At 69.8% G+C, this 52,042-nt stretch carries 39 protein-coding genes and 1 pseudogene (1 of these 40 only partly in view); 14 read left to right on the forward strand and 26 right to left on the reverse strand.

From position 1 onward, the window contains the following. The 4 genes from ACJ8AN_RS38525 to lspA (ACJ8AN_RS38540) form a co-directional block, all read right to left on the reverse strand. Window positions 1-37, reverse strand: partial view of an MXAN_5187 C-terminal domain-containing protein gene (locus tag ACJ8AN_RS38525; RefSeq protein ID WP_407760608.1) — the beginning only. It extends 1,064 nt beyond the left edge of the window; the window shows 37 of its 1,101 coding nt (coding positions 1-37); the start codon lies at window positions 35-37; the stop codon falls past the left edge of the window. A gap of 41 nt (window positions 38-78) precedes the next feature. Beyond that, on the reverse strand, window positions 79-1,395 hold the full coding sequence (locus ACJ8AN_RS38530; RefSeq protein ID WP_407760609.1) for a prolipoprotein diacylglyceryl transferase: 1,317 nt from the start codon (window positions 1,393-1,395) through the stop codon (window positions 79-81). Between the two features lie 113 nt (window positions 1,396-1,508). Continuing rightward, window positions 1,509-2,129, reverse strand: coding sequence for a signal peptidase II (gene lspA, locus ACJ8AN_RS38535; protein ID WP_407760610.1), 621 nt, complete (start codon window positions 2,127-2,129; stop codon window positions 1,509-1,511). Window positions 2,130-2,138: 9 nt separating this feature from the next. Continuing rightward, complete coding sequence (lspA, locus tag ACJ8AN_RS38540; RefSeq protein WP_407760611.1) at window positions 2,139-2,759, reverse strand: signal peptidase II; 621 nt, start codon at window positions 2,757-2,759, stop codon at window positions 2,139-2,141. A 136-nt stretch (window positions 2,760-2,895) separates the two neighbouring features. Between lspA (ACJ8AN_RS38540) and ACJ8AN_RS38545 the strand changes: the two genes are divergently transcribed. The 3 genes from ACJ8AN_RS38545 to ACJ8AN_RS38555 are packed head-to-tail and all read left to right on the forward strand — an operon-like array spanning window position 2,896 to window position 5,399. Continuing rightward, the gene (locus tag ACJ8AN_RS38545; RefSeq protein WP_407760612.1) at window positions 2,896-3,279 is read left to right on the forward strand and encodes a hypothetical protein; all 384 of its coding nucleotides are present in this window, start codon (window positions 2,896-2,898) and stop codon (window positions 3,277-3,279) included. A gap of 31 nt (window positions 3,280-3,310) precedes the next feature. After that, the gene (locus tag ACJ8AN_RS38550; RefSeq protein WP_407760613.1) at window positions 3,311-4,063 is read left to right on the forward strand and encodes a Mut7-C RNAse domain-containing protein; all 753 of its coding nucleotides are present in this window, start codon (window positions 3,311-3,313) and stop codon (window positions 4,061-4,063) included. A 46-nt stretch (window positions 4,064-4,109) separates the two neighbouring features. Continuing rightward, window positions 4,110-5,399, forward strand: a complete 1,290-nt coding sequence (locus ACJ8AN_RS38555; RefSeq protein WP_407760614.1) for a hypothetical protein — start codon at window positions 4,110-4,112, stop codon at window positions 5,397-5,399. A gap of 60 nt (window positions 5,400-5,459) precedes the next feature. On the opposite strand, the gene ACJ8AN_RS38560 is transcribed toward ACJ8AN_RS38555, so the two are convergent. Continuing rightward, window positions 5,460-6,155 carry a YIP1 family protein gene (locus ACJ8AN_RS38560; protein WP_407760615.1) on the reverse strand — a complete coding sequence of 232 codons (696 nt, stop codon included), beginning with the start codon at window positions 6,153-6,155 and terminating at the stop codon, window positions 5,460-5,462. Between the two features lie 202 nt (window positions 6,156-6,357). Then, window positions 6,358-9,252, reverse strand: a complete 2,895-nt coding sequence (ileS, locus tag ACJ8AN_RS38565; RefSeq protein ID WP_407760616.1) for an isoleucine--tRNA ligase — start codon at window positions 9,250-9,252, stop codon at window positions 6,358-6,360. A gap of 122 nt (window positions 9,253-9,374) precedes the next feature. On the opposite strand from ileS, the gene ACJ8AN_RS38570 reads away from it, so the two are divergent. Further along, on the forward strand, window positions 9,375-9,674 hold the full coding sequence (locus ACJ8AN_RS38570) for a hypothetical protein (RefSeq protein WP_407760617.1): 300 nt from the start codon (window positions 9,375-9,377) through the stop codon (window positions 9,672-9,674). Window positions 9,675-9,701: 27 nt separating this feature from the next. Here ACJ8AN_RS38570 and ACJ8AN_RS38575 read toward each other — a convergent pair whose 3' ends face one another. The 9 genes from ACJ8AN_RS38575 to ACJ8AN_RS38615 form a co-directional block, all read right to left on the reverse strand. After that, window positions 9,702-10,646, reverse strand: coding sequence for a hypothetical protein (locus tag ACJ8AN_RS38575; protein ID WP_407760618.1), 945 nt, complete (start codon window positions 10,644-10,646; stop codon window positions 9,702-9,704). Next, window positions 10,643-11,626 (reverse strand): pilus assembly protein, encoded by a 984-nt coding sequence (locus tag ACJ8AN_RS38580; protein ID WP_407760619.1) that lies wholly within the window; start codon window positions 11,624-11,626, stop codon window positions 10,643-10,645. The genes ACJ8AN_RS38575 and ACJ8AN_RS38580 overlap by 4 nt, the downstream gene beginning before the upstream one ends. Further along, the gene (locus ACJ8AN_RS38585; protein ID WP_407760620.1) at window positions 11,626-13,197 is read right to left on the reverse strand and encodes a pilus assembly protein TadG-related protein; all 1,572 of its coding nucleotides are present in this window, start codon (window positions 13,195-13,197) and stop codon (window positions 11,626-11,628) included. The genes ACJ8AN_RS38580 and ACJ8AN_RS38585 overlap by 1 nt, the downstream gene beginning before the upstream one ends. A gap of 44 nt (window positions 13,198-13,241) precedes the next feature. After that, window positions 13,242-14,027 (reverse strand): TadE/TadG family type IV pilus assembly protein, encoded by a 786-nt coding sequence (locus ACJ8AN_RS38590; protein ID WP_407760621.1) that lies wholly within the window; start codon window positions 14,025-14,027, stop codon window positions 13,242-13,244. 209 nt (window positions 14,028-14,236) lie between these two features. Beyond that, window positions 14,237-14,998 carry a hypothetical protein gene (locus ACJ8AN_RS38595; protein WP_407760622.1) on the reverse strand — a complete coding sequence of 254 codons (762 nt, stop codon included), beginning with the start codon at window positions 14,996-14,998 and terminating at the stop codon, window positions 14,237-14,239. Next, window positions 14,989-15,936 carry a TadE/TadG family type IV pilus assembly protein gene (locus ACJ8AN_RS38600; protein ID WP_407760623.1) on the reverse strand — a complete coding sequence of 316 codons (948 nt, stop codon included), beginning with the start codon at window positions 15,934-15,936 and terminating at the stop codon, window positions 14,989-14,991. Before ACJ8AN_RS38600 ends, ACJ8AN_RS38595 begins: the two co-directional genes overlap by 10 nt. Continuing rightward, window positions 15,930-17,567 (reverse strand): pilus assembly protein TadG-related protein, encoded by a 1,638-nt coding sequence (locus ACJ8AN_RS38605; RefSeq protein WP_407760624.1) that lies wholly within the window; start codon window positions 17,565-17,567, stop codon window positions 15,930-15,932. The genes ACJ8AN_RS38600 and ACJ8AN_RS38605 overlap by 7 nt, the downstream gene beginning before the upstream one ends. Then, a complete protein-coding gene (locus ACJ8AN_RS38610) occupies window positions 17,567-18,385 on the reverse strand; it encodes a TadE/TadG family type IV pilus assembly protein (protein ID WP_407760625.1) in 819 nt (272 codons plus the stop codon). Before ACJ8AN_RS38610 ends, ACJ8AN_RS38605 begins: the two co-directional genes overlap by 1 nt. A 67-nt stretch (window positions 18,386-18,452) precedes the next feature. After that, a complete protein-coding gene (locus ACJ8AN_RS38615; protein ID WP_407760626.1) occupies window positions 18,453-19,901 on the reverse strand; it encodes a sigma 54-interacting transcriptional regulator in 1,449 nt (482 codons plus the stop codon). 69 nt (window positions 19,902-19,970) lie between these two features. Here ACJ8AN_RS38615 and ACJ8AN_RS38620 point away from each other — a divergent pair, with 69 nt between their 5' ends. The 4 genes from ACJ8AN_RS38620 (at window position 19,971) to ACJ8AN_RS38635 (ending at window position 24,271) form a co-directional block, all read left to right on the forward strand. Next, window positions 19,971-21,005 carry a RimK family alpha-L-glutamate ligase gene (locus ACJ8AN_RS38620; RefSeq protein WP_407760627.1) on the forward strand — a complete coding sequence of 345 codons (1,035 nt, stop codon included), beginning with the start codon at window positions 19,971-19,973 and terminating at the stop codon, window positions 21,003-21,005. Window positions 21,006-21,143: 138 nt separating this feature from the next. After that, window positions 21,144-21,815 (forward strand): DsbA family protein, encoded by a 672-nt coding sequence (locus ACJ8AN_RS38625; RefSeq protein WP_407760628.1) that lies wholly within the window; start codon window positions 21,144-21,146, stop codon window positions 21,813-21,815. A gap of 155 nt (window positions 21,816-21,970) precedes the next feature. Beyond that, window positions 21,971-23,230, forward strand: coding sequence for a hypothetical protein (locus ACJ8AN_RS38630; protein ID WP_407760629.1), 1,260 nt, complete (start codon window positions 21,971-21,973; stop codon window positions 23,228-23,230). A 183-nt stretch (window positions 23,231-23,413) separates the two neighbouring features. Continuing rightward, window positions 23,414-24,271 (forward strand): carboxypeptidase regulatory-like domain-containing protein, encoded by an 858-nt coding sequence (locus tag ACJ8AN_RS38635; RefSeq protein WP_407760630.1) that lies wholly within the window; start codon window positions 23,414-23,416, stop codon window positions 24,269-24,271. 376 nt (window positions 24,272-24,647) lie between these two features. Here ACJ8AN_RS38635 and ACJ8AN_RS38640 read toward each other — a convergent pair whose 3' ends face one another. The 3 genes from ACJ8AN_RS38640 to ACJ8AN_RS38650 all read right to left on the reverse strand — a co-directional run bounded on the left by ACJ8AN_RS38640 (window position 24,648) and on the right by ACJ8AN_RS38650 (window position 29,299). Beyond that, window positions 24,648-25,796, reverse strand: a complete 1,149-nt coding sequence (locus tag ACJ8AN_RS38640; protein WP_407760631.1) for an LpqB family beta-propeller domain-containing protein — start codon at window positions 25,794-25,796, stop codon at window positions 24,648-24,650. Window positions 25,797-25,808: 12 nt separating this feature from the next. Further along, window positions 25,809-27,413 carry an N-acetylmuramoyl-L-alanine amidase gene (locus ACJ8AN_RS38645; protein WP_407760632.1) on the reverse strand — a complete coding sequence of 535 codons (1,605 nt, stop codon included), beginning with the start codon at window positions 27,411-27,413 and terminating at the stop codon, window positions 25,809-25,811. Between the two features lie 278 nt (window positions 27,414-27,691). Next, window positions 27,692-29,299 (reverse strand): N-acetylmuramoyl-L-alanine amidase, encoded by a 1,608-nt coding sequence (locus ACJ8AN_RS38650; RefSeq protein WP_407760633.1) that lies wholly within the window; start codon window positions 29,297-29,299, stop codon window positions 27,692-27,694. 239 nt (window positions 29,300-29,538) lie between these two features. Between ACJ8AN_RS38650 and ACJ8AN_RS38655 the strand changes: the two genes are divergently transcribed. Continuing rightward, window positions 29,539-30,273 carry a metallophosphoesterase gene (locus tag ACJ8AN_RS38655; RefSeq protein ID WP_407760634.1) on the forward strand — a complete coding sequence of 245 codons (735 nt, stop codon included), beginning with the start codon at window positions 29,539-29,541 and terminating at the stop codon, window positions 30,271-30,273. Here the strand turns inward: ACJ8AN_RS38655 and ACJ8AN_RS38660 are convergent, their stop codons facing one another. Further along, window positions 30,274-32,637, reverse strand: coding sequence for an HYR domain-containing protein (locus tag ACJ8AN_RS38660; RefSeq protein WP_407760635.1), 2,364 nt, complete (start codon window positions 32,635-32,637; stop codon window positions 30,274-30,276). Window positions 32,638-32,995: 358 nt separating this feature from the next. Then, entirely contained in the window at window positions 32,996-34,909 is a 1,914-nt protein-coding gene (locus ACJ8AN_RS38665) for a potassium transporter Kup (protein WP_407760636.1), read from the reverse strand. Between the two features lie 307 nt (window positions 34,910-35,216). Here ACJ8AN_RS38665 and ACJ8AN_RS38670 point away from each other — a divergent pair, with 307 nt between their 5' ends. Further along, window positions 35,217-38,471: a GAF domain-containing protein gene (locus ACJ8AN_RS38670; protein WP_407760637.1), complete on the forward strand. Its 3,255-nt coding sequence runs from the start codon at window positions 35,217-35,219 to the stop codon at window positions 38,469-38,471. Between the two features lie 108 nt (window positions 38,472-38,579). Further along, window positions 38,580-38,873 carry a DUF378 domain-containing protein gene (locus ACJ8AN_RS38675; protein WP_407760638.1) on the forward strand — a complete coding sequence of 98 codons (294 nt, stop codon included), beginning with the start codon at window positions 38,580-38,582 and terminating at the stop codon, window positions 38,871-38,873. A gap of 189 nt (window positions 38,874-39,062) precedes the next feature. Here the strand turns inward: ACJ8AN_RS38675 and ACJ8AN_RS38680 are convergent, their stop codons facing one another. The 4 genes from ACJ8AN_RS38680 to ACJ8AN_RS38695 form a co-directional block, all read right to left on the reverse strand. Then, complete coding sequence (locus tag ACJ8AN_RS38680; protein ID WP_407760639.1) at window positions 39,063-40,415, reverse strand: peroxidase family protein; 1,353 nt, start codon at window positions 40,413-40,415, stop codon at window positions 39,063-39,065. A gap of 406 nt (window positions 40,416-40,821) precedes the next feature. After that, a complete protein-coding gene (locus tag ACJ8AN_RS38685) occupies window positions 40,822-42,843 on the reverse strand; it encodes a S9 family peptidase (RefSeq protein ID WP_407760640.1) in 2,022 nt (673 codons plus the stop codon). 217 nt (window positions 42,844-43,060) lie between these two features. After that, entirely contained in the window at window positions 43,061-44,326 is a 1,266-nt protein-coding gene (locus ACJ8AN_RS38690) for a cytochrome-c peroxidase (protein WP_407760641.1), read from the reverse strand. Between the two features lie 102 nt (window positions 44,327-44,428). Continuing rightward, complete coding sequence (locus tag ACJ8AN_RS38695) at window positions 44,429-45,478, reverse strand: glycoside hydrolase family 43 protein (protein ID WP_407760642.1); 1,050 nt, start codon at window positions 45,476-45,478, stop codon at window positions 44,429-44,431. A gap of 135 nt (window positions 45,479-45,613) precedes the next feature. On the opposite strand from ACJ8AN_RS38695, the gene ACJ8AN_RS38700 reads away from it, so the two are divergent. Beyond that, window positions 45,614-47,581: a carboxypeptidase regulatory-like domain-containing protein gene (locus ACJ8AN_RS38700; protein ID WP_407760643.1), complete on the forward strand. Its 1,968-nt coding sequence runs from the start codon at window positions 45,614-45,616 to the stop codon at window positions 47,579-47,581. Window positions 47,582-47,632: 51 nt separating this feature from the next. On the opposite strand, the gene ACJ8AN_RS38705 is transcribed toward ACJ8AN_RS38700, so the two are convergent. Continuing rightward, window positions 47,633-48,958 carry an alkaline phosphatase D family protein gene (locus ACJ8AN_RS38705; protein WP_407760644.1) on the reverse strand — a complete coding sequence of 442 codons (1,326 nt, stop codon included), beginning with the start codon at window positions 48,956-48,958 and terminating at the stop codon, window positions 47,633-47,635. 762 nt (window positions 48,959-49,720) lie between these two features. Here ACJ8AN_RS38705 and ACJ8AN_RS38710 point away from each other — a divergent pair. Then, complete coding sequence (locus tag ACJ8AN_RS38710; RefSeq protein WP_407760645.1) at window positions 49,721-50,734, forward strand: hypothetical protein; 1,014 nt, start codon at window positions 49,721-49,723, stop codon at window positions 50,732-50,734. Between the two features lie 85 nt (window positions 50,735-50,819). Then, a pseudogene (locus ACJ8AN_RS38715) lies at window positions 50,820-50,915 on the forward strand (DUF6310 domain-containing protein); the annotation flags it as partial. Window positions 50,916-51,017: 102 nt separating this feature from the next. Here ACJ8AN_RS38715 and ACJ8AN_RS38720 read toward each other — a convergent pair. Then, the gene (locus ACJ8AN_RS38720) at window positions 51,018-51,815 is read right to left on the reverse strand and encodes a hypothetical protein (protein ID WP_407760646.1); all 798 of its coding nucleotides are present in this window, start codon (window positions 51,813-51,815) and stop codon (window positions 51,018-51,020) included. Window positions 51,816-52,042: the final 227 nt, after the last annotated feature.

The following is a 52,042-nucleotide window of genomic DNA, read 5'->3' on the forward strand; positions in this document are numbered from 1 at the left end:
GGTTCTTCGTGGACGATTTCGAGGACTCGTACGCCATGGACCCTCAGAGTGTCCCCAAGACGCGACCGGGGATCAACCTCATGCCGGGCTCGGTGTCGGGCCGACGCCAGCTACCTCGCCTGCCCGGCGGATCCGCTGGTACAGCAAAGTCGCACCAAAGGTGAACATGCACAGGGAGATGAACTGGCTGGTGGAGATGTTGAACCAGGCCTCCAGGGGCACGGCGTCGGCGAGGCCCCGGGCGCCCAGCGACTCGAGCAGGCCGTGCAGGGTGCCGCGCTCGGTGTCGCCGCGGAAGAGCTCCACGGTGGTGCGCAGCGCCGCGTAGCACATCAGCCACAGGGCGAAAATCTGCCCGTGGAAGCGGCGGTAGCGCCGGGCGAAGAGCAGCGCCAGGAAGAGGACGAGCTGGCCCACGGACTCGAAAATCTGGGTGGGGTAGACGGGCAGCGTGGTGCCGTGCTGGGCCACCCACTCGGAGATGCGCACCGCGCCGGGGGCGGAGTGGTGGAGGATTTCCCCGGTGGCCTCGACGACGTAGCGCGCGTCCTGCGCCTGCGACTGGTAGGCGAGGCTGGAGACGCCCCCGAGCTGGCCGAAAATGTCCCGCGCCAGCCCGGAGCCGGGGAAGTGGGCCATGAAGCGCGTGCCGGCCGAGGCGACGTCGCCCCAGCAGCACCCGGCGGAGAAGCAGCCCAGGCGCCCCAGGCACTGGCCCAGCGACACGGTGGGGATGGCCAGGTCCGCCAGGCGCAGGAAGTCCATGTCGTTCTTGCGCGCGAAGAAGTACGCCGCCAGCGCCGCGCCGATGAGGCCGCCGTAGAAGACGAGCCCGCCGCCCAGCGAGAACACCTGCGTCCAGTCGCGCGCGTAGTCCTTCCAGTTGACGAGCACGAAGAGGACTCGGCTGCCCACCAGGCCCCCCACGAGCAGGTAGAAGGACAGGTCCAACATCGCCTCGCGCTTGCGCGGGCCCTCGACGTCCACCCACTGGCCGCCGCCCTGGGCGTCCGGCACCCACGCCAGCTTGCGCCACTCCTCCTGCGCCAGCCGCGCGGCCACCGACGCCGCGGTGATGAAGCCCGTGGCCAGCATCACCCCGTAGGTGTGCACGGGGATGCCCTCGCCCTTGCCGCCCGGAATGGCGCTCGCCGGCAGCGCATAGCGCAGGCCGAACCACGCCAGCCCCGCGCCGATGACGCCGTAGGAGAGCGCACGCATCAGCCGCTCCTGGGACGTGGGGGGCGCGGGCTTCTCGCCCTGGGCCTTCGGCGTGCCCTCGGCGTTACGCCACCCGTTGTAGGCGATGTACCCCACCGCGGCGAGTGCCACCGCGAACAGGACGAGTTGGGACCAGAGGGCCGTGAAGGTGAAGTGGACGAGGACGGGAAGCATGGGCAGTCACCAGGTACGAGCGCGAGGCCGTGCAGGTTACCCGTTCACGGCGCCTCGGGGGTGGGAGGAGGCGGCGCTGGCGCCAGGCCGCCGGGAGGGAGGGCGGCCCGCCATCAGGGGCGCGCTTCGGCCGACTTCTCCTCCGCCTTGGGCGTCTCCTTGCGCACGAAGGCGTCGATGATGAGCATGCCCACGCCCACGCAGATGGCCGAGTCGGCCACGTTGAAGGACGGGAAGTACGCCTTGTCGTACCAGTGGGCCTCGAGGAAATCGATGACGAAGGCCCGGGCGAGCCGGTCGATGTAGTTGCCGATGGCCCCGCCGAGCACCAGGGGCAGGCCGTAGTAGGCCCAGCGCTCCTTGGGGTCCTTCCCGCTCAGCCGGCTGAAGTACCAGGTGATGAGCACCACCGCGCCAATGCTCACCAGGTGGAAGAGCGGCCCGCGCAGGTCGGCCGGCATGGTGCGGAACAGGCCCCAGGCCGCGCCCGGATTCTCCGCGTACCGCAGGCGGAAGACGGACGGGGAGATGTCGATGTAGCGCTTGGAGCGGTAGTGCAGACCGTCGAAGCCGGTGGGCGGAGGCTCGCCGTACATGGCCGACAGCCGCTCGCCCACGGTGGGCCGGTCGTCGAAGCGCGTGGTGAGCTCGCGGACGACGAGGTACTTCGTCCACTGGTCGAGGAAGATGACGCCGAGCGCCACCGACAGCAGGAGGAGGTATTTGCGGGGCACGGGGGCCGGTTATACCACCTGGCCCCCCGGCGTCACGGATTCCACGGACTTGCGCTCGCGCATGGAGTCCAGCATCAGCAGGCCCACGCCCACACAGATGGCGGCATCGGCCACGTTGAAGGTGGGCCAACGCATGCCCGGCTGGTTGCGCCAGTGCCAGTCGATGAAGTCGATGACGTAGCCGCGGGCGAGCCGGTCCAGGAAGTTGCCCAGCGCCCCGCCCGCCACGAGCGCCAACGCCCAGCGCATCATCCGCTGCGAGGGGCTCAGCCGCATGTACATGAAGGTGATGAAGCCGAGCGCCACCAGGCTCACCAGGTGGAAGAAGGGCCGGCGCACGGACTCGGACATGGTGCCGAAGAGGCCCCAGGCGGCGCCCGGGTTCTCCACGTAGCGGAAGTGCCAGTAGTTCTCGATGAACCGGTAGGGCCGGGTGGACAGCCGGCGCGAGCCCTGCACGGGCGGGTCGTTGTCCAGGTTCTGCTCGGAGAAGAAGCCCTCCACGCGTGCCATGCCGGTGCGCCCATCGAGCGCCTCGGTGAGGTGGGCCACGGCCAGGTACTTGGTCACCTGGTCGGCGGCGAGGGTGGCGAGGCCCACGAGGATCAGGACGCGGAAGCGGTGCATCATGCAACCCTCACCTCTACCTTGACGGCGGGGAGCCTGACAACCCGTGCGGGGATGCAGGCGGGCAGGCAACGGGTTGCCTCGCGGGAGGCCTCCAAAGTGGGGCATGGTGGGGACGATGGAGACTGTTGAGCCGCCTGTGACGCCGAATCCGAACGAGACTCCTCCCCCGCAGGCCACCCCCGAGGCCGTGGCGGCGAAGCCCTCCCTGAAGGAGCGCTTCAAGACGCTCATGGCCGAGTGCGCCGTGCTGGCCATCATCGTCTACTTCTCCATCTTCTTCGCCTGCATGGCCGGCTTCGCGGTGCTGCTGCATCTGGGCTTCGACGTGAAGGGCGCGGGAGGCAACGCCGGAGTGCTCGCGGGCGCCTGGGCGGCCACCAAGGTCACCCAGCCCATCCGCATCATGGCCACGCTCGCCCTCACCCCGCCCCTGGAGCGGGTGCTGCGCCGCGCCCCCGGCCTCCACGGCCGCCTGACGAATCTCAACAAGCGCTTCGTGGCGCTGATGAGCGAGCGCTAGCCCGCGCGACGGCGGGACACGGGAGCCCCGCATGCTTCAGGTGACGGTCCGCTTCTATGGCCCGCTCAACGACTTCCTCGCCCCCGAGCGCCGCGGTGTGGCGTTCGTCCACGCCCTCAACAGCCCGTGCTCGGTGAAGGATCTCATCGAGTCGCTCGGCCCGCCCCATCCCGAGGTGGATGTGGTGCTCGTGGACGGCCAGGCGGTGGACTTCTCGCACCGCGTCACCGGGGGCCAGCGGCTCGCCGTCTACCCGCTGTTCTCCTCCATCGACGTGACGCCGCTGGTGCGCGTGAGCCCCCCTCCCCTGCCCGAGCCGCGCTTCCTCCTGGACGTGGGGCTCGGCCGGCTCTCGGGGCTGCTGCGCATGCTCGGCTTCGACACGCTGTGGCGCAACGACTACGCCGATGCCGAGCTCGCGCGGCTGTCCCGGGACGAGCAGCGGATTCTGCTCACGCGGGACATGGGCGTGCTCAAGCGCTCCGAGGTGGTGCACGGGTACTTCCCCCGCGAGACGGACCCCTCGCAACAGCTGGTGGAGGTGGTGCGGCGCTTCCGGCTCACCGGGCACATGCGCCCCTTCTCGCGGTGCATCGCGTGCAACGCCTCCCTGGCCCCGGCCACGCCCGAGGAGGTGAGGGACCGCGTGCCCGAGCGCGTCCACGCCAGCTTCACCCGCTTCCAGCAGTGCCCCGAGTGCAAGCGCGTCTTCTGGGCCGGCTCGCACCACGCGCGCATGCAGGTCATCATCGACAAGCTGAGCGAGCTGGAGCAGCACCCGTAGGTGGCCCATTGGCCTGGCGCGCGGCGCCCATGGTTGAATCCGCGCCATGACTCCTCCGCGCCGCTCGCTCGCGTCCGCCCTCGTGCTGCTGCCCTCCCTGGCACTCGCCGCCTTCTGGAGCAAGAAGTCCGACGAGGAGGAGCTGAAGTCCCGGCTCGACACCCTCAAGGTGCACCTCTACCTCGCGGGCAAGTCGGCCGTGGCGCAGGTGGGCACCTCCGACGAGTCGAAGGCCGTGAAGGAGAAGCTGCTCGTCGTCGTGGGCGGCGTGCAGGGCTCGGTCGCCGCCACCCGCACGGGCAAGGAGGCGGGGACGCCTGAGGGCACCAGCGCGGGCACCCGGACCGTGGCGCCCCGGCCGCTGCGGCTCGACGAGGTGGGCGCGCTCGCCAAGGCGCTCTGGGACACGCGGGAGATGGGCAAGCAGGTGCTCGTCGGGGACAAGGAGACGTTGCCGCCGGTGCTGCCGGTGCTGCTCGCGCCCTTCCCCGTCGCTCCCGAGCTCGTCTCGCGCATCGACGCGCCCACCGACCACGCGGTGCTCTTCTCCGCCATGGCGCTGCTCAAGCTGCACCCCGACTCGCCCGTGCCGCTGCCGCCCGAGTTCCTCCTCTACGAGGCCGCCCACACCGAGCCCGCGCAGGTGAAGATTCCGGGCTTCGCTCCGCAGCTCTCCGCCCTGAAGACGTACACGCTGGCGATGAACGACCTGTGTGACCTCGCCGAGAAGGAGGCCCTGACGCTCGAGGCGCTCGGAGCCGAGCAGGAGCCGCGGCTCAAGGAGGGCTTGAAGCTGCTCACGGGCAAGGACGTGAACCTCTCCGCCGAGCAGCGCAAGCACCTGCACGGGCTCTCCCAGGTGCTCGCGTACGGCTCGCTGACGCGCTGCCAGCTCAAGAAGGACCAGTTGGACAAGGCGCGGGTGTCACTGGGCCTGTTCCTCGACGCGGCGGAGCAGGGCGGCGTGGATCTGCCCGAGCTCCAGCTGCTGCGCGCCTCGCTGGAATGCGATTCGGGAACGGCGGAGCAGGGCAAGGCCCGGATGACCGCGCTGGCGAAGCGGGACGACCTCTCGGAGCGGAGCCGCGAGGGCCTCGAGCAGCTCGAGAGCTCCTGCGGCAAAGGCGAGGTGAAGCTGAAGGGCCTCACCGGCAAGGTGAAGCTCGGGCGGGTCGTCGTCCTCGTGGCCTGGTCGCATCTGCGGAACAGCGGCCTCGTGGAGGCCTTCGCCGGACTGCCGTGGGTGAAGGCCGTGGGGGACTTCGTCACCTCGCTCGGCACCGTCGTGGGCAAGGTGCCGGGCAACGTCCAGGTGTCCCTCGGCGGGGACGACTGAGGAACGCCGCACGCGTTGGGCGGGGCGAGGCGCTGAGAGCGTTCCTCGCCCCGAGCCTCGTCAGTGCCGGCCCATTGCCGCCGCTAGCGACGACGCCGCGAGGGCCAGGAGCCCGCAGCAGCAGCAGAAGAGCAGCACGATCGGTCCGAGCACCGCCACCGCCGACCGCCCATAGGAGGCCCGCTGCATCCGCGCCAGGCCCCAGACATAGAGCACGAGGGTATAGATGAAAGACGCGATGGGTCCCACGCACGGCACCCAGGTCAGGACCGCGGGCGCCGACGCGTAACCGTACGCCCGAGCGGTCGCGGTGAAGCCGTTGCGCGACATGCCGAGCAGCAGGCACATCAGGTGGGTGATGGCCGCCCCGATGACGAACCCCAAGGGATAGAGCAGCAACCCGCCCACCAGCAGGGCGAACCGGCCGCTCCCCGCGAAGAACCAGGTCATCATCCGCTCCATCTCGGGTGTCATGTTCGTCCGCGAGTTCATCTGGTCGAGCATCCGCTGGAACTGCGCGGGGCTCTGCAGGAACTGGAACGGCAGGCTCAACAGCGAGTTGATGGCGACGACGATCCACGCGAACGACAGCGCGTCCCACAGGGAGCCCTGGGGCGAGGCTCTGTTCCAGAACTTCTCCGGGTTGAACATCACCGTCTTCCACGTCTCCCAGTAGCCCTGGACGAGGCCCAGCTCGCTCCGGCGCTCCCATGGGGTGGGCTCGCCGTCGGGCCCCATGTCACCCGGCGGAGGCATGCCACCGAACGGAGGCGCGCCACCCGGCTGGGCGGAAGGGTCGATCCGCTGCCCGCAGTGGGGGCAGAACTGGACCACTTCACCGGCCGGGCTGTCGAAAGAGTTACCGCAGTGTGGACATCGGATTTGCATCGCACCCCTCGGAGTTGCCCCGCTGCATAGGGCAATCCCCGAGTCGGGCCAAGTCGTTTCCGCGTCCGGCTCAGCCCAGCGCCTGCTGGCACTTCTCGCAGACGGCGGCTCCGCCGGAGACCTTCTCCGAGTACGTCCAGCACCGTGGACACTTCTCGCCCCTGGCCGGCAGCACCTCGGCCTTCACGTCCTCGCCCAGCGCCTGCGCCACGTTCAGCGCCTGCGCCTTCTCGCCGGCCGCGTCCGACAGCTCCACCTGGCTCACGATGAACAGCGACGGCAGCTCCGCCTCGTTCGCCTTCAGGAACTCGCGCGCCTTGCCGCTCGCGCTCAGCACCACCCGCGCCTCCAGCGACGCGCCGATCATCTTGTCCCGGCGCGCCGCCTCCAGCAGGCCCTGCACCGCGCTCCGGACGGCGAAGAGCTTCTCGTACTTCTCCGCCAGCGCCGCATCCACCTTCACCGCCGGCTCCGGGAAGTCCGTCAGGTAGATGCTCTCGGCCTTCTGCCCCGGCAGGTACTGCCACGCCTCCTCCGCCGTGAAGCTCATCACCGGCGCGAGCAGCTGCAGCAGCACCGTGGCCACCTCGTGCAGCACCGTCTGCGCGCTGCGCCGCGCCGGGCCCGCCGCCTTCGTCGTGTAGAGCCGGTCCTTCAGGATGTCGAAGTAAACCGCCGACAGGTCACCCGCGCAGAAGTCCACCACCGTCGCGTACACCAGGTGGAACTCGTAGGCGTCGTACGCCTTGCGCACGCGCGCCACCACCTCCGCCAGCCGGCCCCGCGCCCACGTGTCCAGCGGCAGCAGCTGCTCCGCCTTCACCGCGTCCTTCGCCGGGTCGAAGTCATACAGGTTGCTCAGCGCGTAGCGGATGGTGTTGCGGATTTTGCGGTAGCCCTCGGACAGGCCCTTCAGAATCTGGTCCGACAGGCGCACGTCGTTGCGGTAGTCGCTCGAGGCCACCCAGAGGCGCAGCACCTCGGCGCCGTACTGCTGGATGATCTTCTCCGGCGCCACCACGTTGCCGCGGCTCTTGGACATCTTCTCGCCCGCGCCGTCCACCACGAAGCCGTGCGTCAGGCACGCCTTGTACGGCGACACGTCGCGCGTGCCCACCGACACCAGGATGGACGAGTGGAACCAGCCGCGGTGCTGATCGCTTCCCTCGAGGAACAGGTCCGCGGGAATCCGCTGCCGCCGCTCGGACACCGCGCTGAACGCGCACGCCGAGTCGAACCACACATCCAGGATGTCCGTCTCGCGGCGGAACTCCGCCTTGCCGCACTTCTGGCACGTGTAGCCCGAGGGGAGGAACTCCTTCACCGGCGTGCGGTACCACACGCCCGCGCCCTCCTTCTCCACGGCCGAGGCCACCTTCTCCATCAGCGCCGGGGAGATGACGGCCTCCTCGCAGCCCTCGCAGTAGGCGATGGGGATGGGCACGCCCCAGGTGCGCTGGCGGCTGATGCACCAGTCCGGACGCGTCTCCAGCATGCCCCGGATGCGGCTGTGTCCCCACGAGGGCACCCACTGCACGCGGTCCACCTCGTCCAGCACGCGCTGGCGGAACGTCTTGCCGCCCTCGGTGGACGCCTTGTCCAGCGGGATGAACCACTGGTACGTCGCGCTCAGAATCACCGGGTTGCGGCAGCGCCAGCAGTGCGGGTAGCTGTGCTCGACCTTGTCCGTCTTGTCGTTGAGCAGCACGCCCTTGTCGGCCAGCGCGTCGATGATGGTGGGGTTGGCCTCGAATACCTTCTTGCCCGTGAGCCACTCGCCCACGCTCTCGTCGTAGCGGCCGTCCTGGCGCACCGGGTTGTAGATGTCGAGCCCGTACTTCAGGCCCACCTCGTAGTCCTCCTGGCCGTGCCCCGGCGCCGTGTGCACCAGGCCCGTACCGGCCTCCAGCGTCACGTGCTCGCCCAGGATGATTTTGCCCTGCCGCTCGTAGAAGACGTGCCGGTAGGTGCAGCCCTCCAGCTCGTCTCCGCGCGCGTACGCCAGAATCCGCTCGGGCTCCACCAGCGCCGCCGCCGACACCTCCGAGCCCGCCACCTTCACGTTCTTCACCGCCAGCTCGTCCGCCTTCACCTCGGCCAGCACCTTGGGCAGCAAGTCCTTGGCCACGCAGATGACGCGCTCGCCGAGCGCGTAGAACACGTACTCGTACTCGGCGTTCATCGCGATGGCGAGGTTGGCCGGCAGCGTCCAGGGCGTCGTGGTCCAGATGACGAAGGAGACCTGCTTCCCCTTCAGCGCGGGCACCTTCGCGGACACCTCGGGGCCCGCGGGGAAGGCCACATACACCGAGGGGCTCGCGTGGTCCTCGTACTCCACCTCGGCCTCGGCGAGCGCCGTCTGGTCGTAGAGGCAGAAGTACACCGGCTTCTTGCGCCGGTAGAGCATGCCGCGTCCGGCGAAGGTGGCCAGCTCTCGGATTTCCTGCGCCTCGTAGGGGAAGTCGAGCGTGCGGTAGGGATGGTCCCAGTCGCCGAGCACGCCCAGGCGCTTGAACTCGGTGCGCTGGATGTCGATGAACTCCAGGGCGTACGCGCGGCACTGCTCCAGGAAGGCCTCCCGGTCCAGCGTGCGCTTGTCGATCTTCTTCTCCTTCAGCCGCTTCTCGACGGCCTGCTCAATGGGCAGACCGTGGGTGTCCCAGCCGGGGATGTAGTCGCACCGGCGGCCCGCGAGGTTGCGGTACTTCACGACGATGTCCTTGAGGACCTTGTTGAGCGCGTGGCCGGCGTGGATGTGGCCGTTGGCGTACGGAGGACCGTCGGTGAGCACGAAGGGCTCGGCGCCCTCACGCCGCTGGAGAATCTTCCCCCAAATCCCCTTCTCCGCCCACCAACCGAGCATGCGAGGCTCGAGCTGGGCGAGGTTCCCCTTCATGGGGAAGTCCGTCTTCGGGAGATTGACCGAGTCCTTGTAGTCCTTGGGGGGAGTGCCGCTGTCGCTCATGGCACCGGCCGTAACACGGGCCTCCGGCCGCTTCAATTACAGTCAAGCGCCTCCTATACTGCCGTTGCCTTCCGGGCAGGGAAACGCCCGAGCACCCTGCCCCAGCCCCCCGGAGAGTCTCCATGAAGCGCGCTTCCCTCGTGCTGGTCCTCGCCCTCGCCTTCCTGCCCACCTCGTCCGCTTGGGCCAAGGGCAAGTCGTCCAACTCCTCCGGCAAGTCGGCCAAGAAGGGCGCCGCGCCGACCATGTCGCCCGAGCAGGCCCAGGAGCTCTCCAAGTGCATGCAGAAGTGCCAGGAGCCCATGATGACGTGCATGGATGGATGCAAGGGCAACCAGTCCTGCACCACCAAGTGCAGCCAGCGCTTCACCGACTGCACCTCGCGCACGTGCGGGAACCTGCTGCCCTCCGGCGAGGAGTAGCGCTCTCTGGCGGACCGGACCGGCCCCTCAGGGCGACTCCGCGTCCACCACGTCCATGCCGGCCGCCTGGCGGATGAGCCACACCAGCGTCCGGCCGGTCTTGTCGAACTCGTCCGGCCGGGCGCGCACGCGAATCAGCTCCGCGCCGCGCCGGTAGTTGCCCTCTTCGGTGGGCAGGGCCGTGTAGCCCACCTTGAGCAGCGCGTCCTTGTAGAAGGCCTGCACCTTGTCCGGCGGGGCCTCCACGTCGTACGCGGCGCTCGACTGGCCCTCGGCGTCGGTGCGCAGCAGGTGCTCTCCGCCCGGCATCATCGGCGCCCAGCCCAGCAGCTCGCTGCCCCGCACCGGCCTCCATGCGCCCACGTTGGCCGTGCCCAGGATGACGGACGTCGTCTTGTCCGGGTTGGCCTGGAGGATGACGGTGTAGGAAACCAACCGCGTCGGATCCAACGCGGTGAGCTGGGGCTCGCGGGTGAAGGCAGCCTGCTCTTTGGCCGGAGGGACGAAGAGGCCCGACTGCTCGAAATGGCGGGCGAAGTACGGGCCCAGCTCCTCCACCGGCCGCGACGAGCGCGCCAGTTGGATGAGCACGGGCACGCCGTTGGCCATCATCGGCCCATCCGAGTCCACCCAGGCCAGCAGCCCCGGCACCTTCCAGTTGAAGGGAGGCAGCGGCTTGTCCGGGTCCATGTCCTCCGGGGCCGCGCCCTGCATGCGCGCCACGAACTCGTCCGCCTTCGCCCCGGCGGGGGCCTGCTGCGCCGCGGTCGGCTGCGCCGCGGCCTTCGCCTTGGGAGCCGGTGCCTCACAGGAGGCGCCCTCGGCCACCTCGTCCTTCCCGCCACCGGCCTTGGCCTTCTTCCCGGGGGCGCACGTGGCGGCCGGAGCCGGGGTGGAGGCGGACGTCTTCGCACGGGCGGGAGCGGCCTCGGGGGCCGCCGCCAGCAACCAGGCCAGCAGGAGGGGAGTCATGGACAGTCTTTGCCGAGGAAGCAGCCGTCGCGCTGGAAGTAGGCAACCGTGTAGGGGATGCCGCCCAGACCACCCGGGACGACACCGGGCGTGGTCGGCCACAGCTTCCAGCCCTCGTTCAACGGCAGGGGCTGGACGAAGAGCGGCTCACCCGCGCTGCTCATCCAGAACATGTTCTCTCCTCCGTAGAAGAAGGGAAGAGGCATGCTGCCAACGATCTGGCTGGCCATCTGGCTACCAGCCGTGCCCTGACCCAGGCCGTTGAGCGTGAAGACGCTGCCGGCCATCAGGTAGTAGGGCACGTTGGGCAGGCAGGGCGAGGGGAGGTCGGGGATGATGGCGCAGATGCCGGACTCCGCGTCGCCGGACAGGCCCCAGTCATCCAGCATCATCGTCATCCGCCCCGGGCACGAGCCGCCACTGGCGCGCCCCATGCCGCAGATGGTCATGGGCTTGGGGTCGTAGTTCTTCACGCTGAAGAAGCCGCCGCTGCCCTCCATGAACGTCTTGGGGAAGAGGTAGGAGCCCACCGGGTCGATGGTGGCCTGGGCGTTACAGCTCAGGCCGTCGTTGTCGCTGTAGGCCAGGAGGGTGAGGAGGCTGGGGTTGTAGCCGACGCCGTTGCCCGTCGAGCACGTCACGTTCATGCCGCGGATGCGGGTGAAGACCTGGGTGAGCTGGGTGCCCTTGACGCTCGTCTCGCGGCTGTCGAAGTCCGCGTAGCGCGTGGTGGCTTCCTGCCCGGCCAGCTGCGCGGCGCCCTTGGACGGGTTGTCGTTCTTGGGCCAGGAGTGAAGCTTGTGCCCGGTGGCGTCCAACATCGCCGAGTGCGAGGCCTCGGTGACCTTCACCGACAGGTAGCCGATCTCCGCGAAGTGGATGCCGAACACCAGGATGGTGATGAAGACGAGCACCCCGAGCGCCATCTCCGTCAGGGCCTGGCCGCGTGGAGCGCGGCGGCGCGAGTGCACGAAGCTCATCACGGACCTCCCTCGTAACCCTGGCCGCGCAGCCCATTCCAGGCCGTGGCGGCCCAGCCGGCGCCCACGTCATTGAGCGTATCGGCCACGTCGCCGCCCCGGCCCTGCGAGTCGATGGTGAGCGGGACAATCGTGGCGCGCCAGTAGGGGTTGAGCAGGTTGGGCGGCTCCTTCCAGTGCCCCTTGCGGTGGTAGTAGGCGATGCCCGCCGACAGGCCCGTCTGCTTGCTGATGTTGGTGCCATCGGCCAACTGGATGCCGCGGTTGTCGAACTGCGAGGTGCGATTGGGGCTGAAGCGGAAGCGGAAGAGCAGGTTCCACGGGTCGGCGCGCGTGCCGCGCACCGAGTAGTCGCGCTGGATGACGGCGTAGTTCTTGGGCTGGCCCCAGTTGTCCGAGGGCATCACCAGGCGCACCGGGTTGTAGTCCACGAAGGTGGGCCACATGCCGGGGCAGCGCACGCAGCCGCCCAGGGTGTGGCGCGTATCCGCCGGCTGCTTGTCGCTGTCGCCGAAGAAGATGAAGGTCTTGGGGAACCAGAAGTGCTCGTCGGTGGAGTCGCCCGAGTCGGTGGACTTCAGGTCGGCGAGGACGGGCATGATGGACGAGTACTTCTTGCAGGGAGCGAACGCCCGGTTGAAGCGCAGCGTGTTGGCGCCGTGGTCGTCCGCCCACGCGAAGGCGCCGCTGGGCTGCAGGTCGCCGTGGTTCTGCGTCGAGGCGAAGTAGGCGCTGCCCAGGTCCACCACCGTGAGCTGGTCCTGCTTGTTGACGAAGTTGTTCTTGAGCTGCTGGTTGAGCACCACGTTGGCCAGGCCGCCGCGGATGGTGGTGAAGGTGAAGCCGCGGCTGCCCATGCCCGCGTAGAGGTGGTGCGAGTTGGAGATGTCCAGGGGGTTGGTGGCGCCCAGGAAGGGCATGATTTCGCGCAGGGTCACCGAATCGCCCCCGTTGGGCGCCTTCAGCTCGCCGGGCCAGGGGCTGCCCGCCTTCGCCGCGTCCACGATGTCGTCGGCGAGGTCCTGGCTGTTGAGCTTCAATCCCAGCCGGCCCCACTCGATGAGCTGCGCGGCATACAGGCGCGAGGCGGCGCCCTGCAGGTCACGCACCTGGTCCGCGGCCGCCTGGTCCAGCTGGTCGAACTGTTTGAAGACCTTCTGGCCCTTGGTGTAGACGTTGATCGCCGAGATGGCGCTCTGCGCGGCGGCGACGACGGCACAGGGACATTCGAGCGGGCAGGAGGTGAAGGTCTTGCAGCAACTGGCCGCGCGCGCCACGTACTGGGCGGTGATGATGGTGTAGTTGAGGAAGATGGCGTTCGCGTTGGCGCGGTACGCCGTCGTCCAGCTGATGAGGCTCTGCACGCCGGCCATGGACACCATGTGTCCAATCTGCGCGCGGCTCATCAGGGCGATTTCATTGTAGACGCGCGCGGTGACGGCCGCGTTGCTGTAGGCGGCGGCGTCGGCCATGGCCTGCACTTCCATCTTCTCGCGCACCTTCATGCCGATGGAGAGCGTCAGGCACACCATCAGCGTGAGCAGCAGCAGGGAGATGACGAAGAGGACCATCGTCTGGCCTCGTCGTGCGAGCAGGGGGCGTCCCACAGGGCGTCTCACAGGGCCTCCGGAGCCGGGGGGCAGTTCTGCGTCTGGAAGAAGGTGGAGCGCACCGGCGTCATCATGCGCAGGCTGCCCGAGGCGTTGATGGGAATGGTGTACGAGGGCGGGCTGAGCGAGGCTCGCCGCATCACCTCGGCGCGGATGGAGGCCTCGAGGTTGGGCGTGGACTGCTGCGTCCAGTTCGCCTTCTCCGTGGCCATCAGCGGGTTCTGGGCGCTGTAGTCCTTCCACCCCCAGCGCGCGAGCATCATGCGGCCCATCACCCAGTTGGCGAAGGGGATGTTGAGCGGGTACCAGTAGATGAGGCGGATTTCGAGGCGGCGGTTGGGGCTGTCGGCCTGGTCGAAGTCCTTGTCCTCGGGGTTGGGCACGGTGGCGCGCAGGGGCGAGTCGCGGATGATCCACACCACGTTGCCCTCGGAGGGCATGCCCTTGGTGACGCCCGCCGCGCCGCCGCGCCGGTACTGGTTGTCCTTGTAGGCGCCGAAGGCCCGGGCGAGCTTGTCGCCGGGAGTGGCCCCCGCCCCGCCCATGAAGGAGTGGAAGCTGGGCAGCAGCGCGAGCACCGCCGCGTGCGTCATCGCCTTGCAGTCGCCGTGCTTCACGCTGCCAGCGCGCACCGAGCGGAACGCCGCGTACTCGGCCATGATGCGGCCCTGCAGCATGAGGAAGAGCTGCAGCGTCCCCAGCATGATGAAGAGGGTGAGTGGCAGCGACAGGGCTGACTCGACCTGGGCCTGTCCGGACTGGCCATGCCTGGAGGGAGCACGGAAAAACATGGGAAGTCTCTTTTCCTATGACCGCGGCAATCTCTATATCGGTCAACTGGCCGTCGGGGTCCAATTGACGGGCAGCACGCCTCACCGGCACCTGACGCGGCCGGGCAACATTCTCGCTCAAGGGCGCCGGACCGCGGTCCCCGCCCTCCCCGTCCCCGCCCGCCCGCTGGCTCTCCAGCCAGTCATTCCAGCCACTTGCGGGGCCCCGCTCAGCGTTTTCCCGCGCCGGGCTTCGCCGCCGGTGCCGGTGCCGGTGCCGGTGCCGTGGCGCCGGGCTGGGCCCCCTCCCGGAGGGCGGGCTCCAGCGCGGCCTCTCCGGCGGTGCGGCGCATGAGGATGACGGACACCCGGCCCGCCTTGACGGGACGCACCGCCACCCGCACCTCCTCCCCGCCCCGGAGCCACTCCCCGGTGGAGGCCTCGGTGAAACCGGCCGCCGCGAGCTCCTTCAGATAGAAGTCCCGCACCTTCTCCGGCGCCGCCGTCACCAGGTACGTCAGGGTGCGCGCCCCCTCCATGTCGCTCTGCATCACGTCCGTGCCCCCGGGGTAGACGGGGGCGAAGGCGGGCTGCGCGCGCCGGGCCTGGGAGAGGTTGGCCTCGCCGAGCACCACCGTGGTGGTGCCGTCCGGGTTGGGCTGCAGGACGAAGGTGTAGGAGATGAGCCGCTCCGTATCGAGCGCGGTGAGCTGCGGCTCGGCCAGCCACTGGGTGCGGTGGGCATCCGGGGGGAGGTAGAAGCCGGCGTCCTCGAAGCGGTCCACCAGGTGCTGGAGGATGACCTCGGGCTTCTCCGCGCTGAGCACCGAGCGCAGCTTCACGGGGATGCCATCGGCGCGCATGACGCCCGGCACATCCACCGCCTCCAGCACGCGGGGCACGTCCCAGGTGAAGCCAGGCCGGCCCTGCGCGGACGCGCTCCCCGCGCCCCACACCAGCACCAGCACGGCCCACCGGGCGCTCAGTTGCACGAGGCCCCCAGCCAGCAGTTGCCGCGCCCGTTGTAGGCGGAGTCGTACTCGGTGGTGGGGCTGTTGGCGCCCGGCGTCGTCACCCAGTCGTTCGGGTCGCTGTCGCCGCCATTCTCGCGGTCCTTGAAGCCGCCCTGGCCCTTGAAGCTCATCCAGAACTTGCCCGGGTCGATGGGCGCCGAGCCCACGATGGCCTGGGCCAGGTTCACCGAGTCGCCCGTCACCTTGTTGTAGCTGTCGTAGACCTTCTTCGCCGAGTCGTAATAGGGCTTGTTGGCGCAGTTGGCGCCCTGCAACAGGACGCACTCGCCGCCCTCGTCGCTGCCCGCCAGGCCCCAGTCGTCCAGGAGGATGCCGAAGCCGCCGTTGCAGTCGCCGCTCCGGGCGCGGCCGGTGCCGCACACGGGGATGGTGCCCAGCGTGTAGTGGGGCACCTCGAAGAAGGAGCCGGCCCCCTGGTCCAGGAAGCTCTTGGTGAGGTTGCGCGTGGGGGAGAGCACCGCGCGCGAGGAGCAGCGCATGCCGCCCACGTTGGCGTAGACGCCCGCGGTGGCGCCATTGTCGCTGAAGGAGATGCCCGAGGCGGCCTCGCAGGTGACGCTCAGCCCGTCGGCCGAGGTGAAGACCTGGACGGGGGCGCGGCTGCCGCTCTTGGAGGTGCGCCCGTCGAAGTCACGGTAGCGGTTGGTGGCGAGCTGCCCCGGCCGGTTGCCGTCGATGAGGTTCTGCAGGGCGGAGAAGTCGCCCGGCAGCGAGTGCATCTTCGCGCTGGTGGAGTCCCACAGGGCGCTGGCGGCGGCCTCCTGCACCTTGAGGGACAGGTAGCCCACCTCGGCGAAGTGGATGCCGAAGACGAGCACGGTGACGAACACGAGCAGCCCGAGCGCCATCTCCGTGGTGCTCTGGCCGCGGCGCCGCGTGGAAGCCGGCCTCACCATCCCATGTACTCCTTGTCCAGGAGCGCCTTGTAGACGTCGGCGGCGAAGGGGGCGGAGGCCCGGAGCGTCGTCTCCGTGTCCTGCTTGCCCTGCAGGTCCACGTGGGCCGACACCAGGGTGGCGCGCCAGAAGGGGTTGAGGAAGTTGGGCGGCTCCTTCCAGTGCTGGCCCGCGCGCTTGTAGTAGGTGATGCCCGCCGAGAGCGCCGTGGCCTTGGCGATCTTCGTGCCCGGGTTGGTGGACAGCTCGTTGCCGGTGTTGTCGAAGAGGACGGGGGGGCCGCTCGAGGAGAAGCGGAAGCGGAACAGGAGGTTCCACGGGTCCGCGAGCGCGGCGGGGCGGTCCCCGTAGTCGCGCTGGATGACGGCGTAGCTCTTGGGCTGGCCCCAGTTGTTTCCCGGGTCCGTCACCAGGTTGAAGTTGTAGTCCATGTGCGGAGGCCACATGCCGGGGCACAGCGTGCACTTGCCCATGGTGTGGTGCTCCTTCTGGGTTCCGTCATCCGAGCCGCCCGTCCAGGTGTGCTCGTCCCCGGTGTCCGCCAGGTGGGTGCTGCGCACGTGGGCCTTGGGGCTGGAGTTGCCCGGCAGCGACGTGGGGCACGGGGCCTGGCCACGGTTGAACAGGAGCATGAGGCTGCCGTGGTCGTCCGCCGCGAGCTCGGTGGCGTCGTTGGGGTTGGCGGAGTGCGACAGCTTGCCCTCGGCGGGGAAGTAGCCACTGCCGATGTTGGTGAGGCGCGGGAGGGTGTCGCGCGCGGGCATGAGCGTCTGCAGCCGGGAGCGGATGCGGTTGCCGGCGTTGCGCCCGGTGACGAAGGCGTAGCCGCGGCTGCCCATGGCGGCGTAGACGAAGTGCAGCTTGTGGCCCGCGTCGCGGCGCGTGCACGCGGCGCCATTGCCCCCGCAGTTCTCGTCTCCGTTGATTTCGCGCTGGTTGACGGCCTTGCTGCTCGCCAGCGCCTTGAGCTCGTCGCCGAAGCGGGCGCCCTTGTTGGCCTCCGCCGCGATGGCGTTGGCCAGGCCCGCGGACGAGAAGTCCGACATCACGTTGTCGAAGAGGGCATTCTGCTCGTCGGAGATGGAGGAGATTTGAAGCCCGAGCGCCTCGTCGCCCGCCGGAGGGTCCAGGCTCTTCCAGAGCGAGTCGAGCTGCTGGTCCGCGTCGCGGAGGTCGCCCTGCGTCTGGCTGATGTCCGACATGGCCTGGGTGGCGCACTGGCAGTACTTCGCGCAGGTCGGGTTGGTGATGGCGCAGGGGCAGTTGGCGAGGGCGATGGCCGCGTACACCTTGTAGGGCTTGTCGTAGGCCTGGACGGCGCCGTGGATGGAGGCGCGGTAGTAGCTGCTCCAGGAGATGAGGCTCTCCACGCCCGTCATCGCCACCATGTGGCCCATCAGCGCCCGGTTCATCAGCGAGATGGCGTTGAAGGCGCGCGCGGTCTGCACCGAGTTGGAGTAGGCGGCGGCATCGGCCACCGTCTCCAGCTCCATCTTCTCGCGCGCCTTCATGCCGATGGAGAGCGTCATGCACACCATCAGCACCAGCAGCAGCAGGGTGAGCGCGAAGAGCACCAGCGTCTGGCCTCGGCGCGCGAGCACGGGGCGCATGGGGCGGCGGCGGGGGTGCATCACAGGCCCTCCGGGGTGGGCTCGCAGTTCTGCGTGTCGAAGAACTCCTTGCGCAGGGGCGTCATCATCCGCATGCCGTAGGTGGCCTGGATGGGGAAGACGTACTGGCCGGAGGCCACGCGCGAGGTGAGCTCGTCGCGGATGAGCGAGTCCAGGTTGATGACCGTCACGCTGCTCTTTGTCCAGCCCGCCTCGTTGTCGGCGGGGATCAGCGGGTTGACGGCGTCGTAGTCGCGCAGCCCGAGGTGGGCCAGGAGCATGCGGCTGATGACCCAGTCGGCGAAGGGAATGCGCAGCCGGTACCAGTAGATGAGGCGCACCTCGAGCCTCTTGGCGCGCTGTCCGTCTCCCGAGGGCGCATCGAAGTCGATGTCCTCGGGGTCCGGCACGGAGTACGCCAGGGGCTGCTCGCGCACGAGCCAGAAGATGGGCCCGTCGTGCTTGCGGTCCATGCCCCGGCCCGGCACGTAGCGCGGATCCGGCTGGCGCGGGTTGGAGCCGATGCGCGCCGACCAGGCCTCGGCGAGCTTCTCCGCCGGCGAGGCGCCCGAGTTCCCCGCGCCCAGGTAGGGCGTCACGCTGGGCAGCAGTCCCGCCAGGGCCGCGTGCTGCATGGGCACGCAGTTGCCGTGGTTGCGGCTGCCGGCCCGCACCGCCTCGAAGGCCGCGTACTCGGCCATGATGCGGGCTTGCAACATCATGAAGAGCTGCAGCGTCCCCAGCACGAGGAAGATGACCATCGGCATCGTCAGCGCCGCTTCCACCGCCGCCTGGCCGGATTCGCGTCCCCGGGGAAGCGGGGACTCCTCGGTACTCATATCTAGGGGGTTGTCCCACTCGCTCCCGGGGTTTCCCATCGGTCAACTGGACGGATGACGCACCGCTTCATCTCGGCTTCATGCCCTTGGCGTCGAGCTGGTACTTCTTCACCAGGCGCTCAATGGACTTGCGGTGCAGGCCGCTCTCACGGGCGGCGCGCGAGAGGTTGCCCTCGCAGCGGGTGAGGACGCTGGTGACGTACTCGCGCTCGAAGTTCTCCAGCAGCTGCTCCTTGGCGTCCTTGAAGGTGAGGTGCTCGTTGAAGGGCAGCGGCCCCTCGCGCACCTGGCCGCGCACGCGCGGAGGCAGGTGCTCGGGCAGCACCTCCTCGCCCTCGCTGAAGGCCAGCACGTGGGAGAGCACGTTCATCAGCTCGCGCACGTTGCCCGGCCACGCGTAGGCCATCAGCAGGGCGAGCGCCTCGGGGGAAATCCGCTTGCGGCCGTGGCGCGCCAGCAGCTCCGGGTCCTCCAGCGCGCGCTTGAGGATGAGGGGCACGTCCTCGCGGCGCTCGCGCAGCGGCGGCAGGTGGAGGTTGATGACGGACAGGCGGAAGAAGAGGTCCTCGCGGAAGTTGCCCGCGGCTATCTCCTTCACCAGATCGCGGTTGGTGGCGGCGATGACGCGGCAGTCCACCTCCAGTGTGTCGTTGCCGCCCACGCGCCGCACCTCGCGGTTCTCCAGCACGCGCAGGAGCTTGGGCTGAAGGTCCAACCGCAGCTCGCCCAGCTCGTCGAGGAAGATGGTGCCCCCCTGCGCGCGCTCGAAGGCGCCCGGCCGCGCCGTCATGGCCCCGGTGAAGGAGCCCTTCTCGTGGCCGAACAGCTCGCTCTCGATGAGGTTGGGCGGAATGGCGCCGCAGTCGAGCACCACCAGCGGCCCCTTCTTGCGCCCGCTCAGCTCGTGGATGGCGCGCGCCACCAGCTCCTTGCCCGTGCCCGTCTCGCCGCCGATGATGACGGACACGTCCATGGGGGCGATCTTCTTGATGAGGGCGAAGACCTGCCGCATCTTCACGCTCTGTCCCACCAGCCCGCACAGCTCGCCGTCGCGGTCCGGCTCGAGCGTCACCTCCTCGTCGAGCGGGGCGAAGGAGAGTGTGGAGGAGCCGGCGCGAATCTGCGAGCCGGCGGAGAGGTAGGCGCGTTCAATCCGCCGCCCATCCAGGAAGGTGCCGTTGGTGGAGTTGAGGTCCACCAGGAGCCAGCCGCGCTCGGTGTTGATGATTTCGAAGTGGTGGCGGCTGGCGGTGCGATCCTCGGCGAGCACCAGGTCATTGGTGGGGTGGGCGCCACAGCGCAGGCGCTCCTTGTCGGACACCAGGGACTTGCCGTCGTCCGGGCCGGCCGTCACTTGAATCCGGCACTTGCGCAGCTTGAGCGTGGTGCGTGTCTCCAGCACGAGCACTTCGGTGCCGGAGCCGGGTCCACCGTCGGGGGGCGCGACGAGGGAATCCAGACCGTTCTCCCCCGGATTGGTGAGGACGTCGTCCGGGTTCGGTTCATGAGGACTCATCAATTTCCGATGATAGCAAACACGGCCGACGCGGCCCGCCCCCGCCCGTGGTAGTCTCGCCCCCCTTCCATGCCCGCCAAGAAGTCCAAGAAGGCGCCCGCCCAGGCCCGCCCGAAGGCCCTCGCGCGTCCCGTCGAGCCGGAGCCGCCTTCCCCCGCGCCCCCACCGGCTGTCCGCCGGGCCGGGGCGAAGAAGACGGTGGTCATCCTCTCGCGCAAGCGCTCCCTGTACTCCACCCGGCGGCTGGTGGAGGCCATCAAACAGCGCGGCCATAGGCCCCTGGTGCTCGACACGCTGCGCTGCACCATGGTGCTCGCTCCGGGGCAGCCGCGAATGCTCTACCGCGGGGTGGACGTGAAGGGCGTGGACGTGGTGATTCCGCGCATCGGCGCCTCCATCACCGGCTACGGCCTGGCGGTGGTGAAGCACTTCGAGATGATGGCGGTGCCGGTGCTCAACGGCTCCAGCGCCATCTCCGAGAGCCGCGACAAGCTGCGCGCGCTCCAGGTGTTGTGCCGGGGCGGGCTGGACGTGCCCCGCACGGTGATGGCGCACGACCGCAGCAACGTCCGCAAGCTCGTGGAGGAGGTGGGCGGGCTGCCGGTCATCATCAAGCTGCTGCGCGGCACCCAAGGGGTCGGGGTGATGATTGCCCACTCGCTCCAGGAGCTACAGACCATCGTCAATACCTTCTGGGACCTGGGGCAGGAGGTGGTGCTCCAGGAGTTCGTCGCCGAGAGCAAGGGCCGGGATGTGCGCGCGCTGGTGGTGGGCAACCAGGTGGTGGGCGCCATGCAACGGCGGGCGAAGAAGGGCGAGTTCCGCTCCAACATCCACCGCGGCGGCGAGGGCCATCCGGTGGAGCTGCCCGCCTCCTATATCGAGGTGGCGGTGCGGGCCGCGCACCTGCTCGGGCTGGAGGTGGCTGGCGTGGACATGCTCGAGGGGCGCGAGGGGCCGCGGTTGATGGAGCTCAACTCCAGCCCGGGCTTCGAGGGCCTGGAGCGGGCGACGAAGCAGGACATCGCCGGGGCGATGATTCAACACGCCCTCGACTTCGCCGAGGCCCGGGCGGCCGCGGGCACGCCCACCCAGGCGGGGTGACGCGGTACAGCGCCGCTCGCGCAGCAGGCGGGCGGACGAGCCTCTTGCCTGGCCCTCTTGGGAATGGCCTAGGCCCCGAATTGTCGGAGGGGATTGGCAGTGGGAGTGACACCTTCGTAATCTGTGCGCCGCCCGCACATGAAGCCCCTCTCCAAGCCGCTGCAGATCACCGTCTACCAGGATGTGTTGTGCTCCTGGTGCTATCTGGCCGACCTGCGGCTGGACTCCCTCAAGCAAGAATTCGGAGACATCGTCCGCTGGCGCGTGCGCCCCTACCCGTTGCGCCTGCATGACAAGAGGCCCACGGAAAAGGAGCTGCGCGGGCTGACGGAGGAGGTGCGCCGCGCCCAGCAGGAACAGGAGCCGGCGGCGAAGCTGCTGTCGACGGAGCTGTGGCAGGGCGGAGATGCCCCGCGCTCCAGCATCCCGGCGCTGGCGGCGCTCGAGGCGGCGCGGCTGCAGAGCCCCACGGCCCGGGCCTACCTCGCGCGCGCCATGCAGCGCGCGGCGCTGGAGCAGGACGTCAACGTCACGCGCACCGACGTCATCTTCGAGCTGGCCAACCGCGTGGGCCTGGACATGGGCCCCTTCTCCGCGGCGTACCACTCGGAGGACACGCGCAAGCTGATTCTGGATGAGCACCAGCTCGCGGCCAGCCGGGGCGTGCGCGGCGTGCCCACGCTCGTCATCGCCGGCCGGTGGATGATGTGCGGCCTGCGCGAGGTGTCCGAGTACCGCGAGCACATCCTCACCTGCCTCGGCAAGCTGCACTCCCCGCGCTCCGGCTCGTCCGAGCGCATGGTGCACTAGCGGCCGGGCCCCGGGGCCCAGGCCCGCGCGGGGACGGGGGTGGCGAAGGCCGGAAACAGGGTGTTGAATTTTCCTCCCGCCCGCCCGTCTGCTTCCATGTCGTCGTCGTGATGAAATGGACGGGCCGGCCTTGCCTCCGGCCCCGGAGAACCTCCATGCGTCGCCTTCTCGTCTTCACAGCCCCCTTCGCCCTGATGATGGGGACCGGCTGTGTCGCCCACTACCACCAGCCGGGGTACTACTCCTCGACTCCCCCCTCCACCGTCTACGAGTACCGCTACTCGGGACCGCACCCCGATACGTACGGCGGCTGGTGCATGGAGCAGTACGACCACGTCCACGGCTACGCGCCCTCGGACGTCAACGCGTACAGCTACTCGGGGGACATCTACTACTACCAGGGCCCTCGCGTGGTCTGGTTCTACGACTACCACCCGGTAGACAACGGCCATCACTGCTACATCCACGGCCGCCACAGCCACGACTACTTGCCGTACACGTACTCGGGCAGCACGTACCGCTGGGACAACGGGCGCTCGGTGTACGTCTACAGCAACTACCGGCCGCCTCCGCCGTCCTCCAATGATGGCTGGGGCTCGCACGAGGCCACGCCCGTGCCCGGTGGCAACGGCGGCGGCTGGGGCAACTCCAACCGGCCTCCGCCTCCCCCGGGAACGGGCTACGGCAACCGGCCCCCGACGAGCGGCGGCAACAGCGGCGGCTGGGGCACCCCGCCCCCGGGCACGGGCACCGGCTCGCGGCCTCCGGTAGGCGGCAACAACAACGGTGGCTGGGGCAACCCGCCGCCTCCTCCGTCCAACCCGGGCGGCGGCCCGAACACCAATCCTCCCGGCAACCCCGGCGGCGGTAACGGCAACGGCAACGGCAACGGCGGCGGCTGGGGCAATGGCAACGGCGGCGGCCGCGGCCATGACCGGGACGACGATGGGCGTCCTCCGCGCGGCAACGGCGGCGGCTGGGGCAACAACGGTGGCGGAAACAGCGGCGGCGGCACGCCTCCGCCTCCTCCGACCAACAACGGTGGCGGCAGCAGCGGCGGCAACAGCGGTGGCGGCACGCCTCCTCCGCCTCCTCCGAGCAACAACGGCGGCGGCTGGGGCAATGGTGGTGGCCACAGCGGCGGCGGCAACAGCGGCGGCGGCAACAGCGGTGGCGGCACGCCTCCTCCGCCTCCTCCGAGCAACAACGGCGGCGGCAGCAGCGGCGGCGGCAACAGCGGTGGCGGCCACAGCGGCGGCTGGGGCAATGGCGGTGGCAACGGCCAGGGCAACAGCGGCGGCAACGGCAACAGCGGCGGCAACGGCAACAACGGCGGTGGCAACAGCGGCGGCGGCAACAGCGGCGGCAACGGCAACAGCGGCGGCAACGGCAATGGCTGGGGCCGTCGCAAGTAGGTCCTGACCGCACAGTGCGCCGTGACTCGAGGGCCGCTCCCTTCCTCTCGGAGGTGGGGGCGGCCCTTGGTGTTTTTTCCACCGGTGAGCACTCGGGGGCGGAGTGTTGCGTTGCCCACGGGACGTCTCGGGCCCGGGGTGGATTGCCGATGAGCGGGAGCGTGAAGAACTTCGCGCGCAGTCATGAAGCGTCCGAGTCTCGTCCTCTGCTGCGCACTCCTCGGTATCGTCCCCACGGCCTGTGGTCCCGGTTCAGACCCGGACCCGGGAGTCGACCGCGGTGACAGCTCGACGGTGGATCTCGAGCACCTGGCCATCACCGTCTCCGGCCGCGCCGCGGTCTTCCCCGAGGCCGCACGCCTGCTCGAGGCCCAGGGCCAGCCGGTGCCCTCGCTCGATGGGGTCGTCCTCACCGTCGAGGAGCCCCTGCGCGTCGGCGTGAGCGACGCGGACTCCGTGCTCGGCCAGGGGGGCATCGGCGCCGATGGCGGGTTCTCCGTGTCCGAAGTGCCCGTGCGCGACATCCACCTGAGCCTCGCCGCGAGCCTCCAGCAGGAGGGCTTCGTGCGCAGCTCCACCATCATCTTCGACACCGCCTTCACCCGCACCCGGCCGCACACCGACATCATCGATGCCCGGGCCTGGGCGTTGCCCAACGCCTTCCACGATGCCCTCACCCGCTCCATCGGCGATGCGAGCATCCGCGCGCACAGCGGGGAACGGGCCAGCACCCTGCGCGATGCCGGCTTCATCCTCGGCCGCGTCGTGGATGCCGCGGGCGCGCCCGTCGCCGGCGCCCGGGTGGTGCTCGACCGCGATGACCTGGCCGGCCGCGTCTACTACCCCGCTCCGGACTTCCAGAGCGCCACCCAGGACGGCACCAGCGCCACCGGCCTCTTCGTCTACGTGCACTCCGGCACGGCGGCGGAGACGTTCAGCCTCTCCATCGAGGGCACCCAGGCGTACCTGCCGCGCAACGCCGGAGCCACGCCGGGCCTGGGGCTCGTCCTCACGCTGTACCCGGGGAACGTGTCTCCGTAGCGCGCCCTCGGGAGGCCGGGCCGACAGAAGCCCGAGGGGTGGGCAGCACCCTGTTCGGGCAACCCGCCTGCTCTCGAGGGCGGTGCCCGCGCTCCCCCGGGCGGCGGCAGCGGAACGGGCGGAAGGCAGGGCCCGCCGGAGGGATGGCCAGGAGCCACCTCCCGAGGGCCACAGCCCCGGGCGCCTCCCTGGATTGGGAGCATGAGCAGTGCCACGAGAGCCCGGCCACCCGCTCGGAGAAGCGGACGGGAGCCCGCTCCGTCCCTGGCACGGCTCGGGGGGGGAGTCGGGCCGGGTGGAGCTGAACCGGGCGCCGGTGGAGCTGCAGCGGCTACTCGCGCCGGGCGCGCATCCGCTCGGGGTCGACTTCCTCGGCTCAGTGGCCCTCGGCCCGGGTCGCTCCCGCGGGCAGCGGCGCCTTCGGCACGAACCAGCGCGGCAGCCAGTCCGCTCCCTTCGACTTCGTCAGCTGCGTCTGGCCACTCCCATCCGCTCGCATCAGGAACAGCTCCACGTCTCCCGTGCGCTCCGACGGAAACACCAGGTACTTCCCATCCGGACTCCACGCCGGCTGGTCATCCGTGCTCTTCCCATCCGTCAGCGCCACCGGCTCGCCTCCCGCCACCACGTCCGCCACCCAGATGCGCGCCTTGTCCTGCGGCCCCTTCCCCCTCGCCACGAACGCCAGCTTCCGCCCATCCGGACTCCACGCCGGCTCGCGCTCCTCGCCCGTCGTCGCGCTCCCCGACACCGCCTTCATCCCCGTCCCGTCCGGATTCACCACGAACACCCGCGTGCGCCCCTCCCGGTCACTCACGAACGAAATCCACTTCCCGTCCGGGCTCCAGCGCGGCGCCATGTCCTCCTTGTAGAAGGCCGTCAGCCGCCGCACGTCCGTCCCATCCGCCTTCATCACGTAGATTTCCGGATCGCCCTCGCGGCTCGACACGAACGCCACCTGCGTCCCGTCCGGCGACACGCTCGGCTCGAAGTTGCCCTCGCGCGCCGTGGCCAGCCGCGTCACCTCCGCGCCTGCCCGCGGCGCCTGCCGCACCACGTCGCTGAAACCCTGCGCGTCCGACTCGGCCACGAACCACGAGCCGTCCGGCGACCAGCTCGGGTTGCGCGCCCGGCCCCGGGGCTCCGTCAGCATCACCACCGGGCCTCCCTCCAGCGGCACCAGGCGCAGCTGCTCCACGTGCAGCCCGCCCACCTCCGCCGAGGCCACCACCACCAGCGCCGCGCCATCCGGAGACGGCGCGGCGGGGAACTCGTCCTCGGGAGCCCGCGTGAGCTGCGACTCCTCGCCCGTGGGCCGCACCAGCCACACGTCCTTCTGCGGCCCCCGCTCCGACACGAACGCGATGACTCCAGGCATCCCCTGCCGCTCCTGCTCGGTGAGGGGCCCGGAGCCGGACGCTCCGCCGCCACACATGCCCGCCTTGCATCCGGCCCCGAGCAGGGCGAGCACGGCCAGCCGCCGCGCCCCACCCCACCACGCCCGCTTCGCGAAGTCCCGAGTCATCACGTCACCTCATTACCGCACCTGGACGGCGTCGGCGATGACGGTGTTGCCCGAGCTGGTCCAGCGGCTGAGCTGCACCTTGTTCCACCCGGCCGGGAAGCTATACGTGCCGAGCGTGTTCCACTTCCCGCCGTTGAGCGTCTGGTCCACGTTCACCGTGGCCAGCTTGGTGCCGTTGGCGTCCCAGACGATGAAGGGCGCCGCCGTCGCGCGGTTGGTGCCCGCGGTCCACCACGCGTCGATCGTCTTGGTGGCCGCCGCCGGCAGGTAGAACCAGAACGTCGCCGGGTCGGAGATGGCCTCGGCGGTGGCGTAGTAGTAGCCCGAGCCGTAGTAGCCCGCCGCCGCGTCGTTGAAGATCCAGTTCGCCGACAGCTCGATGTAGCCCTTGCTGCTGTCGTTGTTGGCGTTGTCGCTGTCGATGACCAGGCCCGTGCTGGTCACATCACCGCAGTAGGACTTGATCTTGCTGATGTACGAGGACCACGGCCAGTTGGGGCCCGGGTCCGTACGGGTGGAGGGCTGCAGGCGGCCGTGCGCCACGATGTGGTAGCTGTCGCGCACCACCGTGCGGTCGCGAGAAATATCGCACGAGAGCTTCGCCGAGGTGTCGATCTGCCCCGCCGGGAACGAGGTCTGGCTGGCGAAGCCGCCGTGCTCGATGCCCACCGCGAAGTTGTTCACCGACACGCCATTGAGGCCGCACATCACGCTGCCATTGAGGCTGCAGTCGTAGTTGGCCGCCACGTGCCAGGCGCGGTTGGTCTCGAGCACCAGCTGGGTGATCTCACTGCCACTCTCGTTCACCACGTAGTGCGCGCTGGCCTGGGCGGACGAGTTCGTCAGCCAGCTCCAGCAGCCCGAGTAGGCCCCCTCGCAGGTGTGGATGACGATCATCGAGATGTCCGTGCCCGCCGGGCGCGAGCCGTAGTTGGGCGAGGGACGCCAGATGGCGGCGGCGTAGTCCGAGCTCATCGAGTGCACGAGGGGCGAGGCGAACTGCGCCTGCACCTGGGTGGGCATCAGCGACACGGCCACGTCACCGGCGGGAGTGCTCGCCACCGCGCCCTTGCGCAGCACATCGTACACCTGGGTGTGGACGTACTGGGCCTGCGCCTCGGTATTGGCGATGCCGCTGTACTTCACGGCGGCCGGCGCCCACGCGCCCAGGTCCGAGCGGTCCAGCTTCAGCTCGTCGGCATACGCGGACAGCAGCGCCGCGGCGGCGCGGATGTTGGCCTGCGGCTGGGTGCGAGCGGCCTCCTCGGAGACGCCCGCCAGGTGAGCGCCCGCGCTGAGCTTCTCGCCGCGCAGGGCCATCAGGCCGTAGGCGGCGGGCAAGCCGGGGAACTCCTCGGCGCCCTGCACGTTCTCCCACCGCGTCTCGGTGTAGGAGATGGCCTTGAGCAGGTCGGCCGGGACGTTGAACTCGGCGGCGGCCTGGGCGAAGGCACCGTCCAGCGCGTACGGGGTGCGCTCGGCCTCGCGCTGGGCGGGGGTGCGCGAGTCCTCGACGGCGGCGGGGGGGGTGGGAGCAGTGGGCTCCTGCGGACCGCACGCGGCCAGCGAGAGGGCGGCGGCCAGCGTGGCCAGCATCGGCTTATGGAACGGGTGCATTCAGCACTCCTTCGGGGGGGGGACGAGCGGTGAAGCGGTGGCTCCACCCTCCTCGTTGATTGAGGAGTCGACAAAATGCCCTTTCCCGGAGTGCAAGGGAAGCCTGCTTTCCAGGGAAAGTGGCTCTCCCGAGGGGAGTGTCCTCGAGTGGCCAGAGCTGAGACCCAACAGGTCGCCCGCCACGAAGACGCCTCGCGAGGTGCTACGGCCCACGGAGCAGGGCGGACCCGGCCGATGGCCGAGCCACGCTCCCCGCTCCGGGGCCTCACTTCACGGCCTCAGCGAACCTGGACGGCGTCGGCGATGACCTGGTAGCCCGCCGTGGTCCAGCGGCTCAGCTGCACCTTGTTCCAGCCGGCCGGGAAGCTCCACGTGCCGAGCGTGTTCCACTTGCCGCCGTTGAGCTGCTGGTTCACGTTCACCGTGGCCAGCTTGTTGCCCGCGGCATCCCAGACGATGAAGGGCGCCGTGGTCGAGCGGTCCGTGGCCGAGGTCCACCACGCGTCGATCGTCTTGGTGCCGGCCGCCGGCAGGTAGAACCAGAACGTCGCGGGCTCGGACACCGCCGCGGTGGGCGAGGCGTAGTAGCCCGAGCCGTAGTAGCCCGCCACGTTCGTGGAGGAGACCCAGCTCGCGCCCGTCACCTCGATGTAGCCCTTGGAGGTGTCGTTGTTGGCCTGGTTGCTGTCGATGATGATGCTACCGGCGGTGGTGGTGCCGCAGTAGCTCTGGATCTTGCTGATGTACGTGGACCACGGCCAGTTGGGGCCCGGGTCCGTGCGGGTCGCCGGCTGCAGACGGCCGTGCGCCACGATGTGGTAGCTGTCGCGGACGATGCCCTGGCTCTTGGTGATGTCGCACGAGAGCTTCGCCGAGGCGTCGATCTGCCCCGCCGGGAAGGTCGTCTGGCTGGCGAAACCGCCGTGCTCGATGCCCACCGCGAAGTGGTTCACCGACACGCCGTTCATGCCGCACATCACGCTGCCGTTGAGGCTGCAGTCGTAGGTGGCGCCCACGTGCCAGGCGCGGTTGGCCTCGAGCACCAGCTGCGAAATCTCGGCGCCATCCTCCTTCACCACGTAGTGCGCGCTCACGCCGGAAGCGGTGTCGACCAGCCAGCTCCAGCAGCTCGAGTAGCTGCCTTCACAGGTGTGGATGACGATCATCGAGATGTCCGTGCCCGCCGGACGCGAGTTGAAGTTGGGCGAGGGACGCCAGATGGCGGGCGTGTAGTCCGCGCTCATCGAGTGCACGAGGGGCGAGGCGAACTGCGCCTGCACCTGGGTGGGCATCAGCGACACGGCCAGGTCGCCCGCCGGGGTGCTCGCCACCGCGCCCTTGCGCAGCACGTCGTACACCTGGGTGTGGACGTACTGGGCCTGCGCCTCGGTATTGGCGATGCCGCTGTACTTCGCGGCGGCCGGCGCCCACGCGCCCAGGTCCGCACGGTCCAGCTTCAGCTCGGTGGCGTACGCGGACAGCAGCGCCGCGGCGGCGCGGATGTTGGCCTGGGGCTGGGTGCGCACGGCCTCCTCGGAGACGCCCGCCAGGCGAGCGCCCTCGGCGAGCCGCTCACCGCGCAGGGCCATCAGACCGTAGGCGGCGGGCAGGCCGGGGAACTCCTCGGCGCCCTGCACGTTCTCCCACCGCGTCTCGGTGTACGAGATGGCCTTGAGCAGGTCGGCCGGGACGTTGAACTCGGCGGCGGCCTGGGCGAAGGCACCGTCCAGCGCGTACGGGGTGCGCTCGGCCTCGCGCTGGGCGGGGGTGCGCGAGTCCTCGACGGCGGCGGGGGCGGTGGGGGCAGTGGGCTCCTGCGGACCGCACGCGGCCAGCGAGAGGGCGGCGGCCAGCGTGGCCAGCATCGGCTTATGGAACGGGTGCATTCAGCACTCCTTCGGCGGGGGGAACGAGAGGTGAAGCGGTGGCTCCGCCCCCTCTTTGGGGGTAGGGAACTCGCGGATAAGATGCCTTTTCCTGAGGTACAAGGAAAGCCCGTTGTTACCTGATTTTCATATTGGCCGGGGAAATGGTCTGAAATCAGGTACCTGGGAGGCCCCGGGAGCGGGCGGGCGCGGGGCACGCCGGGGGCGACGCGGGGAGCGGGCTGGGTTAGGAGAGGGGCATGCGTCTCTTCGCCATCGGGGACACCCATCTGCCCTCCACGCGCAACAAGGACATGCACCGCTTCGGCTGGGCGGAGCACCCGCTGCCGCTGCAGCGCGCCTGGGACGAGAAGGTGCGTCCCGAGGACGTGGTGCTGGTGGTGGGGGATATCTCCTGGGCCACGCGGCCCTCGGAGGTGCTCGAGGACCTGAAGTGGCTGGACGAGCGGCCGGGCCGCAAGGTGCTGGTGCGCGGCAACCACGACTACTGGTGGGGAGACTCGGCGTCGAAGCTGCGCAGGCTGCTCGAGCCGTACAAGACGCTGGAGGGCTTCCTGCACAACAGCGCCTTCGTCATCGGGCGGTGGGTGATTGCCGGGACGCGGCTGTGGACGGCGCCCGAGGCCCCGCCGATGCCGGGCGGAGAGATGGGCGACGAGTCGGGGGACGCGGGCTACGTGGAGCGCGAGACGCGGCGGCTGGAGACGTCCATCGCGGACGCGGAGAAGAAGGAGAAGGAGAGCGCCGGGCCGCTCACGCGCGTGGTGGCGGTGCACTTCCCGCCCATGTACGCGAACGAGAGGCCCACGTCGTTCCTGGGCCCCATCGAGGCGTTCAAGCCGAAGGTGTGCGTGTACGGGCACCTGCACGCGGGAGGAATCCCGGCCGGCTTCACGGGGGAGCGGGCCGGAATCCGCTACGTGCTGGCCTCGTGCGACGCGGCGGGCTTCTCGCCGGTGCTGCTCGACGGGTAGCTACGGCGCGAGCGCCACGGGCTTCCACGGCAGCGCACTGTCCTCGGGGAGGCACGAGCGCCACTTCTCGCCGCTGTCGCGCACGGGCGTCCCCGGCCTGGCCAGCGGCACGCCCACCGGGCACAGGCCCTGGGTGACGTTGCCCGCGGCGTCGCGCACCTCGAAGTGCAGCGTGTACTGGCGCCCATCCCCACTGGCCGAGCGGTCCGCGCGGACCTTCACGGTGGTGGCGTCCACGAAGACGATGTCCGGCTCGGCGCCGCTCCGCGGCTCGTCGGAGGAGACGCAGGAGATGGAGGCGGTGGCGCCCGTCTGGGTGAGGCCGCCGCCGCAAGCGTCGTGCACCACGATGCAGTCCTCGAGGCGGAGGGTGCGGTAGAGCGCGTCCGCGGGCCACAGGGGCGCGGGCGGGGCCAGCGTCACCTCGGGAGGCGTCTGGTCCACCACCTCGATGGTGGTGGCGCACGAGGACTCGTTGCCCGAGGCGTCCCGCGCGGTGTAGCGCACGGTGTTGGAGCCGAGCGGGTAGAAGTCCGCCACGGGGCCGGAGAGTTGGGCCGGGGTGCACGAGTCCGAGGCCGTGGCGAGGCCCGGCAGCACATAGGCGGAGGCGCGGCCGGTGCACTCGGTGACGATGGGCTCGGGGCAAACGACAGCGGGCGCCACGGTGTCCACCACGGTGACGGTGGGCGCGCAGGTGCGGGTGTTGCCGGAGCCATCCACCGCCGCGTACTCGAGCGTGTGCGAGCCGAGCGGCAGCACCACGGGCTCGGGCCGCGTCACGGTGGCGGGGCCGCAGTTGTCGGTGGCGGAGGCCTCGGGCGGCGAGACGAGCGCGCGGCCCTGGCCGGAGCACTCCACGCGCAGGTCGGCGGGGCACGCGAGCGACGGAGCCTCGCAGTCGCGCACCTTCACGCGGGACCAGCACGCGTTCTGCGCCTGGCCATCCGAGACGGTGACGTGCACGCCGTACTCGCCCGGGGCATAGGGCCCGAGCGGATTCAGGTTCCACGAGAGCGCGTCCCCATCCGCGTCCGTGGCGGTGGCCAGGTCGGTGACGTGGGCGGCGCACACGCCCGGGTCGGTGCACACGGAGGCGTCGTGGCAGGAGGCCTCGGGCGCGCGGTTCTCCTTGATGCACGAGGCGCTGCACCCATCCCCGCCCGTCCGGTTGCCGTCGTCACAGGACTCGCCCGGGTCGAGGCGGCCGTTGCCACACGGGTTCTCCTGCTTGCACGCGGCGCTGCACCCATCCCCGTCGCGCACGTTGCCGTCGTCGCACTGCTCGCCCGGGTCGACGCGGCCGTTGCCACACACCTGGCAGTCGGTGTCCTGGCTGTCCACCGCGCCGTCGCCGTCGTTGTCGAGGCCGTCGGCGCAGTTCTCGGCGGTGAGGATGACGGCCGAGCCTCCGAGCATCACCGGCCTGCCCGAGTGCGGGTTGTACACCTCGTTGTTGTAGGCGAGCACGCGCAGGCCCGAGAAGCCATCGGGCCCGGTGAAGACGTTGTGGAAGGACTTGTGGCTGAGCTCGAAGGCGCTGAGGGAGGGAGAGAACTCCCGCAGCTCCGCGGTGGGCTCGGCGACGTCGAAGGAGATGTCCGCGGTGGTGAGCGGCAGCGGGAGGAAGCCCCAGCCGCCGGGGACCTCGGCCTGGGTGAGCGCGATGAGCGAGCCGCCCTTGTCGTTGACGAAGCGCGCGAGGTCCGGCTGGCGCTTGTTGAGCTCGGCAATCTGCTGCGCGGTGAGGCCGCCCAGGGTGTGCTTGTCGGCCGAGGGCAGGTAGACGAAGGCGAAGCGGGAGAAGTCCACGCGGGAGATGTCCTGGAGCGAGCGCACGTGGGTGACGCGCGCGCCGGGGCCGCCGTGGGAGGGGCTGTTCCAGCTCTCGAAGGAGCTGAGCGCCTGCCCGCCGTTGACGCCGATGGCGAGGATGCCACTGCCGCCCGAGCGCGAGCGGTTGAGCGCGGCGCGGAAGAGTGAGGGGTAGAGACCGCCGCAGCGGTCCTGCTCGCAGTGCCACACGTCGTCGGCGTCATCGCCCGTCACGACGACGAAGCCGCCGCGCGCGGGGCCACCGGAGCCGGAGCCGGGAGGAGGCTCGGAGCCCGTGGGCGTCCCGGGAGGCGTGGAGCCGGTGGGCACGCCAGGAGGAGGCTCCGAGCCGGTGGGCACGCCGGGATGGGCCGGCGGCGGTGCCTCCAGCACCGGCGAGTTTTCCTCGAGGGAACGCCCGTCGGAGTCCTCGGAGTAATAGCCCCCGCAGCCGGACACGAGACCGACGAGGGACAGAATGGACAGACACACCCCCAGACCTGGACGGGCGCTCGACAGCAGGCGAGCAGACGTGCGGGTATCGCGCATGAACTTTCCCCAGGGTGGGCAACGCAGCACCCACGCAGGGCAAATCAGTAGTGATGCGGTGCCCCGCGCGAGGAGCGTGCGAGCGGTGCAATGTCCAGCGGGAGTGCACCGCGCGTCCGCTGCGCGACGAACGCACCCGGGCTCCTGTCCACCGCGGACGTTCATCCCGGCCTGTGGGACGAGTGCATTGTCACCTGCGGACGTTTCTCAGGCTGAGACAGTCCGAGAGGGCTCGAGAGCGGGCGAGCAGGTAGCCTCGCCCCTCCGCGTCAGACCGCCGCGAGCCCCCGCGTCTCCCGGCGAGGGCGTCCCCGACATGCCCTTGATGTTCGGCCTGTCCGTGCGGAAGGCCGGCTGACTACAGCTCCACCTGGGCGCCCAGTTCCACCACGCGGTTGGGCGGAATCCGGAAGTACGCCGTCGCGCTGCGCGCGTTGCGCGACATCCACGCGAACAGCCCCTCGCGCCACATCGCCATCCCCGGCCTCTTGCTGGGAATGAGCGTCTCGCGCCCGAGGAAGAACGACGTCCCCATCAGGTTGAACTGCAACCCCTTCTCCCTCCCCCGCTTGAGGATGTCCGGGATGCTGGGGTTCTCCATGAAGCCGTAGCGGGCAATCACCCGCACGAAGCCCTCCTCCAGCTTGATGACCTCCACCCGGTCGTCCGCCTGCACGTGCGGCACGTCCTCGGAGGCGATGGTGAGCAGCATCACCTGCTCGTGCAGCACCTTGTTGTGCTTGAGGTTGTGCAGGAGCGCCGGCGGCGTGCCCTCGGAGCTGCCCGTCATGAAGATGGCCGTCCCCGGCACCCGCACCGGCGGATGGTTGCCGAAGCTCTCCAGCAAGTCCTTCAGCGGCATGGTGGTGCTGCGCAGCCGGCTCGCCAGGATGTCCCGGCCCCGCTTCCACGTCGTCATCAGCGTGAACACCAGCACCGCCAGCAGCAGCGGGAACCAGCCTCCCGCGGCGATCTTCACCACGTTGGCCCCGAAGAAGCTCACGTCCACCAGCGCGAACACGCCCGCGATCGGCAGCGCCACCGCCCTCGAGACGTTCCACCGCTCGCGCGCCACCACGTACGCCAGCCCCGTCGTAATGCCCATTGTCGACGTCACCGCGATGCCGTACGCCGACGCCAGGTTGGTGGACGACTTGAAGCCCAGCACCAGCACGATGACGCCCGCCAGCATCACCAGGTTGATGCCCGGCAGGTAGATTTGACCCCGCTCCTCCGCCGAGGTGTGCACCACCTCCAGGCGCGGGCTGTAGCCGAGCTGAATCGCCTGCTGCGTGATGGAGAACACCCCCGAGATGAGCGCCTGCGAGGCAATCACCGTCGCCACCGTGGCCAGCGCCACCAGCGGATAGAGCGACCACTCCGGCGCCATCTTGAAGAAGGGGTTGCTCGCCGCGCTCGGGTCGCGCAACAGCAGCGCCCCCTGCCCCATGTAGTTGAGCATCAGCGCCGGCAGCACCACCGTGAACCACGCCCACTTGATGGGCCTCCAGCCGAAGTGGCCCATGTCCGCGTAGAGCGCCTCGCCTCCCGTCACCACCAGGAACACCCCGCCCAGCACCAGGAAGCCGTGCCAGTGGTTGGCCATGAAGAAGCGCACCGCCTGCATCGGCGAGAGCGCCCACACCACCGCCGGGTACGTCACCATCTCCTTCACCCCCAGCACCGCCAGGGTGAGGAACCACACCAGCATGAAGGGGCCGAAGATGGCGCCAATCCCCGCCGTCCCGTGCCGCTGAATCAGGAACAGCCCCACCAGGATGATGATGGTCAGCGGCTGGATGTACGGCACGAAGAAGGGCGTGGCCACGCTCAGGCCCTCCACCGCGCTGAGCACCGAGATGGCCGGCGTAATCAACCCGTCCCCGTACAGGAGCGCCGCCCCGAAGATGCCCAGCGTGATCACCACCGGGCGCACCTTCACCTCCTCGCCCCGCTTGCGCTGCATCGCCAGCGCCATCAGCGCCAGAATCCCTCCCTCGCCCCGGTTGTCCGCCCTCATCACGAACACCAGGTACTTCACCGACACCACGACGATGAGCGCCCAGAAGATGAGCGACAGCACCCCGAGCACGTTCTCGTGCGTGGCCGCCACGCCGTGCTCGCCGGTGAAACACTCACGCAGCGCGTACAGCGGGCTGGTACCGATGTCCCCGTAGACGATGCCCAGCGCCCCCAGCGCCATCGTGGCGACGCGTTTGTAGGGCTCCGAGGCTTCCGGAACGGCGGGGTTGGCGGGAGATGAAGCACTCATGGGCGCCTCCTCTAACCCAACCCCGGCCCGGGAACAGCCCTTTGCCACCCTCCCGTCACTCCGAAAGCCCGGCTTCCCGGACTTCCTCGCCCGTTTCCGTACTCCCAGTCACGCCAGCAACATATTTGAGTCCCAAAGAGCCCGCCCCCGGGCGCCTGCGGACCGCGGACGGAGGGAGGAGCCCGCGGGCCCCTCCGTCCGGAATCCATCGTTTCGCCGGTGGGGAGGCGCAGGCCCAACCTCATGGATTCTGCGTGAGTCGCGGTTTCGTGCTCACATGCGCGCGACAGCGACTGGCGGAGACCCCGTGGGAGCAGGAGCCAGAGAGGGACGCGCGCAGGACGCCCGGGAGGCGGAGGCCGAGCGGCTGGCGCTGCTCGTCGACGCGTCCCACCAGCTCGCCGACGCCGGCCTCGAGCCCCCCACCGTGCTCGACCGCCTGTGCGCGCTGCTCGTCCCCCGGCTGGGCACCACCTGCCACGTGCGCCTGCTGTCCGAGGATGGGCAGTGGCTCAACCCGGCGGCCTCGGCGCACACCGACCCGCACACATGCCCCGCGCCGCGGTGCCTCGCCACCGAGCCGCTGCGCGTGGACGAGGAGCCCCACGCCTCGGTGCTGCGCACCGGCCAGCCCGTCCTCCTCACTCCCGAGGAGCTGGCCCGGCGCCAGCACCGGCCAGGCGAGCACGTGCCCCCGTCCTGCCTGACGCACCTCCACGCCTCGCACCTGCTGGTGCTGCCGCTGCGCGTGCGCCAACGCCCCCTGGGCACGCTCGCCCTCCTGCGCGAGCCGGACGCGCCCGCCTTCGAGCGGACCGAGCAGCTGCTGCTCCAGGAGCTGGCGGACCGCGCCGGGCTGGCCCTGGACGTGGCGCGCGCCTACGAGGCCGAGCGCCGGGCCCGGCACGCGGCGGAGGTGGCCGCCGAGCGGCTCGCGCGCCAGCAGCGCGTCACCGAGGCCCTCAGCGAGGCCCTCACCCCCGCGGACGTGGCCCGCGTCATCGTCGAGGAGATGATTGCCGCCCTCGGCGCGGACCGGGCGGTCGCCGCCGCCCCGCTCCCGGACGAGCCCGAGCAGCTCGAGGTGCTCAGCCACCGGGGCATTCCACCCGGGGAGCTGGCGCGCTGGAGCCGCATCCCCACCACCGCGCCCCTCCCCACCGCCGTGGCGTACCGCACGGGCGAGCCGGTGTGGCTGGAGTCGCCGCGGCCGGGCGCCGCCTCCTTCCCCGAGTCCCTCGTCGCCGGGCCGGAGGTGACGCGGGCCGTGGCCGCCCTGCCGCTGCGCACGCGCGGGCGCACCCTGGGCGTCATCGCCTTCGGCTTCGACTCGCCCCGGCCGCTCGGCCCGGACGAGCGCGGCATGCTGCTGGACCTGGCCCGGCAGAGCGCCCAGGCCCTCGAGCGCGCCTGGCTCTACGAAACCGCCCAGAACGCCCGCACCCGCGCCGAGCGCGTGGCCGCGCGCACCGCCCGCCTCCAGACGCTCAACGCCGCCCTCTCCCAGGTGCTCACCGCGCCCCGCGTGGCCGAGGTGGTCATCGACCAGGCGGTGGCGGCCATCGGCGCCCGGCTGGGGTGTCTGTGGCTGGTGGACGCGCCCTGCACCCAGGCCTCGCTGTTGCGCTGCGTGGGGCTCCCCCCCGAGGTGGCCGCGGCCGTGAGCCCCCTGACGCTCGGGCAGGGCATGCCCATGGACGACGCCCTCCAGCGCCGGCAGCCGGTGCTGCTCGAGTCACGCGAGGAGATCGCCCGCCGCTACCCCGCCATGGAGCAGCAGGTGCGTGCGCTCTCGCCCACCACGAGCTCGCTCGCCATGGCGTGCGTGCCCATGGTGGTGGATGAGCGCGCCCTGGGCGTACTCATCTTCGGCTTCTCCTCGGTGCACCGCTTCGACGACGACGAGCGCGTCTTCCTCGCGCTGCTGGCCCACCACGCCGCCCAGGCGCTCGAGCGCGCCCGGCTCTTCGCCCAGGAGCGCAGTGCCCGCGAGGCGCTGCGCGAGGCCCACCACACGCTGGAGGCCATCGTCCAGTCCTCGCCCACCGCCATCACCCTGATGGAGCTGGACGGCACGGTGCGCCTGTGGAACCCCGCCGCCGAGCACATCTTCGGCTGGAAGGCGTGCGAGGTGATGGGCCGCTTCATCCCCACCGTGCCCGGAGAGAAGCTGGAGGAGTTCCGCGACAACCTGGAACGGGTGGCCCGCGGCGAGTCCATCCTCGGCCTGGAGACGCGGCGCCACCGGCGCGACGGCACCCTCATCGACGTGTCCATGTGGGGCACCGCGGTGAGCGTGGCCGGAGAGCGGCGGCTGTGCCTGACCGTGCAAGCGGACATCACCGAGCGCAAGCGCGCCGAGGCCGCCCTGCGCTTCCTCGCCGAGGCCAGCACCGTGCTCGCCAGCTCCCTGGAGCACGAGGTGACGCTGGAGCGCGTGGCGCACCTGGCCGTCCCCACGTACGCGGATGGCTGCTACGTGTACCTGCTCGGCGAGGGGGGCGCGGTGAGCTGCGTGGCCACCGCCCGCGCCGAGCCGCAGCCGGAGCTGCCCCGGGAGCTGGGGCCGCTGGCCCCCGGAGAGTCGGCCGTCTCGCGCGTCATCCGCTCGGGACAGCCGGAGCTGTGCGCGGATTGCAGCGGCCGCGCCCCTCCACCGCCCGGAGAGTCCTCGCTGCCGTGCGAGCGGGCGGCGCGCTCCTATCTGTGCGTGCCCCTGCTGGTGCGCGGACAAACCATCGGCGCGCTGTCCTTCGTCTCCTCGCACCACGGCTATGACGCGCAACACCTCGCCCTGGCACAGGACCTGGCCCGGCACGCCGCGCTGGCCATCGACAACGCCCGCCTCTACCGCGAGGCCCGCGACGCCATCCGCCTGCGCGAGGAGTTCCTCTCCATCGCCAGCCACGAGCTGCGCACCCCCATCACCGCGCTGCGGCTCCAGGTGCAGGGGCTGCTCGGAGCGCTCGCGCGCGGCCCCGAGTGCATTTCGCCCCAACGGCTGCGCCGCGGCCTGGAGGGGGTGGACCGGCAGGTGAAGCGGCAGATGCAGCTGGTGAATGATCTGCTCGACGTGTCGCGGATGGAGGCGGGCCGGCTGGTGCCGCGGCCGGAACCGCTGGAGCTCTCCGCCCTGGTGCGCGAGGTGGTGGAGCACTTCGAGCAGGACCTGGCGCGCACCGGCTCCCGCCTCACGCTGCACGCGCCGGCGCCGGTGTGCGGCAGCTGGGACCGGCCGAGGCTGGAGCAGGTGGTGGTGAACCTCGTGGCCAACGCGGTGAAGTACGGGCAGGGCAAGCCCATCGAGCTCACCGTGGAGGCCGAGGGAGAGTGGGCGCGGCTCACCGTGCGGGACGAGGGCATCGGCATCGCCCCCGAGCACCTGGAGCGCGTCTTCGGCCGCTTCGAGCGCGCCGTGTCCGAGCGCCACTACGGCGGCTTCGGCCTGGGGCTGTGGATTGCCCGGGAGGTCATCGAGGCGATGGGCGGCCGCATCACCGTGAGCAGCCAGCTGGGCGTGGGCTCCACCTTCCGCGTGGAGCTGCCGCGCGGGCCGGGGTGAAGCGGAGGGCGGCCGGGCAGCCGGGCGCCCTGGTGCGACGGTGACCGGCGACACATTCGCGAAGTGGCGCCTCCATCAGGGCGGACTTTTTGCCCGAAAGGAAGCGCGATGGACGCGAGAACGCACCTGAATCCCGGCCTCTTCAACAAGCTGCTCGCCGTGCTGGTCATCCTCGGCGCGCTCAACTGGGGGCTCATCGGCTTCTTCAAATGGAACCTGGTGACGGCCCTGCTCGGCGGCGACGTGCACCCCTCGGCGGCCAGCCCGCTCGGCCAGGTCTTCTACATCCTGGTGGGCCTGGCGGGACTGGCGCTCGCCTTCACCTACCCGTGGCGGAGCAGGCGGGTGACGCCCGGCGCGACGCCGCCGCGGTACGAGCCACGCCGGGAAGTGCACCCCTGAGCGGCTCGCTCGAAGCGCTCGACACCCACGGGGCTCGCTCTCCTCTGGAGGGCGAGCCCTTCGTGTCACACGAAAGCAGCTGTGCGGAGTGCCCCCGCTCACGCGGACATGAAACGACCCCGGCCAGGGGCTCGAGGGCCTCCGGCCAGGGTCTTCTTCCACGGCTCTTCACTTCACCGCCCGCTCACTTCAGGGCAGCAGGTTCTTCGAGTCGTTGATGGGCGACGGGTCTCCCACGAAGGAGAGCAGGTCCGTCATGTCGAAGTCGCCCGGCTTGGACGCGGGCAGCGTGGGCGTCCACTGCGGGTTGCTCGCGAGGAACGAGCTGGAGTCCAGCTCCAGCAGGCCCACGAAGACCTCGGAGAGGATGCGGCTGCCCACGGGGCCCAGGTGCTTGCTGTTGCCGCGCTGCTCGGCCTCCTTGAGGACGTAGTACCAGAGCGGCGTCTCGACGTGCAGGTTGAGCTTCGCCGCCACCTCGCCATCCGGCCCCTTGGCGATGTCCTTGGGCGAGAGCGGCTCGAGGCGCATGCGCCGCGCCACGTTCTGCCCCGAGGGCAGGCCCAGGCTGCGCCCGCGCTTGAGGTTGGCGATGGGCAGGTTCACCCCCGGCGTCACGCCGTGGTCGGGAATCTCCGAGAGCGTCGGCGAGAGGAACGGGTCCAGCTTGCGGCTCAGGCCCGCCGTCACCCCGTCGTTCTGGAACTTGAAGAAGCGCCGCCAGTCGATGATCCAATCGCTGGGGATGGGCACGCCCGTGCCCGAGCGCCCGGAGAAGCGGAACAGCAGGGCGAGCGACGCCGGCACCTTCTTGCGCGGGCCGTTCTTGAAGGTGAAGACCTCGTTGTAGTCATACGCCTCGCGCACCATGCTGTGCCCCAGGCGGTAGGCGGCGACGGAGAACTCCACCGGGATGAAGGCATCCTCCGCGGGGACGTAGAACTGGCGGCCCTTCTCGAGCACGTCGTCGAGCACGTCCTCGTCCACCACCCGGCGTAGGAAGTCATTGAGGACGATCCACTGGTAGTGCCAGATGACGAGCTTGCGCGCCTGCTCGAACAGCGTGGCCTGGGTGGCCGACGGCGGAGGTGCGATGGTGCCGGCCTTGAGCCCATCGACGACCTTGTTGTGGAAGCGCATCATGGCCAGGTGCAACTGGGCGACGATGAGGTTCTCGTCGTTGCGCGGGTCCCCGATGATGGCCAGCGACTGCGAGCCGCGCGGCAGGTCGAACGGGAGCGCCGTCTTCACCTTCGGATCGCCGATGCCCGGGGTGGTGTTGGTGCGTCCGAGCACGAAGCGCGCCTCGTTCGGAGGGAGCTCGTAGAGGTAGGGCTGGTCGCCCGGACCCCGGCCATAGACGCAGTCCAGGTCGAGCGCGGGGGTGCGGAAGTTGTGCAGCGCCAGCGGGTCGACCAGCACCTCCTGGATGGGGGTGGTGTCGAAGGTGATGTCGTGGTCGATGAACTGGCCCAGGTACGTGTAGCCCGCGGGGATGTCCTCGTTATCGCCCTTGGGGTCCGCGGGGTTGGGGTCCTTCATCGCTCGGCCGAGCTCCTCCAGGGCCGCGATGGGTGGCAACAACGGCTGGAGCGACGGGAAGATCCGTCCGAACTTCCCCGACGGGACGAACTGTCCCAGCGGAGTTCCCTCTCCGTTACGCGGCAGAAGACCATGAATGGCTGGCATTGCTTTCCCTCCTGTGGGTACTGCGCCCGAGACAGACAGCGGTCGAAGCGTCTGTGAGCGCGGCCTGCCTCAAAGGGTGGGAAGCTCGGCGTCCTGGCAGCCACGCGCGGCGTATGAATGACCGCTCGGACACCGTGCCGCAATGCACGAAAGGGCACCTGTCGGAAACACTCCGGGCCCTCGGACCCCGGGGTGATGCGGACGCGCATCCCCGGAAAGCACCGAGGGCCCGGAAGCTCCCGACGGTAAATCCAGACAGCTACTTCGTGTCGCCGGGCGCCGGAGCGGGCGTGCCCAGGTGCTTCTCCAGGAACATCACGGTCTCCATGGTGATGGTGTCCCGGTTGGCCTTCTTGCCGAAGCCGTGGCCCTCGTCGAGCGCGAGCACGTACCAGACGTCCGAGCCCCGCGCCCGCACCGCCTTCACGATCTGCTCCGCCTCGGACTGGGGCACGCGCGGGTCATTGGCACCCTGCTGCACGAAGAGCGCGGCCTTGATGCGCTCCACCGCGTTGAGCGGGGAAATCCGCTCCTGCACCGCGCGCACCTCGGGCTGGCGCTCGTCACCGTACTCGGCGCGGCGCAGGTCGCGGCGGTAGGCCTGGGTGTTCTGCAGGAACGTGGGCAGCGAGGAGATGCCCACCACGTCCACCGCGGCCTTGATGCGCTCGGGGAAGAAGGCGGCGGTGGCCAGCACCATGTAGCCGCCGTAGGAGCCGCCGTAGACGCCCACGCGCGAGGCCTCCAGCTCCGGGCGCGAGGCGATGAAGTCCAGCGTGGCGCCGATGTCCGCGAGGCTCTGCTCGCGCTTCACCCCGTCATCCATGGCCCGGTACGCCTTGCCGTAACCCTCCGAGCCACGCACGTTGGGCACCACCACCGCCATGCCCAGCTCCACCGCGAGGAATTGGGTGAAGGTGCTCAGGTTGGGCCGGCTCTGCCCCTCGGGGCCGCCGTGGAAGAGCATCACCGTGGGCACCTTGCCCTTGCGCTCGCGCGGCAGGTAGAGGAACGCGGGCACCTCCACGCCGTCGGTGGACTTGTAGTGCACCAGCTCGGGCTCCACGAAGGAGCTCGTGTCCAGGCCGCCCACCTCCGAGCGCGTCCAGCGGGTGCTCTTCTTCGTGCGCAGGTCCACCTGGTACACGTCCGCGGGAGAGCGCGACGTGGTCACCGAGTAGGTGAGCAGGTCCGAGCGCCCGCGCGGGAAGCCCAGGCCCATGAGGACGCCGCGGGGCACCTCCACCGGGGTGAGCGAGCCGCGCCTGGTGTCCAGGAGGTACAGCTTGCCGTAGCCGTCCTCGTTCGTCGTCACGGCGAGCGTCTTGCCGTCCGGGGACAGCGCGATGCTCTGCACGTCCCAGCGGATGGACTTCGTGAGGGACGGGGGCGCGGCGGTGGCGGGCGCCTTGTCGAGGTCCAGCTTGTAGAGCTCGGCGAAGTCGCCGTAGCGGTCGGTGACGAAGTAGACGCTCTTGCCGTCCGGCGTGAGCACGGCGCCGTTGATGCTGCCCTTGCCCTCCTTGGGGGTGAGCTGGCGGCGCTCGCCCGTCTTCACGTCCACCACGTGCAGGTCCGCGTCATCCGCCGCGCGGAACTGCGTGACGAGCAGCTTGGAGCCATCGTGGGAGAACTCGCCCGGGTACCAGGAGCCCTCGGCCTCGGTGACGCGGCGGGCCTGCTTGGGGTTGTCCGTGGGCGCCACGTAGACGTCGGTGTCCTTGCCGTTGCGGCCCGTGCCCCCGTAGGCGAGCCACTTGCCGTCATCGGACGTGGAGAGCACCTCGTGGCGGCTCTTGCCGTCGGTGAGCAGCTCCGAGCGGCCATTGCGCCGGTCGAGGCGGAACACCTGGAAGAACTCGCCCCCGCCCACGTCCTGCAGGAAGAAGAGGACGTTGGGGTCGGTGGGGAGGAATTGCGCGGTGTTGATGGGCTCGGGGGTGAAGGTGAGCTGGAAGCGGGCGCCCATCGGCTGCTCCACCACGTGGAGCTGATTGGTGTCCGCGAAGCGGGTGGAGATGAGCACCTGCTTGCCGTCCGGGCTCACGTCCAGGAGGTTCGCCGAGCGCGCCTCGAGGTACTGCAGGACGCGCTTGCGCAGCTCGGGAGGAATGGCGGGGACGCCGCTGACCAGGAGGTTGGGCTGGCCAGGCAGCGGCGCAATGCCTTGCACCGTGGAGGGAGAGGCGGCGGCGGGCTTGTCCGCGGACTGCGCGAGCACCACCGCGGGAGCGCCCGTCACCAGCGAGACGAGCAGGGGCGTGAGGGTTCGGAGGTTCATGGGGCGCGTACCCTATCCCAGCCCCCTCCCCACGGGTTCTGGACGAGCTCAGCGCGGCGGGTTGCTCCGCATGGAAGCGGCGGGAATCGAACCCCCATCAAGGCGGAAGCAAAACCCCAAGCGGCCGCCCCAGAGCGCGGGGTGTTGAAGCTCAAGCCGCCACAGCCAGCCAAGAGAGCCAGGCACCTGCCGCGCCCCTCCTGGGAAAGCGGCTGCCTCAGGGCTGGGAAAAGCCATCCGACAGGGTCCCGAGGAAGGCAACGAGCGCGTCTTCCTCCTGCTCGGAGAGCCCAAGCCTTCCCAACTCTTCCGTGTTGACGTTCACCCTCACCTCCGGCGCTGGCCAGCAGTCGACGCGGGAGGGGCCGGGGGTCTCCGTGGGGCAGACGGGCAGCACATCTCGTGTGTTGTAGAAGTGGACGAAGGACTTGAGGCTCTTGAAGTAGCCGTTGTGGCCGTAGGCCTTCACGAAGTCGGGCCGGGGCCGCTTGTCCACGTTGCGCAGGGTGGGAACCCTGTGCAGTCCGAGGTTGGCTTGCGCGAACGGCCGGAAGTCCCGGCGCTGAGCCAGGAAGGCGCCCAGGCCGTTGTCCACCCAGGCGGCGCCGAGCGGGTTGAGCTCCGTCGGGGTGTACCAGGGGTTCTCCAGGTTCCGCGGCAGGCCCAGGTTGTCATACGAGTCATCGGTGAAGAGGGGGGGCTCGCCCTTGGGGCCGGGCCGGCTCGGGTGACACTGGGAGCACTTCGCCTTGCCCTCGAAGAGCTTCAGCCCCTGCTTCTCCACGGCCGTCAGCTCGGCGCGCCCGGCCAGGTACGCGTCGTACTTGGAGGAGAAGGCATTGACCTCCCGGGAGCCCTCGTAGGCCGCGATGGCGCGGGCGATGTCGTCATAGGCCCGGTCCACGTTGGCGCCGTCGCAGCTGTCCTGTCCGTAGACGTCCCGGAAGAGCGTCCCGTACGACCCGGCGCACACCTTGGCGACGACGGAGGCGGCACTGGGGTTGTTCTGCTCCACGGGGTTGAGGAAGGGCCCCTGGGCCTGGTCCGCGGCGGGGTTGCCCAGCTTCTCACCGGTGGCACGGCCATCCGAGAAGCGGCCCCCTTGGAACTTGCCCTGCGGCTCGATGAGGTGGAGGACGGGGGCGCGCGTGGCGTATGCGGCCGAGGGCGGCTTGCGGTTGCCGAACCGCCCTGGCACGGCGCCTTCGTAGACGGTCCCGTGCGCGTTGATGTTGGCATCCGCGCCCGTCCAGCCCGCCGCGGGTCCATGGCACGAGGCGCACGACTGCCCGGGCGGCTCGGACAGCCGGGTGTCGAAGAAGAGGCTCTTGCCGAGCTGCTCCACGGACGTGAGCGCCGGGGAGTGCACCTCGTGCGCGGCCCTGCCGACGTCCTGCCCGGCCCTCTCGCCCGGGGTGATGCTGCCACGGCCGATGCCACCGAGTGCCAGCGGCCCGAGCAGTGCCACGAAAGCCAGGCGCACCTGCCTCCACCGGCTCGCGCGCGCAGCTCCAACACCCTTCACCCCAAGCGCAAAGTCTCTCATGGCTTCCCCTCGTCCCAGGTGTCAGTCCCCGGATTGGCGTCAGTCCCCCGGATTGAGGAACAGATTGACAACCGGGTCGTTGGTGGAGCTCCAGCCCAGCACGCCGACGTACATTCCCCGGCGACCCCCGGTGTCGGTCTGCGAGTCGAAGCCGGTCGGGCAGGGGGTGCTGCCGCACAGCCAGCCGTGGAAGAAGATGCGCTGCCCGCCGTCGAGCGCCGCCGCGATGTCCCCGCCGCCGGGGCCGCACACCCCGCTCGTGCTCGCGGGGGTGAGCAGCGTGTTCTGCGTGACGGTGTTGAAGGCGTTGGACGCCAGGCTGGAGGCCCGCATCCAGATGGTCTCGTAGCTGCACTGGTTGTAGGGGCCGCGCGAGGCGAACAGGACGTAGGCCCCACCGCGCTTCACCATGACGGGGTTCTCCACGATGCGGTCCGAGCGGCTCAGCTGGCGGCTGGTGGCACCGCTGAACACGTGGGTGCCGGCCGCGTTGAGCTGGACGATGCGCAGCGACGACGGCAACTGCTGCGTCTTGTAGAGCAGGTAGCGCACGCCGTCGCTGTCCTTGAAGCCGGACGGGTCGATGACGCCGGCGGTCGAGATGGGACGGTTCGGGACGGTGTCGTCCGCGGTGGGGGTGGCCGCCAGGCCCGGGCAGACCAGCGGCCCGCCGCCAATCGGGGTGAAGGGCCCCAGGGGCGTACTGGCGGTGGCCGCCCCGATGCAGCGCTGGCCACTGTCCAACCCGGCCACCGGAGCGGCGAAGTAGAGCACCCACTCGGTCGCGCTGATCCGCTCGATGTCCGGGGCCCACATGCTGCTGCCCGTGGCCCAGGAGGGCTTGACGGTGAGCGCCGGGCCCTCGGCCACCCACGGGCCGGAGGCGAAGTCGCCCTGGGCCGAGGGGACGAGGCTCCCGGTCGACATGCCGTAGAACTGGCCGTTGTCGCTGACCACGGAGGGGTCGGCGAACCCGCCGCTGGGCGCGTAGACCGGCAGCGGGGTCGCGGCCCAGGCGGGGAGGGCGCCACCGAGGCAAGCGGCGAGGGCGAGGGCCGCGCCAGAGGCGCGGCGGCGGAGTGGCTTCATGGTGGGCCTCCAGGAGGGGTACTTCCCATCCCTAGGAGGGAGGCTTTTCCCGGGAATCCCAAAAAAGAATAAGAATCCAATTTTTTTGGGATTCCCGACCCCGCACGCCCTCCGAAGAGCATGGGAGCACGCGCCATGAAGGAAGATTTTCCGATGCGGTACCGGCTTGTCGCGGGGGGTGCATTGCTCCTGCTGCTGGCACTCCTCGTGGCCACCGTGACCGGCGGCTCCGAGGGGCGAAGGGACTCCGAGGAGGCCCGGACCGCCGACACCGGGCCGGGCCCGGGCGCCTCCGCGGCGGACCCGGCGGTCAGCGCGAGCGCCTCGCTACACGGATGGGTCCAGGATGTCCGGGGGATGCCCGTGGCCGCCCGGGTGCTCGCCTTCGAGGCCGGGCCCGCGCAGACGCGGGAGGGCCTGGAGCAGTACGTGGCCGCGGAAGCGCTGGAGGCGCCCGCGCGAGCCACCGCCACCACGGGCCCGGACGGAGCCTTCATGCTTCAGGTCCCCGAGGGCCGCTACCACCTGCTGGCCGAGGTGGGAGGACGGCCCGCCGCGTTCGCCCTGGACGTGCCCGCGGGCCCATCCGAGGTGCGCCTGGTGGTGACGGACGGTGAGCGCCTGAAAGGCCAGGTGCTGGACGCGGAGGGGACCGTGGCCCGGGCCCGCGTCACCGTGATGAGCCTCGCACCCGTGTGGCGCCTGCGGGAGGTGGAGAGCGACGAGACGGGCGCCTTCGAGGTGGACGGGCTGCTCCCCCAGGTGCGCTATGGCGTGTGGGCCCGCGCGGCGTCCCATGGCGAGCGGGTGCTGCTCGTTCCCGCGTCCAAGCCCGTGACCGTGATGCTGCCCTGCGCGGTGCGTGTGGAGGGCCAGGTGCTCGAGCGCGGCGTTGCCGCTCCAGGGGCTCGGGTGTGGTCGCGCGGGAGGGGGCCGGGCGTGCGCGCCGACAGCGCGGGGCGCTTCGTGCTGGGGGGGCTCGAGTGCGGACGCAACGAACTGCTCGCCGAGAGCGCCACGGGCGTGGGCGAACTGGCCATCGAGCCGCTGCTCGAGGACACCTCGGGGGTCTTCATCTCGCTGGAGGCGGCGGGTGGGCTCCGCGTGCGGGTGGTGGAGGCACGCTCGGGCCGGACGCTCGAGGGCGCGAGCGTCCAGTCTCCGGCCGAACCGGAGGTCCTCTGGCGCGAGGAGGGCGTGGGCCACTTCCGGGCCGCTCCGCTGGCGGCGGGCACCCATGCCCTCATCGTCCGGGCGCCGGGCCATGGGGCCGTGCAGCGCCACCTCGAGGTGGGGGCGGGCCCCGAGACACAGGTCGAGGTCGAGCTGCAGCCGGAGCTCGTTCTGGCGGGCCGCATCCTGGGACCCGAGGGGCTCGGGCTGGAGGGCGCGCGGATTCACCTCACGGGACCCGGGTTGAGCGGGGGGGCGGAGGTGCGCGCGGGCGCGGAGGGACGCTTCGAGGTGCGTGAGCTCGCGGAGGACACGTATGAGCTGCGCGCCGAGCGCCCGGGGTACCTGCCCGTGAGGCGGGAGCTCCGGCTGCCGCGGACCGAGCCGCTGGAGCTCTCCCTGGCGCCCGCGGCGGCGGTGACCGTGATGGTGCTCGGCGAGCGCGGGGAGCTCGTGGAGCAGGCGTCTGTCACCCTCTCGGGGGTGGGCGAGGGGCGCGGGGAGACGGTGCGGGAGGAAGGCACGGGCACCCGGGGCAGCGTCTACTTCGGGGGGCTCGTTCCGGGCAGCTACCTCGCGCGGGCGCGTGCCCCGGGCTACCTCCCGTCCGAGCCCGTCCCGGTGGAGGCGTGGGACGAGGAGTCCGAGCCCGTCAGGCTGGTGCTGCGCGAGGGCCTCACGCTGTCCGGCCGCGTCCGGGACGAGCGGGGCGTGCCGGTGGGCAAGGCGGACGTGGGCCTCCTGGGGGAGGAAACGGGCGTGGGCAGCGTCCGCACGGATGCCCAGGGCCGCTTCACCCTGTCGGGCCTGCTCCCAGGACACATCCGGCTGCGGGTGGAGAAGTTCGGCCACCCGCCGCGAGAGGTGGAGGTGGAGCTGCCCGCATCGAACCTGGAGCTGACGCTGGAGGGCCCCGGTTTCGACAATTGACTCACGCGGCGCACACGCGGGTGCCATCGGGCACCCGCGTGTGAACCCTCTTCAGTTCTGCAGCTGCGAGCGCTTCACGACCGTCGTGGAGACGGTGACTCCCGAGCCCGTGATGGTCGAGGCCTTCAGGGGGTTGTTGATGACCTTGAACGTCACGGTGGGGTCCGCCAGCGTCGTGTCGAACTCCATGATGCCGAAGCTGTACTCGGCCGGGTCGGCGTTGACGCCAATGCCGGAAGAGGTGAGCTCATACAGCGGGTAGCCCCCCGTGGGCGTGCGCTGGGAGACCACGCTCCGGTGGATGTCACCCGTCACGAAGATCACCCCGCCAATCTTGTTCGCGGTGATGTAGTCGAAGAGCGCCTTCCTCTGGGTTCCCCAGCAGCCGGTGCTCGTGCTGCCCAGGACGGAGCCATTCACAATCACCTTGAAGGTCGCCTTCGAGGCCAGCAGCGAGGACTTCAACCAGCTGAACTGCGTCGCGCCGTACATGCTCGGCGCATACCCCGTGGGCAGCGGCACGGGGCAGTCGCGTCCCCAGCGGTCATCCATCATGAAGAACTCCGCGCCGCCGACGGCGCTCGCATCCCCGCCCCAGGTGAACTTGTGGTAGATGCCGTCGCCGGCGAACGGGGGGTGGGGATAGACGGACGCGTATGCCGCGCGGGCGATGTCCTTCCGGGCGAAGGTGCCATCCTCGTCGTTCGGACCGTAGTCATGGTCATCCCAGGTGGCGAACGTCGGGAAGGCGCGGAAGACGTTCGTGAACTCCGGCACCGCGCGCTGCTCGAAGTACTTGGACCAGTAGACGTCATTCGTGAGGGTCACGTCCCGGGGCGTGTACATGTTGTCCCCCGCGAGCAGCACGAGGTTGGGCTCTCCCGTGTTGAGTTGCTCGTACATGATGTCCCACGAGGGCTGGCTCGGCTGGTTCGCGCCACTCATGCAGGACGCGGCGCCGACCTTGAAGCGCGACGGTCCATCCGGCTCGGTGGTGAAATAGAAACCACCGCGCTCGCCGGTGTAGCCCGCGGCGAAGATTCCATAGTGGTACTTGGTGTTCGCCTTCAGTCCCTCGACCACGCCCTTCCACGAGCGGAAGCCGGCTCCGGTTCCCGTGGACGTCATCTGCACCGTGGACACCCAGCAGGTATCGCAGGCGGTCGCCTCGCGGGCGCGCAGGGTCAGCGTCTCGGTGCTGGAGTCGCCGAAGGTGGCCGAGGTGCCCACCCAGATGCTGGCGCCGGTCTGATAGGCACGGCCCACGAAGGGCACGCGTACGAGGGGCGAGGCGAAGGCCTGAGCGGCGGTGGGAGCCACGAGGCCGATGGCCCCGACCGCTCCCAGCAGTACGTTGCGCACGGAATTCTTTGTCATTGTCTTTTCCTCTGAACCCTCAGGCGTGCGCAAGGGGGGGAACGGGCAACGCCTGAGCTGTTCACCTTTCGAAGGGAGAGCTTCTCCCCACTTCATAGAGAGCCCGTCCTGGCTGTTGTCCCAAAAAAAGCGAAATAACCCTTAAAAAAAGAAATCTCCCCACCCGGGAGCTCTCCAGCGCCTGGGATTACTTCGGCTGTGTGTCGCTGATCGACACCTGTTTCAGCACCACATCCTTCACCGGCTTGTTCTGCCCGGCCGTCGGCACCTTCGAGATGCAAGCCGCCACTGAGCCTGGCACCCGCGGCGATCATTCACGCGTCCAACCTCTGGGGCCTGCAGCGCTTCTGAGCGGTGTCGTCGCCACGGGCCTCGCAACGACACTCGGAAACCCATGGGCAGTCGCGCCCAGCGCTCGCAGCTCGTGAGGCAGTGGGCCGATGCGTCGCTGGCATTTTGTGCCTTTAGAATAAAATTATCACATCACTGTTGATTCTCAGCCAGAACCAGCGCAGGCTGAGGAGGTCTCAGGGCAGAGGCCGAAAGGGCGACCCGTCTCGAAAGGGCGGGTGCAAAGACGTGCCCCTCCGGGCGATGAGCCCCGAGTCAAGCGTCCGTGACGGGGATGAGCTTCGCCGTACTGCCGTAGAGAAGCTCGCACTGCCGTGCTCGAAACCTGTGAGTCCTGAAGACAGCACGCTTCAGGGAACACATTTCGGACATCTCACCCGGCGACATAACTCGTAGAGCGGGTGAGAAAACATGTCCAAACTGAAGAACCTTTGCGCCAGCGTCATTGTCATTCTCGCGGTCGGTTGCGGCAATCCGATGGATGGCCAGGCTCCGGTCGGTGAGGAGGACACGAGCCCGGACTTTCAAACGTCCCAGGGCGCTGTATCGGCTGGCTACTTCAATACATACACCGACGTCGTCGCTTCTTTGCCGAACGGGAACGGCTGCACCGTGACCCAGGGGTTCACCACGGGCTCGACGTACGCCTACACCGTCAAAATCATGAGCGATGAATCGAAGCAGGTCATCTATCGGACGAACATGACCGATGGGTCGACGACGCTCATGACGAATGGTGACGACGGCACGACGTACGCGACCTACCTCGGACATGCGAACGACATCGTGCTCGCGACCATCAATTCGACGACCTACATGTACGTCGCGACGATGAAGAACGACAGCTATGCCGTCGTGAAGCTGCGGTATTCAGGCGCCACCTTCTACAAGGCGGGCAACTACACCATCAGCCTCGGCGGTACCGCCAAAGCGATGAGCGCCATGAAGATCCTCTCCCACGACAACACGATCGTGAACTTCATCTTCAAGTCTGGCGCCTCCCTCTATAAGGGCTCCATCGGCGCGACGGCCTCGACCGGAACCATCAGCGTGTCTTCGGCGTTCTCGCTCGATCTCGCCCACTCGACGGTCAATGGCAGCGCGCTCGATGCGAGCGCGTACATCTCTCAGGGCATGGGCCTGTACAGTGATGACATTTACGTCCCGCTGACCGCGGGCGCGGCTGGCGCGACCGGCGGCAACGTGAGCATCGTCTTGGTCTACCGCGACGCCTCGACCCGTACGGGCAGCATCACGAACGACCCCGGCACGACGTTCCGAATCACCTCCAGCGCGTACCCATACCTGTTCGAGATTGAAGCGGTGTCGGTCGGCCCGGATGGCAAGCTCTGGTTTGCCACCAATCGCAAGACGGATTCTGCGGACAGCACTCACGACTCCGTTTCGTACTTCAACGGTTTCTGACGGTTGAGACGCTCTGGGTCATCCAGGCGCGAAGTCCGGGGCGGCGCGAGCGTGGCTGGCTCGCGCCGTTGCCATTTCAGCCACCATGACCGGGGCCGGATACAACTTTGCCGTGGGTGTGCGCAGCAAAGCTCACAAGGAAGCCCTGCTGAAGGCAGACAATACCCTTGATGTGGTTGTCATGCGTGCTTGCTCTCCAGGTCCTCACCGTGCCGTGCATCCCGTTCATCGTGAACGTTCGCGGCTCCGCCAGCTCGCCAGGGTCACCCGCCTCGCGCTCCTGCTACGGCCCGACCGACTGGGGCGGTGGCTTCGCGCTGAAGGCGGCCAGGTAGCACTTGTCCTCGTACTCGTAGAGCACGTCCGGGCACGGGGCCTTCAGCGCATGCTCCGCCCAGCAGCCTCCGTTGATCTCCACCTCGACGTAGCGGGTGCAGGGAGGGCGCTTCTGACCTTTCAGGGGCTCGCGCGGCAGCGGACGGGCGACCACCAGTTCCCCTGCGTCCACGGTGTCCGCGAGAAAACTGCCGCCGAAAGGCTCATCCGGCGTCCCGCCCGCATCCTGTGCGTTGTCGCTGATGAGCACGGGCGGGGAGTCCACCACGGGCCCCGAGCCGCTCGGAGGTGGAGACCCGGAGGCCAGACGCAGCAGCGTGAAGATCAGGGTGCACACCGCGGCGGCACTCGCCAAGCGCAGCCCCTGGCGCCAGAGGGGGCGGGGCGCCTCGGGACCCTCGAAGGCGCGAGTCATGTGCCGTACGCCCTCGTGCACATCCTCGAGAGTGAACAGCAGCGACTCCACCGGCTGCTTGTCGGGAGCCACGGCCCAGGGGGTCTGCTCCACCTGCATGGCGACGTAACGCTCCGAGGCCGAGGCGCTGAGGAGCACCCGCCAGTCCTTCTCGGGGACCTTGTCCTCCTCGGAGGGCTTGAGCACCAGGGCCGTGGCCCCGCTCGTTTCGTGCGTGGCCCGGTAGAGCTCACCCGGACTGCCAGGGGACTGTGGCACCTGATCCTGGAGCTTGTATGGCCCCAGCTGCTCCAGTTCCTCGCCGCTCGCCTCGTTCTTCTTGTCGTCCATGCGTGCTCCTCACGGGCCCGCCCCACCCGCTGCAGGCCCGGAGCAGGTGTTCGCATGGAGCCGAGCCTCGACTCCAGGAGCCACTCGGTGACCTCCGGGGCCTCCTACCCCACGGGTGCATGGTTTCTCGACGCCAAGTCGCCCCTTCGGCGTCCTGGGCCAGCCCCGGGGCGACGCGCCACGGGGCCATGTCCTAGAATCGCGGTGTGGCCATGGGGAACGAAATC

It is taken from the genome of Archangium sp. (assembly GCF_045802675.1).
Taxonomy (GTDB): domain Bacteria; phylum Myxococcota; class Myxococcia; order Myxococcales; family Myxococcaceae; genus Archangium.

Excerpts from the sequence above, each read along its gene's own strand:
- ACJ8AN_RS38665 (WP_407760636.1), bottom strand. The coding sequence starts at position 34,909 with ATGAGTGCTTCATCTCCCGCCAACCCCGCCGTTCCGGAAGCCTCGGAG.
- ACJ8AN_RS38560 (WP_407760615.1), bottom strand. The coding sequence starts at position 6,155 with ATGCCTCCGCCGGGTGACATGGGGCCCGACGGCGAGCCCACCCCATGG.
- ACJ8AN_RS38705 (WP_407760644.1), bottom strand. The coding sequence starts at position 48,958 with ATGACAAAGAATTCCGTGCGCAACGTACTGCTGGGAGCGGTCGGGGCC.
- ACJ8AN_RS38575 (WP_407760618.1), bottom strand. The coding sequence starts at position 10,646 with ATGACTCCCCTCCTGCTGGCCTGGTTGCTGGCGGCGGCCCCCGAGGCC.
- ileS (WP_407760616.1), bottom strand. The coding sequence starts at position 9,252 with ATGAGCGACAGCGGCACTCCCCCCAAGGACTACAAGGACTCGGTCAAT.
- ACJ8AN_RS38720 (WP_407760646.1), bottom strand. The coding sequence starts at position 51,815 with ATGGACGACAAGAAGAACGAGGCGAGCGGCGAGGAACTGGAGCAGCTG.
- ACJ8AN_RS38555 (WP_407760614.1), top strand. The coding sequence starts at position 4,110 with ATGACTCCTCCGCGCCGCTCGCTCGCGTCCGCCCTCGTGCTGCTGCCC.
- ACJ8AN_RS38685 (WP_407760640.1), bottom strand. The coding sequence starts at position 42,843 with ATGAACCTCCGAACCCTCACGCCCCTGCTCGTCTCGCTGGTGACGGGC.
- ACJ8AN_RS38710 (WP_407760645.1), top strand. The coding sequence starts at position 49,721 with ATGTCCAAACTGAAGAACCTTTGCGCCAGCGTCATTGTCATTCTCGCG.
- ACJ8AN_RS38585 (WP_407760620.1), bottom strand. The coding sequence starts at position 13,197 with ATGGTCCTCTTCGTCATCTCCCTGCTGCTGCTCACGCTGATGGTGTGC.
- ACJ8AN_RS38680 (WP_407760639.1), bottom strand. The coding sequence starts at position 40,415 with ATGAAGGACCCCAACCCCGCGGACCCCAAGGGCGATAACGAGGACATC.
- ACJ8AN_RS38645 (WP_407760632.1), bottom strand. The coding sequence starts at position 27,413 with ATGCACCCGTTCCATAAGCCGATGCTGGCCACGCTGGCCGCCGCCCTC.
- ACJ8AN_RS38610 (WP_407760625.1), bottom strand. The coding sequence starts at position 18,385 with ATGAGTACCGAGGAGTCCCCGCTTCCCCGGGGACGCGAATCCGGCCAG.
- ACJ8AN_RS38550 (WP_407760613.1), top strand. The coding sequence starts at position 3,311 with ATGCTTCAGGTGACGGTCCGCTTCTATGGCCCGCTCAACGACTTCCTC.
- ACJ8AN_RS38700 (WP_407760643.1), top strand. The coding sequence starts at position 45,614 with ATGAAGGAAGATTTTCCGATGCGGTACCGGCTTGTCGCGGGGGGTGCA.
- ACJ8AN_RS38630 (WP_407760629.1), top strand. The coding sequence starts at position 21,971 with ATGCGTCGCCTTCTCGTCTTCACAGCCCCCTTCGCCCTGATGATGGGG.
- ACJ8AN_RS38590 (WP_407760621.1), bottom strand. The coding sequence starts at position 14,027 with ATGTTTTTCCGTGCTCCCTCCAGGCATGGCCAGTCCGGACAGGCCCAG.
- ACJ8AN_RS38640 (WP_407760631.1), bottom strand. The coding sequence starts at position 25,796 with ATGACTCGGGACTTCGCGAAGCGGGCGTGGTGGGGTGGGGCGCGGCGG.
- ACJ8AN_RS38660 (WP_407760635.1), bottom strand. The coding sequence starts at position 32,637 with ATGCGCGATACCCGCACGTCTGCTCGCCTGCTGTCGAGCGCCCGTCCA.
- ACJ8AN_RS38635 (WP_407760630.1), top strand. The coding sequence starts at position 23,414 with ATGAAGCGTCCGAGTCTCGTCCTCTGCTGCGCACTCCTCGGTATCGTC.
- ACJ8AN_RS38675 (WP_407760638.1), top strand. The coding sequence starts at position 38,580 with ATGGACGCGAGAACGCACCTGAATCCCGGCCTCTTCAACAAGCTGCTC.
- ACJ8AN_RS38695 (WP_407760642.1), bottom strand. The coding sequence starts at position 45,478 with ATGAAGCCACTCCGCCGCCGCGCCTCTGGCGCGGCCCTCGCCCTCGCC.
- ACJ8AN_RS38600 (WP_407760623.1), bottom strand. The coding sequence starts at position 15,936 with ATGGTGAGGCCGGCTTCCACGCGGCGCCGCGGCCAGAGCACCACGGAG.
- ACJ8AN_RS38530 (WP_407760609.1), bottom strand. The coding sequence starts at position 1,395 with ATGCTTCCCGTCCTCGTCCACTTCACCTTCACGGCCCTCTGGTCCCAA.
- ACJ8AN_RS38650 (WP_407760633.1), bottom strand. The coding sequence starts at position 29,299 with ATGCACCCGTTCCATAAGCCGATGCTGGCCACGCTGGCCGCCGCCCTC.
- ACJ8AN_RS38625 (WP_407760628.1), top strand. The coding sequence starts at position 21,144 with ATGAAGCCCCTCTCCAAGCCGCTGCAGATCACCGTCTACCAGGATGTG.
- ACJ8AN_RS38655 (WP_407760634.1), top strand. The coding sequence starts at position 29,539 with ATGCGTCTCTTCGCCATCGGGGACACCCATCTGCCCTCCACGCGCAAC.
- ACJ8AN_RS38580 (WP_407760619.1), bottom strand. The coding sequence starts at position 11,626 with ATGAGCTTCGTGCACTCGCGCCGCCGCGCTCCACGCGGCCAGGCCCTG.
- ACJ8AN_RS38570 (WP_407760617.1), top strand. The coding sequence starts at position 9,375 with ATGAAGCGCGCTTCCCTCGTGCTGGTCCTCGCCCTCGCCTTCCTGCCC.
- ACJ8AN_RS38605 (WP_407760624.1), bottom strand. The coding sequence starts at position 17,567 with ATGCACCCCCGCCGCCGCCCCATGCGCCCCGTGCTCGCGCGCCGAGGC.
- ACJ8AN_RS38620 (WP_407760627.1), top strand. The coding sequence starts at position 19,971 with ATGCCCGCCAAGAAGTCCAAGAAGGCGCCCGCCCAGGCCCGCCCGAAG.
- lspA (WP_407760611.1), bottom strand. The coding sequence starts at position 2,759 with ATGATGCACCGCTTCCGCGTCCTGATCCTCGTGGGCCTCGCCACCCTC.
- ACJ8AN_RS38615 (WP_407760626.1), bottom strand. The coding sequence starts at position 19,901 with ATGAGTCCTCATGAACCGAACCCGGACGACGTCCTCACCAATCCGGGG.